The following is a 57671-nucleotide window of genomic DNA, read 5'->3' as shown; positions in this document are numbered from 1 at the left end:
CGCCGATGCCGGCGATCACGCAGACGATCCCGACCGCCAGCGCCGACTTCACGCGCAACCTGCCCGCAACCGTCATCGCCGTCACCGCGGCCGTCATCAGCAGGTTGCCGCTCAACCCGCCGACACTGAACGCCGCCATGCCGGCCGGTGCCCGATCGAGCGAAAAGCCGAACGAGAGCAGCAGGGTCGGCAGCCAGAACAACAGCGCATAGACGTCCATGAAGATCAGGAACGAGAACAGCCACAGCACGCCGGTATAGCCGGCACGGCCGTCGGCGAACAGCGCGCGGACCGGATTCGCGACCGGCCGCTCCGGATGCGTCGCGCCCTTCTCCTCGACGGTGGCCGCCGGCAGGATCCTGAAGAACGCCGGCGCGACCACGAACGGCAATGCGCCGCCGATCAGGAATACCGACTGCCAGCCGAAGCCGTGCATCAGCGGCCCGCCGATCACGCCCCCGGTCACGGCACCGACCGACATCCCGGTCGTCACGAGCACCGACGCGGCGACCTTGTGCTTCGCGCCGATGATCGAAGCCGACGCCGTGATCGCGATCGGCAACGCCGCACCCAGCCCGATCGCCGCCAGGACGCGCATCACTGACAGCAGCGCCACGCTGCCCGCAACCGCCGTCAGCAGCGTGCAGCCGCCGAACAGCACGACGCTGGCCATCCCGACGGCGCGATGCCCGAAGCGATGGGCGAGCGATCCGGTGACAATGAAGCCGATCGCCGCGCCGACATTCGTCGCGACGAAGACCGGCGTGAACGCGGCCGGCGCGAGATGCCAGTCGCGCGCCAGCGTCGGCACGACGAACGAGATCGACGTCGTGTTGAAGCCGTCGAGAACGACGACGAGAAAGCAAACGAGCAGTGCGACAGCCCGGCGCATTCCGCCGATGTCCTGGCTGCCGGCGTCGGCCGTGGTGTGTTGGTCATGCGAATTCACTACGCAACCTCCTGCGGCGCGCGCGGGCCGGCTCGCCGTGAAGCACGGCCGCGGCCCGCGCGGCCGCTCGTTCCAAAGCGGTAAGGAACGTGCGCTTACGCGCGCACGTAATCGGACAGGCGCCGCAGCATGCCGGCGGAGAATATGTTCTTCGGCACCATGCAGTGCACGCCTTTCGGCGGCTCCGTCTTGTAGACCGTGCCGGTCTGGTGCGCGTACTGCGTGATCCGGAAGCTGCCGGCCACGCTCAGGATCCCGTAGCAATCGACCGCCGGGATTCCCGTGGCCGACGACATCCAGCCGATCGTCTGGCGAATGCACGACACGAGCGCGTCGTCGAGGCTGTCGGCGAAGCCGAAGGCGATCCAGTGTTCCGGGGTCTCGGCCAGCGGGCCGTTGAGCGCCGATCGCTTGTGGAGCAGGAACTGGATGCGCATCTCCTCGAACGCGGATTCGATCGACGTCTGATCGATGTTGCCCTCGCCCGATGCGCCCATGGAACCGCCCGTCCACACACGCGCGCCGGCGACCTGCACGGGCAGAAACACCGACGTCCCGACACCGAGCACGGCGCAGTCGAGATTGCCGCCGTAGCTGCCTGCGAAGTTCGCGCTGGTCACCCGGTCGCCGGGCGGCTGGGTGCCGAGATAGGCCTGGAACGGCTTCAGCGGAATCCGCACGCCCGGTACGTACGATGCGTAGGTACGCGCGTCATCGAACTTCAGGTACCGCAGATACGGGCCGAAATCGCCGGGCAGCGCGCCGACGCCCGGCGGCGCCGAATTCCAGCCCCAATCGATCGGCCGCATCTTCAGCATCCGGCATTCGACGACGTCGCCCGGCTCGGCGCCGTCGATCTCGACGGGCCCGATCAACGAGAATGCGCCGTTCGGATATTTCTTGCGGATGGGCTCGCGCTCCTTGAATCCCATCCCGTACTTCGCTTCATTGCCCCAATTGGTCCACGTGCCGTCGTACCAGACCGTGTCACCCGACCGGATCGAAGCCGCCGCCTCGGCGTCCGGCGTCATCTGACCGACCTGCACCGTCTTCCACGACGGCACGAGCTTCACCGTCTTGCCGCCCGGCAGGACGTGCGGCGTGGCCGCCCGCGCGCCGGGGGCGGCCGTTTGCGCGCGTGCCGCGCCGGCCAGGCCTGCCGCGATCGCGCCGAAGCCGAGCTTCAGCATCGTGCGCCGGCATTGCGCGGTGCCGTCCATCGTCATCGCGCCGCTCGTTTCCGTGCCGCTCGCCGGCGTGCCGGCCGCGTGTTCGATTTCCATGTTGTGTCTCATACGTCTTCCAGACTGGGTTTCAAGGACAATGCGCGTTCAACGCGCGGATTGGGCACCGAGCCCCGCAATCGCCTTCAGCACCACCTGATCGTCGATCTCGGACGGCGCGCCGGCGGCGCCGATCGCACCGAGCAGATGACCGTTCATGAAGACGGGGAACGTGCCGCGGCCGGGCAGGAACGGCGCGTAATAGCCGGCGCCGGACATGTTGCTGTACTCGGACGGATCGTCCCGATAGCGGTGTTCGAGCGTGACGCCTGACTGGCCGCCGAGCGCGACGGACGCGAACGCCTTGCCGCGTGCGAAGTCGATGCTCGAAAACGACGCACCGTCCATCCGCACGGCGGCGAGCAGATGGCCGCCGGGATCCACGACCGCGAAGCCCATCGCCAGATGTCGCGCATCGGCCTCGGCAATCGCGAGCGACAGCAGCGTCTGCGTCTGCGCGTAGCTCAGCGCATAGGTCGGGGTCGCGGCGTCACTGCGCACCTCTTGCGCGCACGCAGCGTGCATGGCGACCACGCAGCCGGCTCCCACGCCTGCCCGCGTCAACCATCGCCGAGCCCGTAACCTGCTGAATTTCACTTCCATCTCCTGACTCCATGCCATCCGGTACGCCCAAGTCCCCGCGCTCGTCCGGCCAGGCCGTTTCAGCCGACCATCGGGCCTCGCGATCGACCGTCGAGTCCGATATCCGGTTGCGCGCAGCAGTCGCTCGCGGTGTACAAAAAAGTCCGCGGGAGCCCGTCTCCCGCGGAAAATCACCACACTGGAGCCGTTACTCCGTCGCAAACACCGCCACACCGGTTCCCGGGAACTGCTCGGAAGAGCCGGCACCGTACGGGACGAACACGTGATGCGACGCACCGTCGACCGCGACCGAATGCGAGAACTTGCCGGTCGGCACGATCGCGACGAGGCTGCGGGTGCTCGCGTCGACGATCCCGAGCGCGGAGTCGAACTTCGCGTCCTTCGCGCCCACCCGCGAGACGTTGTCCGCCGAGTGGTGGCCAGCGGCGAGGAAGTAGCGATTCGACACCGGGTCGTAGGCCACCTCGTCGGCGCCGCCGAACGGCAATTGCGCGAGCGGCGTCCCGTTCGTGCGATCGATGATGACCGTCGTCTGCTTCCCGCCTTCGTCGGGATCGCAGCCGATCAGCGCGTCGTTACCCGGCCCGAGCGCGATGCCGGTCGGGCCTTCACAGCCCTTCAGCTTGAACACGGACTGCACGACCGGCTTGCCTTCGAGCACCGACTTCGCCGGAATCAGATCGACCTCGCCCTTCGGGTTCGCCTTCGTCCCGTCGTTGTTCAGCACGAAGTTGTCGTTCTTCGCATCAAACTCGCACGCCTCGAGTCCGGTCGAGTCGGCAAGCGGCATCTTCGCGATCACCGACTGCGTCTCGGTGTTGATGAAGGTCACGAACGGCGGCTGCTCGGCACCGCTCGAGAACATCGCGACATGGTGCTGCGGGTCGAGGCAGCCCTCGTCCGCGCGAATGCCCGACGCGCTGACCTCGATGCGCTTGACGAGCTGCTTCGACGCGACGTCGATCACCTTGACCGCGTTCACGTCACCCACGTACACCTGCGACGTGCCCGGAATCGGCAACACGCCCGACGGCCCCGACTTGTCGTGCGTCGGGCCGATACCTGCGAAATCGGCCTTGATCCGGTCGCGCAGCTTCATCGTGGTCGCATCGAATACGTCGAGCGTCCCGTTCGCGCCGTCGGCGAGGTAGTAGTTGCCGTCCGACGCGGCGCTGATATCGAAGCCGAACGATTTCTCGCTCGTGACCGGGATGGTCGTGATCAGCTTCGGGCCGCCGGCATCGGCGCCCCACGCGATCGCGGCGGCAGCGGTCAGGCTCATCATCGCGAGTGCGATACAGGTACGTTTCATCTTTGTCTCCTCGTGGTACTCATGGATAGACCCGACGCAAGCCGGGAAGCGATGCATTCGCGGGCGACCGGCACCGTGCCGGCCGAGCGCCGCGCGATACGGTCAGAACGTGTGCGCGAGGCCGATCCGGACGTCCGCCTGATGGCCTGTCGGTGCCGGCGCGAAACTCGCGCCGATCACGGCGTCGACTCCGCCGGACGCCTTCAGGTAATCGGATGACAGGTAGACCGTCGTGCGCTTCGACAGGAAATACAGCGCAGCGGCCGTGACCTGGTTCCACGCGTGCGCTTCGAAACTGGTGTGCTGATAGCCGCCGACGAGCTGGAACGCCGGCGTCACCTGCCACGTCGCGCCGCCCTCGTAGACGTTCATGACCGACTTCGCGTCCTGGAACTTCAGCACCGTGTTGGTGTAGTTCGCATACAGCGTGACGTCGCCGATCGCATACGAGCCGCCGACACCCAGCGTGCCGAGCGAACGGATCTGGAAATTCGGCGCGGTGTCGGTGACGCTGTCGCCCGCACCCGTCGCGACCGGCAGGCCGAAGAACGAATGCACGCCGATCTGCGCGTACGGATCGATCGTCGGCGTGGCGACGAACGTGTACATGGTCGCGAGCGTCAGCGGGCCGTTCGTGTACTGCAGGCCCGCGCTCCAGCCGCTGCCGTCGTGGAAGCTGCCGGGGGTATTGCTGAACCCGTACATCGCGCCGAACTGGAATCCGCCCCACGTCGGGCTCATGTACTTGATCGAATTCGTCAGCCGATCGTTGTTCGTGCGGTCGAAATCGCCGAGGTGAATCGCATAGCCGCTGCCGGCCGAACTGACGTTGAGCGGCGCGAGGAATTCGGCCGTGAAGTCGAACTGCTTGCCCAGCGTGACCGAGCCGTAGGGTGTCTGTACGCCGACATACGCCTGTTGCCCGAACAACGTGTTGGCCTGGTTCAGTTGCCCGTTGTTCATGTTGAACAGCGAAGACAGCTTGAAGATCGCGCGGTTGCCACCGCCCAGATCTTCCGCACCCGACATGATCCACACGTTCGGGAACAGCACGCCGCTGTCCATCTTGTAGTTGTGATGCCCGCCTTCGTTCGTCACGAATGTCAGGCCGTTGTCGAGCTTCCCGGAGAGCGAGATGCTGCTCTGTGCGAAGGCCGATCCGCTCAACGCCGCGCCGATCAGTGCGGCGATCGCTGTCTTTTTCATCTCCACCACTGTCTACCCCTCCATTTCAGTCTTTCGATACCGGATGCCGATGCACGAAATGATTTTCTGATCTGTATAACTAATCATTTCGATGGCCACTTCGGAAGTGAAAGGTCGTGCGATCCGATCTGACGGCCCGACCGGACCGGATCGCAAGATGTCGATCACCTGGCATTCATGTTAAGGACACTTCGGCCGGCGACCATCGCCGAAGAGTCTCACCGCTTGTCAAATCGTCTCTTTGTTTTCGCCGGGAAAACCCGGCGTCGCGGCCGTCAGCCGATCCGCTCCGCATGCCGGCGGCCGAGCGCGTCGGTAAGCACGGCGACCAGCAGCACCACGCCGACGACGAGCGGTTGCCAGTTGGCATTGAGGTTCAGCAGATTCATCCCGTCGATGACGAGCGCGAGCGTCACGCAACCGAGCAGCGTGCCGAACAAGGTGCCAGTCCCGCCGAACAGCGATGCGCCGCCGATCAGAATGGCCGCGATCGCAGGGAGCAGGATCGGCTCGCCCATCGCCGAATCGGCCGCATTCACGCGCGCGAGATAGACCACGGCCGCGATGCCGGCCATCAAGCCGCTGATCGTATAGACCGCGATCCGGCGGCGGCGCACCGGAATCCCGGACAGCCGCGCGACCTCCGGACTCGCGCCGATCGCGTAGATCTCGCGGCCGAAGTTCAGTCGCGCGGTGACGATCGATCCGACGACGAGCACGAGCAGCATCATGTAGACGGGAATCGGCACGCCCCACCAGAACCCGGTACCGAGCGCGCGAAAGCCGGCCGGAAAGCCGAAGATCTCGTTGCCGCCCATGTAGTGAAAGGCAAGGCCCTGCACGACCCAGAGCATCCCGTAGGTCGCCAGGAACGGCGGCAGCCTCAGGAACGTGACCGCCAGGCCGTTCAGCAGTCCGATCGATGCGCCGCACGACATCGATATCGCGACGGCGAGCCACGGGGACACGCCCGCCTTCATCGCACCCGCTGCCAGACAGGCGGACAGCGTGAGATTCGCGGCGATCGACAGGTCGAACCCGCCCGACAGGATCACGATCGTGAGGCCGGACGCCAGCAGGAACATCAGGCTCGCCTGCCGCAGCACGTTCAGCAGGTTGCCGGACGTCATGAAGCCGTCCGATGCGAACGCAAGCGCGATCGCAATCGCGCCGACGAATACCGCGCGACAGATCAGCGCGTTCGCGTCGTCGGACAGGCGGCCTCGGCGTTCGATGCGCCCGACGCGCACCGCCGCCGACGGAGAGGGATTCTGGAGATTCATGCTTGCGCTCCTGCGACACGGGATTGACGGACGCTATCGACGACGACGACCGCGAGAACCAGCAAGCCGATCGTCACGACCTGCAGCGACGATTCGATGCCGACCAGGTTGAGTGCGTTGCGCAGCACGCCGATCGTCAACACACCGATCGCCGTGCCGGGCAACCACCCTGCACCGCGCTCGAACGACGTGCCGCCGAGCACGACGGCCGCGATCGCATCGAATTCCATGCCGATCGCGGCATTCGGCTCCGCCGCGTTCATGCGCCCGACGAGCAGGAGTGCGGCGAGGCCCGCGAACAGCCCGCTCATCGCGTAGATCGCGACGTGATGGACGCGCGCACGGACACCGGCCAGCGTGAGCGCGTCGCGGTTGCCGCCGATCGCGAACACATAGGCACCGAACCGCGTGTGGTAGAGCAGCAGATGCGTGACCGCGTAGGCCGCGACCGCGCACGCGATCGGGAACGGCACACCGAGTACCGACGCCCCGTACAGCGCGCCGACCGCGGGATTCGCGACGACGACCGCATTGCCGTCGGTCAGCACGAGCGCTACGCCGTGCGCGACACCCAGCGTGCCGAGCGTCACGACGAACGGCGGCAGCGCGAGTCGCGCGACGAGCATCCCGTTCAGGAAGCCGATCGCGATCCCGACCGCGGCGGCAGCGCCGAGTGCGGCACCGACACCCGCGCCCGCACCGAGCATCTGCGCGAACACGACGCCGCACAGGCTCAGCAACGCGCCGACCGACAGGTCGAGCCCCTCGCTCAGGATCACCAGCGTCATCGGCATCGCGATCATCACGAGGATCGCGACCTGGAGGCCGATGTCGACCAGGTTCGCGCGCGACGCGAATCCCGGTACGCCGAATGCCGCCGCCGCGACCAGCGCGACGCTGGCCCATACGATCGAAGGCAGCGGCCGTTTGCGCCGTGCCGCCGGATCCCTGCCATTTCGTTTCGTTTCAATCGACATCGCCACCTCCATGCATCGCCAGACCCAGAATGCGTTGTTCGCTCAATTGTTCGCGCGGCAGTTCGCCCGAGATCGCGCCGCTGCGCATCACGTACGCGCGGTCGCAAACATGCACGATCTCCGACAGCTCCGAGCTGATCAGCAGCACCGCCGCGCCCTGCTCGACGAGCCGCTCGATCAGGTTGAAGATCTCCGTCTTCGCACCGATATCGATGCCGCGCGTCGGCTCGTCGAAGATGTACAGCCGACAGTCGGCGCTGAGCCATTTGCCGATCACGATCTTCTGCTGGTTGCCGCCGCTCAGGTTGCGCGCCCGTTTCGCCGGATCGCCCGGCGCGATCCGCAGCCGCTCGATCAGGTCGCGTGTCGCGCGCCTCGCGCGGGCCGGGCGATACCAGCCGTTCGGGAACAGTCGCCACAGGCTCGACACGAGCAGGTTCTCGTGCACCGAGCGGCGCAGCGCGACGCCTTCGTGCTTGCGGTTTTCCGGAATCAGGCCGACGCCGCGCCTGACGACCTCGTGCGGGCCGCCCGATACCGCCTTGCCGAAGATTTCGATGCGCCCGCCCTGGATCGGGTCGGCGCCGATCACCGCGCGCGCGACCTCGGTCCGCCCGGCGCCGACGAGCCCCGACAATCCGACGATCTCGCCGCAGCGCACCTGCAGGTCGACGCCGTTCACGCCCGTCGACGTCGTCAGGCCGCGCACGTCGAGTGCCATCTCTCCGCATGCGCCGAAATAACGGCGCTCGTAGACCGCGCCGACCTTGCGCCCGACCATCAGCGCGATCAGCTGCTCAGGGGTCGCATCGCCGGCCGGCATCGACGTCACGAGGCGCCCGTCGCGCAAGACGGTCACGCGATCGCCGAGATCGAACACTTCCTTCATCCGGTGCGAGATGTAGACGATCGCCACGCCGGAGGCGCGCAACCGATGCACGACCGCGAACAGCGCGTCGGCTTCCCGGTCCGAGATCGCGGCGGTCGGCTCGTCCATCACCAGCACGCGCGCATCGTGCGACAGCGCTTTCGCGATCTCGACCATCTGCTGCTGCGCGACGCCCAGGTCCGCCGCGTGGGTGCGCGTGTCGTACGCGAGCCCCAGTTGCGCCAGCACGGCCGCCGCGTCCGCGTGCATGCGCCGGTGATCGACGAGGCCGAGACGGTTGCGCGGCTCGCGGCCGAGATAGATGTTCTGCGCGATCGACAGATGCGGCACGAGCGAGAACTCCTGGAAGATCACCGCGATGCCCAGGCGTTTCGCATCGGCAGGCGATTCGATCGCGACGGGCGTTCCGTCGTAGCGAATCTCTCCGCCATCGGCACGGTAAGCGCCGAACAGCACCTTCATCAACGACGACTTCCCGGCGCCGTTCTCGCCGAGCAACATGTGCACTTCACCCGGATACAGCGCGAGGTCGACGTCGGTCAACGCCGCCACGCCAGGAAAATGCTTGCAGATCTTGCGTAATTCGAGACGCGGAACGCGCCCGGTCGAGGTTTCCATGTTCATCTCCACGGTGCGGTTCGGCGGTCGGCCGTGCATCATGCGACGGCCGGCGCACGTACCGCGATACGGGCCGTCAGGCCGGCCCGCCTGCACGCGTCAGTTGCTGGCCACGTCGCTCCACGCCGGGCATTGGCGCTGATCGCCCGGCTGCTCGAACGGCGCATAGTTCGTCTTGTCGATCACGATGCCCTTGATCAGCACCGTGTCGGGCACCGGCTCCTTCCGCAGCGTGCGGACCGCCGCCATCGTCGCGACGCAACCCATCCTGAAGCCGTTGAATTCGGCGGTCGCGAGCAGGCGCCCCTCCTTGATCGCCTTGACCGATTCGGGCACGCCACCGATGCCGACGACCTTCACCTGCTTCTGGCCCGCGGCCTCGAGGGCCTCGATCGCCCCCATCGCCATCACGTCGGCCGCCGCCAGTACACCGTCGATCTTCGGATTCGACTGGATCAGGTTCTCCATCACCTGCAGCGCCTGCAGGCGCTGATAGTTCGCCGGCTGCGCCGCGAGCAGGCGAATGCCCGGAAATTCCTGAAGCGCCTTCCTGAAACCGCGCTCGCGTTCGTCGCTCGTCGTCGAGCCTTTCACGCCTTCGAGGATCACGACATTGCCCTTGCCGCCGAGACTCCTGAACAGGTATCGCGCGACGTCGAGACCGAGGTTGTAGTCGTCCGCGACGACGACCGACGAGAACTTGCCGCCCGCCACGCGATCGTTGTAGTTGACGACCGGGATGCCGATCGCGTTGATCTTCTGGATCGCCGGCACGACGCCGTGCGGATTCACGCCCATGAACAGTACGGCGTTCGGCTTCTTCACGCCGACGTCTTCGAGCTCGCTCAGCTGCTCGCCGAGATCGTTCGGGCGGGTCGGCGCGTAGTGCGTGACCGTCACGCCAAGCTGCTTCGCCTCGGCGTTGACGCCGGCGCGAACGAGCGCGAAATGCGGATCAACCTGGTTCTTGTAGAAGGCCGCGATCGTTTCGTTTGCCGCAAGCGCGCTCGCGCCGTGAGCAAGGCCGAGCGCCGCCGCACACGCGGCGGCGATGCGCATCGCCGCCCGACTGCCTGCCGGCTGCCGCGCGGAATTGTGGTTCGTCTCCATCCACTGTCTCCTGTCCGTCGTTCACGTTGGCCATGCCGCTAGCCGGCCTGGCATTCTGGGTGATCAAATGCAACCGTTTGCATAAATCCAGACAAAAACATCCACGCAACGCATCGGCGCTACTTACCGGTCGACGTCAATGAATCTGCATTTTTTCCCGGAATTTGCGGCATCCTTGCCGCGCGTGGTTTTCCCGGTCCTGCTACCGCTTCGATCGATCACGTCGAGCTCGTGTTTTTCTTTATGCAAACGTATGCACATCGTACTTGACGCAAAACCTCTGTCAATGAGGTTTAGCGCTGAAAACATTAGGGTTTTACCTGCAACATTGATCGCAACCCATTGCATCGATACAATCGGATCCCTATCCACCGGCAGGTTCCATGAGCCCATCCTCCGACACGCGCGGCACCGGCCGCGTCACGATTCGCGAAGTCGCCGCGGCGGCGTCCGTCAATGCGTCGACGGTGTCGCGCGTGCTCAACCCGGCCACGCGTCACCTGATCGGCGACGAGGTCGTGCGCCGCGTGCTCGCGGCAGCGAAGTCGCTCGGCTATCGACAAAACCGCCTTGCCTCCGCGCTGCGCGGCGGGCAATCGAAGGTGATCGGCGTATGCCTGCCCGACATCTCGAACCCCGTGTTCCCGCCGATGGTCTGCGGAATCGAGGAGGAGCTGTCAGCCGAGGGCTATGGCGTACTGATCGCGAACATCGTCGGCAATCCCAGGAATCAGGAACGGATGCTCGAGCAGATGCTCGAGCGCCAGGTGGACGGCCTGGTCCTCGCGACCGCCGCGCGGCACGATCCGCTCGTGCGACGCTGCATCCTCGACGGCGTGCCCGTCGTGCTCGTCAATCGCGGCGAGGACGGCGGTCACGTGCCCGAAGTCGTCAACGACGACTTCCTGTCCATGCGGCTCGCGGTCGAGCATCTGGTCGGGCTCGGGCATACGCGCATTGCGCACCTGTCGGGACCGGAACGGCTCGCGACCGGCCTGTCGCGACTACAGGGCTTCCAGATCGCGACCCAACAGTACGACCTTGCGGCCAACGTCATCGTGGAAGCCACCGAGTTCACGCGCGAAGCCGGACGCGCCGCCTGCGCGGAACTGCTCGACGCGCACCGCAACGTGACCGCCATCATCGCGGCGAACGACCTGATCGCGCTCGGTTGCTACGACGTGTTCGCCGAGCGGCGGATTGCCTGCCCGAAGGACATCTCGCTGATCGGGCACAACGACATGCCGCTGCTCGACATGCTGAATCCGTCGCTGACCACGCTCCGGATCCAGCATCGCGAGATGGGTCGACAAGCCGCACGCCTGCTGCTCGGCATGATCACGACGCCGGGCAAGGCGCCGCTGCGCATCACGCTGCCGCCCGAACTGGTCGTGCGCGGCTCGACCGGCGCGCCGCGTGCGGCGGGCGGCCGTGCGCGTTCGAGCTGACGTATCGCACCGCGTTGCGCATGCGCCCGCCGCACGCGCACTGCCCGCCGGTCAGAACAAGCGCGTCACCCTCATGACGACGGATCGCCGATCGATAATAACGGGGGGAGCCGCTTCGAAAGGTGACCGAAATGGTCTGCGGCTTGTCGGATCGTCCGATAATCATGACCGGGCGCGGCCGGTCGCCACCGCGCTCGATCATCGGCGGCATTGCACCGCCCGGCCTGCGGCCGCAGCTAGTCGTGCGAAGGACGCGCGAACGGCATCGCGAGCAGGATCCTGGCGGGACGGTCCGAGCGGTTGCGCAGTGCACGCCGCTCGCCCGGCGCGAGGCGGCACGAATCGAACACCTGCAAGTCGACTTCGGCACCATCCGTCTCGACGCACACCTGCCCCTCCAGGACGACGTAGTGCTTCTCGACGCCCGATCCTTCCATCGTCGTGTGGCCGCCCGGCTCGATCGTCGATACGCCGAGCCACAACGATTCGGCCGGACCTGCCTCGCGCCCCTGCAACCGTACGCAGCGCATCCCGACGTGATTCGGCGGGAAGTATTCGGGGGCATCCCGAAAGCGCGTCACGTTCATGGCTTGAGCAACACCCGGTTCGCGGTACCGCTGAATACCGTCCGATAGGCGTGCGCTGCATCCGCAAGGTCGAACACCGAGCCGGGATCGATCGGAAACGGCTTCAACACACCTTGTTCGAACGACGGCAACAACCTGTCGAGGATGTTCGCGCAGTGCCGCGTGTCGAGCGCGAGCGTGTCGATTCCGACGTAGGTGTGCTGTCCGCGGTAGAACGCGAAGATGTCGAACGGTACCGCGCGCTCGATCGTCGAGATGAGGATCTGCGTGCCGCACACGGCCATCGCGCGATTCGCACGCTCGAAGTACGGACTCCCGACCGTGTTGTAGACGATGTTGGCGCCGCGGCCCGCCGTCATCTCGAGCACGAGTTCGTCGAACGGCTCCGCGGATGCGTTGATCATCGTCACGTCGCCGCTGGCGTGCCCGACGTACGACGGATCGTCGCGCACCACGCCGATCACTTCCGCCCCCGCCATGGTCGCCAGCTGGACGGTCGCTTGCCCGACCTTGCCGTTCGCACCCAGCACGAGCACGACGTCGCCGCGCCGCACGCCGCCGGCACGGTGCAGGCCCTCGAATGCCGTGACGAACGGCACGCCGATCGAGCCCGCCTCGTCCATCGTCAGGTTTGCCGGTTTCTCGCGCACGGTATGTGCCGGCACGACGAGATGGCTCGCGTGCGTGCCGTCGCGCCGGATGCCGAGTTCGCCGCTGCTGCCCCACACCGCCTTGCCGATCAGGTCCGGCGGGCCGTCGATCACGCGTCCCGCGTAATCGCGGCCCGGCGTGCGCGGCCACACCGCGTGCGGCATGAAGCCGAGCACGGCCTTGACATCGCTCGGGTTGACGCCCGCGCTCTCGATTGCGATCACGCAGTCGGTCGCATCGATCCGCGGCACGGGCTGCGTGTCGATGTGCAGCGCGAGCGCGTTGATATCAGTACTTTTCTGCTGGACGCGAATGCATTTCATGCTCGATGGCCTCATGGAAAATTCGGATTCCGGCGCACGACACGATGCCGTCGGCCGATCGTGCCTGCGTGCGCCGTTGCCGCATGTCGTTCGCAGCGTTGCGCTCAGGACGCGAGACCGAGGCTCGCGCGCGCATCGCGGCACGTCGCGATCTCGCCGCCGAGCAGCGTGACGATCTCGCGGGCCCGCGCGACAAGCGCCGCATTGCTCTCGGCGAGCACGCCCTTCTCGATATAGATGTTGTCCTCGAGGCCGACGCGCACGTGCCCGCCCGCGAGCCATGCCTGCGCGACGATCGGAAACTCGAAGCGCCCGATGCCGAACGCGGACCATATCGCGCCCGGAGGCAGCAGCCCGCGCGCATACAGCAGCGTTTCGGGCGACGCGGCGAAACCGTACTTGACGCCGCCGACGAACGTCCACAGGCCGGGGCCGTCGAGCACGCCGCTCGCCATCAGGTCGCGCGCGAGGTGGATATCGCCGGAGTCGAAGATCTCGAGTTCCGGCTTGACGCCGGCACGGCGTATCACCTCGGCCATCCGCGTGACGCTCTTCGGCGTGTTGATGACGACCTCGCCCCCCGAATTCATTGTGTTCAGGTCGAGGCTGCAGATATCGGGCTTCAGCGCGAGAATGTGCTCCACCCGCCGTTCGGGCGGCAGGAGCGTGGTGCCGGGAGCGGCCACCCGCGGGTCGTCGTCGCTCGGAATGAAACGTCCGCCCGGGCCCGTCGTCAGATTGATGATCAACTCGCGATCGACCGCGCGAATTCGCTCGACGACGTCGCGATAGAGTTCGATGTCCATCGACGGCCTGCCGGTGGCCGGATCGCGGACGTGGATGTGCACGACGGCGGCACCGGCCTGCGCGGCTTCGAGCGACGCGTTCGCGATCTGCTCGGGCGTGACCGGCAGCCCCGGATGCTGGTCGGGCCGCGTGATGTTGCCCGTGACGGCGCACGTGATGATGGTCTTGCGAGCATGCATGAGAAGCGCTCCTGGCAATCAGTTCAGACGGCGGCCGCCATCGACGACGATCGTGGTGCCGGTAGTGAACGTGAGCGTCGTCGCACACGCGACGATGGCGGCCGCGACATCGTCCGGTGCACCGATCCTGCGCAGCGGTGTCGTCGCCGCGGCCTTCTCGTTGAAATCGTCGCCGCGCCCCGGAACGAACTGCGTATCCACGACGCCGGGAGACACGTTCACGACGCGAATGCGCGGCGCCAGCGCGCGTCCGAGCGACAACGCCATCACGTCGATCCCCGCCTTCGCCGCGCAGTACGCCACGTTGCTGCCGTTGCCCGTCGTCCCCGAGATCGACGACACATTCACGACCAGCCCGTCGCCCGATTCGTCGAGCAGTGCGCGAAATGCCCGGATCGCCGCGAACTGGCCGCGCCAGTTGACCTTCATGATCTCGTCGATCAGGTCGTCCGTCAGCGCGTCGAGGTCCGCATGCCGGACCGGCTTCGTGAAGCCGGCGGCATTCACCAGGACGTCGGCCCGCCCGTAACGCGTGCGCACGTCGTCGGCGAGCGCGGCGAGCGTCGCGCTGTCGGTGATCGTCGCGATCGCGCCCGAGTGCCCTTCCCCGGGCAGCTTGTCGGCGATGTGCCGCGCGGCGTCGAGGTCGCTTCGTCCGACGACGACGACGCGCGCGCCCGCTTCGGCGAACTGCATGGCGGTCGCGAAACCGATGCCGCCGGTGCCGCCGAGAATGACGGCGACTTTATCGTTCAGATTGCGTGACACGGCCTGCTCCTGTTCAGTCGATTGGCGGCGTCGGGTACGTCGGCGTGCCGTCAGCCATCACGAATTCGAAATCGAGCGTGTAATACGCGTCGCCCGTTTCCGCGTGCGGCCCCGTCCCGGGCTCGTGACGCGCGAACGTGCCGACGAGGCGACGATTTACACCGAACACGACATCCGAGTCGAGATGCTCCGAATCATCGGCGAACACCTGCGACACCAGCGTCGCATGACCTTCCGCGACGATCACGAAATGGATGTGCGCGGGTCGATACGGATGGCGGCCCTGCGCGGCGAGCAGCGTGCCGACGGGGCCGTCGACGGGCACCGGGTAACCGGCGGGGCGCACGGTCCGAAAGTTGAAACGCCCGTGCGCGTCGGTATGAAAGCGACCGCGCAAATTGCGGTCGGGCTGCTCCGGATCCTGGTTCTCGTAGAGACCGACGGGCGATGCCTGCCACACATCGACCATCGCGTTCGCGACCGGCCGGCCCGACACGTCGAGCACACGACCGCGCATGAAAAGCGGCGAGCCGGGCGACCCGGGGCTTGCGATCGACCGGCCATCCTCGTAGACCGGCGACCCGCCGCGGTAGAACGGCCCGAGCAACGCGCCCGGCGTGCGATCGGTCGCGTCGGAATTGTTCAGCAATGCGACCAGCGTCGAAAAGCCGAGGACATCCGACAGCAGCACGACCTCGTTGTGGCGCTCGTTGCATGCGTGCCCCGCGGCCCGGATGAACGACAGGCCGCGCTCGAACTCCTCGTCCGTCAGCTTGACCTGCTTCAGGAACGCATGGCCGTGATCGACCAATGCATCGATGATCTCCTTCAGCCGGGCGTCCCGGGTTCCCGCCATCGCCGCCTTGACGATCGCGGTAACGGACGCGGAATCGTCGGTAATCGCACTCAATGTTGCCTGTTCCGTCATGATATCCTCCATGCAACCGTTTGCATAAGTTGATGCAATAGTACCTGCCTGACCGTAACGGGCTAGAGAGCGTTAACCCTGAATTTCGGCAATTTTTCAGTGAATATGGGTATGCTTCGATTTGCAACCGTTTGCACGCAATCGAGCGAGAATGGACGCGGAGCCTGTCGGTTGCATCGCGCCAGCATGCACGGGCGGCCACCGGCGGACGCCGTCACCCGCCACGCCACGCCGGGGTGCGGATACGGCGCCGGATCGTCATTGCCCGGGCGCGGACGCGCCGGCGGCAGCCTTCTGTGCGTCGACCTTGTGTTCCGCCCTTTGGAGGCTCTGCGGATAGTGATCGTCCTTGCTTACGCGATAACCGTTCTTCTCCAGCGCACTCAGTTCCTGGTTACGCTTCAGGCGAGCCTGCTTGCGCTGTGCCTTGCGTTGCGCTTTCAGTTCCTGCTTCGACATCGGGGCACTGGCCGCTGCCGGAGCGGCATCCGAATCCTGCGCGTACGCGGCCGGCGCACCCAGCAGCGCAACACCCGTCAGCACTGCAAGCGCGAGCGGCATCATGCCGGACTTGATCATGTCGATTCTCCTTTTTTGTCGATGAGCGAATGTCACGGTTCCGCGTGCCCGCCCCTCTCGATCCGCATCGTCCGCGGTTCCGGCCGAGGCCACGCCTATAAAACTTACATGATGGCGAGACGGATGTTCTTAAGATCACCTGAATTTTCCTGATCGATGACGACAACGACAGCAAGCCGCCCGGCGCACGGGCAACACGCCGTATCGCCCGCCGTGCGCTGCTCACGGGACACGACGATCGCCGAATGCACGCCGGACATGCACACACCATTGCGCTGAGGAAAGCGGAATTGAAACTGTCACTCGAAGCCCTCGAAGCCCTGGATGCGATCGACCGGACGCATTCGTTCGCCGATGCGGCTACCTTGCTGCACCGCGTGCCTTCGACCCTCAGCTATCTCGTGCAGAAGGTCGAGAGCGACCTTGGCGTCGTCCTGTTCGATCGCAGCGGCCGCCGCGCGAGGCTGACGCACGCGGGGCGTGTCGTCGTCGAGGAGGGCCGCCGGCTGCTCGCGGCCGCCGAGCAGCTCGAACTGCGAGCGCGCCGGATCCAGGACGGCTGGGAGACCGAATTGCACGTGTGCGTCGACGAAGTGCTGCCGTTCGCAGGATTCTGGCCGTACGTGCATGAATTCGACGCGCTCGAAATGGACACGCGCCTGCGCTTGTCGACGGGCGTGCTCGGCGGAACGTGGGATGCGCTCGTCTCGGGACGCGCGGATCTCGTCGTCGGCGCGACCGGCGAGCCGCCCGCGCTGACGGACATCGTCGCGCGCCCGATCGGCACGCTGCGTTACGTGTTCGCGGTCGCGCCGCATCACCCCCTTGCAACGATGCCGGAACCTATCTCACTCCTCGCCGTGACGCAATTTCGATGCGCGGTGGTCGGCGGCCCTTCGCGCGAATCGCTGCTGCGCTCGGCGGCGTTCCAACCGTCCCAGCCCTACCTCGCGGTGCCGACCCTCGAGATCAAGCTCGCGGTGCTGTGCGAAGGGCTCGCCGTCGGCACGCTACCCGCGGGCCTGGCCGCCCGCGCGATCGAGGAAGGCAAGCTCGTGACGCGCCAGGTGACCGGGATGCGAGAAACGACGCCATGCTATCTGGCATGGCGCGACGACGAAGCCGGACGCGCGCTGCGATGGTGGCGCGACAAGTTCGACCACCGGGATCTGCTCGAGCAATTCATTGCGCTGCAGTAAGCACGAGAAACTCGGTCGATCGCGTATCGTTCGACGCATCATTCGCCTTTTCGAACAAGCACGGCATCGCTCGGACGATGCCACGCACTGTTCACGCGCCGATACTTCGAACGTTTCGATCGAATCAATCCGGTTTTTCGAAATGACATCCGGATAATCTGAATTGCACGTTCGAGCAATCATGTTTTACCAGCATGCGGATGCAGTCTCGGCTACACTGTTCTTACCGGTGACTGACAGGAAGGTAGAGAGCGCCATACGCATCCGCATCGGAGGTAAATCACTATGGAATCCTTTATTAATACATTCGCAATCGCCGCGATGATCGCCATTCCCGCCGTGTCGTTCGCCCAACCGCAGAATCCGGCGAAGACCCGCACGGAAGTTCGCAACGAGCTGATCCAGATCGAGACGGCGGGTTACCGGCCGTCCATGGCCAGACGAACGCAATTCCCGGAAAACCTGCAGGCCGCCCAGGCGCGCGTTGCAGCGGTGAACGGCCGGAACGCGGACCATCAGTGAGCCGGCAGCGGCCGGCGGCACCACCGCGCCCGACGCGCAATGACGAAGCGTTCCGCACATTCACCCGCACTGACGGCTGTCGCCGCCTCCTGATCACCGAAATCGTCGCTCCGGGGCTTGATCCGATTCGCGATCGGCAATCCAGGATGTTGATGAAGATCGTCGAGCGCGCACTTCGAGAGGCGAATGCAGCCGACCGGGTATTTCGATAGATCTTCCCGGATCGGCCGACCCAAACGCTGCTTCCTGGAGCAGAGCCGGCGCTCGCGCTATGCGGTCGAGCGTAAGTTTTGCCGCGAATGGTCTCCAGAGCAAGTGAGCGGTTGGCTTAAGAACCGATATGCCGATGACGAGGCGATGCGCGTGTCTCACGAGACGATCTATCGCGACCAATGCGTCGCTGTCCGCGCTCGGCATCTCGCTCGGCGCCCGGATCATGGGACGCGCGTGACCGGCCGGCCGCCGTGTGCGGGCCCGATCGTTTGCATCGACCGCCGATTCGTGATTCCAGGTCAAAAATGATTTCGCCGGCGGCCCGTTTTTCCGCGGCGTCGGGATACCTATATTGACAGCACTCGCAACGACGACGACGTGGTTGCGGTTCACTCGACCCGATAGGTACCCATGATGAAAACGCTCGTTTCTTCCACGCTTGCCGCACTGATCATCGCCACGCCGGCCGTTTCGTTCGCGCAGCAGCATGACCGCCCGCTGACCCGCGCCGAAGTGAATGCCGAAATGGCCCGCCTCGCGGCCGTCGGCTATACGCCGGCACTGGACCACAACCAGTATCCGGTCGCGATCCTCGCCGCCGAAAAGCGCGTGCGTGAAAACGCCGTCGCGCAAGCGCCATCGAACGCGGCTCCGAACACCGCACCGGCAGCCGACACGACCGGCTACGGCAGCGAAGGCACCGGCACCAGCGCATCCGGCCGCGCACTGACGACCAACGGCCGCGACGCGATCTATCGCGGTCATTGAGCGGCGTCGACGCGCGCGCGAGCACCTTGCCCGCCACGCGCCCCCGCTCGTCCGTCCCCTCCGCATCGCCGGCCCGAATCGCCTGAACCGGCATTCGGGCCGCGCGTCGTCGCGCCGCTTCCCGCATCACGCCCCTGCCGCGCGCATCGTCGCCGCACCGCGCGATTCGTGACTGCGCAGTACAAGTTCTTATGACGCCGCGTCCGTTTATCCATCGCGCGCCACGCACGATACTGCGCACCATCCGGCGCCGTGCGCGTCATTCGATACCCCGAACAACATGAACAGCTACCCAGGATTGAAGCGCTTCGCGCGACCGGCCGTGCTGGCCGCCCTTCCGCTCGCCGCATTGCTCGCGTTGACGGGCTGCCGGTCGGACGACACCGCGCCGGCCCCGAAGCCGAACGTGATCGTCAGCGCGCCCGTCGCGCGTAACGTGAACGACGTCGACGTCTACACGGGCCGTTTCGAAGCGGTCGACACGGTCGACGTGCGCCCGCGCGTGAGCGGCTATCTCGAACGCGTCGCGTTCCAGGACGGCGCGACCGTGAAAAAAGGCGACCTGCTGTTCGTCATCGATCCGCGCCCGTACCAGGCGGCGGTGACGGCCGCGCAAGGCACGCTCGAGCGCGCGCAGTCGCAACTGAAGCTGAGCCGGCAGGATTTCGAGCGGGCCAGCGTCCTGATCAAGACCGACACCATCGCGCAGAGCCTGTACGACCAGCGCCGCCAGGCCGTGCAAAGCGCGCAGGCCGACGTGACGAGCGCGCAAGGCGCGCTCGAACGCGCGCGGCTCGACCTGTCGTTCACGCGCATCGTCGCGCCGATGTCGGGGCGCATCAGCCGCAAGCGCGTCAGCGAGGGCAACCTCGTGAAGGGCGGCGACAGCGAAGCCACGGTGCTGACGACGATCGTGTCGCAGGACCCGATCGACATCTACTTCGACGTCGACGAGGAAAGCTACCTGCGCTACACGCGCGAAGCCGCGCAACATGGCGGCAGCGCGTCGTCGCGACAGGTGGCGATCGCGCTGCCGGGCGACGCGAAGCCGTCGCTGTCGGGCACGATGGATTTCGTCGACAACCGCCTCGACAACTCGACCGGCACGCTGCGCCAGCGCGCGCGCGTCGCGAATCCGGACGGACGCCTGAGCCCCGGCCAGTTCGGCCGCGTGTCGCTGTCGAGCCGCGTCGCACACGCGGCGCTGCTCGTGCCGGATTCGGCCGTCGCGACCGACGCGACGCGCCGCGTGCTGTATTTCGTCGACGCGAACGGCACCGTGTCGGTGCGCCCGGTGACGCCCGGCCGCCTGTTCGGCAACCTGCGTGAAATCGATGCGGGGCTGAAGGCCGGCGACCGCGTGATCGTCGACGGCTTCCAGCGCGTGCAGGCCGGCGATCAGGTCAACGCGGTGCCGCGCGCGATCGATGCGGCGCAGATGGTGAATGCGACGAATTCGGATAAGGTTGCGAACGCAACCGCTTCGTCCAGCACCGCGACCGGGAGCGCGCAATGAACCTCGGCCGCCTGTCCGTCCAGCAGCCGGTGCTCGCGATCGTCCTGTCGATCGTGCTGACCATCGCCGGCGCGCTGGCCTATTTCTCACTGGCGGTGTCCGAGTATCCGGACATCGCGCCGCCGACCGTCGTGATCCAGGCGAGCTACCCGGGTGCGTCCGCGGAAACCGTGTCGCAAACCGTCTCGACCCCGATCGAGCTGGAAGTGAACGGCGTCGAGGACATGCTGTACATGTACAGCCAGGCGACCTCCGACGGCAGCCTGAACATCACCGCGACGTTCAAGCCCGGCACCGACGTCGACAAGGCGCAGGTGCTGGTGCAGAACCGCGTCGCGCTCGCGACGCCGCGCCTGCCCGAGCCCGTGCAGCGCAGCGGCGTGTCGGTCCGCAAGTCGTCGCCGACGCAGCTCGGCACGATCTTCATCTACTCGCCCGACCAGTGCTACGATCCGCTGTACGTGTCGAACTACGCGATCCGCAACGTCGCCGACGTGCTGAAGCGGATCGACGGCGTCGGCGACATCAACCCGCTCGGCGCGCGCGAATACTCGATGCGCATCTGGCTCGACCCGGAGCGTGTCGCGTCGTTCGGCCTGAGCCCGCGCGACCTCATCGCCGCGGTGCGCGCGCAGAACACGCAGCTCGCGGGCGGCGTGGTCGCGCAGGCGCCGATCACGAACCAGGCGTTCCAGCCGAACCTGATCTTCGAAGGGCGCCTGAAGCGGCCCGAGGATTTCAGCGACATCGTCGTCAAGCAGGGGCAGGACGGGCGTCTCGTGCGGCTGAAGGACGTCGCGCGCATCGAGGTCGGCGCGCTCGCGTACGCGACCGACAGCTACATGCTGCGTCACCCGACCATCGCGCTGCAGGTGCTGCAGCAGCCCGGCGCGAACGCGGTCGCGACGATGGACGCGGTCGAGAAGAAGATGACCGAGCTCGGCAAGGCGTTCCCGAAGGGCATCGTCTACAACATCGGCTACAACCCGACCGCGTTCATCGGCGACAGCATCCACGAACTCGTGAAGACCATCTACGAGGCCGTCGTGCTCGTGGTGTTCGTCGTGCTGCTGTTCCTGCAGGGCTGGCGGCCGTCGATCATCCCGATCCTGTCGATCCCGGTGTCGCTGGTCGGCACGTTCGCGGCGATGGCCGTGCTCGGCTACTCGATCAACAACCTGACGCTGTTCGGCCTCGTGCTGGCGGTGGGGATCGTCGTCGACAACGCGATCGTCGTGGTCGAGAACGTCGAGCGGCACCTGGCGGCCGGCACCGCGCCGCGCGATGCGACGCTGCTGACGATGAAGGAAGTCGGCGGTGCGCTGTTCGCGATCACGCTGGTGCTGTGCGCGGTGTTCGTGCCGACCTCGTTCATTCCGGGCATCTCCGGCCAGTTCTTCCGCCAGTTCGGCGTGACGATCGCCGTGTCGACCGCGATCTCGTTCTTCACGTCGGTCACGCTCGCGCCCGCGCTGTCCGCGATGATGCTGAAGGCGCACGACCCCGCGCACGATGCGCCGGCGTCGACGTCGCGCACGGCCGCGCTGCTTGCGCCGCTCATGCGCGCGGTGCAGCGTTTCGCGGATGCATTCAACCGCGTGTTCCAGCGCGTGTCGGACGCCTACGGCGCGCTGGTCAGGAAGCTCGTGCGGATCATCCCCGCGATGAGCGTGCTGTACGTCGTGCTGATCGCGGCGACCGGCTATCTGCTGGCATCGAGCCCGAAGGGCTTCATTCCCGCGCAGGATCGCGGCTACCTGGTGGTGCTGGTGCGCACGCCCGACGGCGCGACGCTCGAACGCACGAGCGCGGTCGCGCGCAAGATCGAGGACATCGCGCTGTCGGTGCCGGGCGTCGCGCGCGTGCCGGTGTTCTCCGGCGTCAACGCGGCCACCGGCACGAATTCGGCGAACAGCGCCGGCCTGTTCCCGGTGTTCAAGCCCTGGCCCGAACGCAAGGCGCAGGGCCTCACCATCGACACGATCGCGGCCGAGCTGCGCAAGCGCGTCGCGGGCATCACCGAATCGTCGATTGTCGTCGCGATGCCGCCGCCGGTGCAGGGCCTCGGCAGCACGGGCGGCTTCGCGATGCGGCTCGAAGACCGCAACGGCCTCGGCACGGCCGCGCTCGCGAAGGCAACGCAGGATCTCGTCGAAGCCGCGAACCGCACGCCCGGCATGGTCGGCGTCTACACGCCCTACTCGGCGACGAGTCCGCAGGTTCACGTCGAGCTCGATCGCGAGAAGGCGGAGATGCTCGGCGTGCCGAGCCAGGAGATCAACGATGCGGTCGAAACGTATTTCGGCTCGACCTACATCAACGACTTCAACATCGTCGGGCGCACCTATCGCGTCACCGCGCAGGCCGACCTGCCGTTCCGCGTGACGGCCTCCGACCTCGGGCGCCTGAAGGTGCGCAACCGCGACGGCGACATGGTGCCGATCGGCAGCGTCACGCGCATCGACGACACGCTCGGCGTCGATCGCGCACCGCGCTACAACCTGTATCCGGCCACCGAGATCAACGGCGATACCGCACCCGGCCTCGGTTCCGGTTTTGCGATCAAGACGATGGAGACGCTCGCGAAGCAGGTGCTGCCGCCGGGCATCTCGTTCGAATGGACCGACTTGTCGTACCAGCAGACCACGGCCGGCAACACGGGGCTGCTCGTGTTCCCGCTGTGCGTGCTGCTCGTCTATCTGGTGCTCGCCGCGCAGTACGGCAGCTGGAGCCTGCCGGTGTCGATCCTGCTGATCGTGCCGATGTGCCTGCTGGCCGCGTCGCTCGGCGTGCGCGCGCTCGGCCAGGACGTGAACATCCTCACGCAGATCGGCTTCATCGTGCTGGTCGGGCTCGCCGCGAAGAACGCGATCCTGATCGTCGAGGTCGCGCGGCAGCTCGAGGCCGACGGCCGGGAGCTGGTCGACGCGGTGGTCGACGCGTGCGTGCAGCGGCTGCGCCCGATCGTGATGACGTCGCTCGCGTTCATTCTCGGTGTGCTGCCGCTCGTGATCTCCGAAGGCGCCGGCGCGGAAATGCGCCAGGCGGTCGGCGCAGCCGTGTTCTTCGGGATGATCGGCGTGACGTTCTTCGGGCTGCTGTTCACGCCCGTGTTCTATGTGCTGGTCCGCCGGCTCGCGACGCGCAAATCCGGCGTCGCGGCGGCGGCCGCGGAGGTGGTGCAATGAAATTCATCCGACTCGTGGCTGCGCTGTCCGCGGCGGCCGTCCTGACCGCGTGCACGAGCGCGCCGGTCGCCACCGTCGCCCCGCCGCCGCTCGCCGCGACCTACGCGAACGCGGATCTCGTCGCCGCCGGCCCTGCCGCCGCGACCGACGCGTGGTGGCACGGCTTTCACGATCCGATTCTCGACCGGCTGGTCGATCGCGCGCTCGCGAACAACCTCGACCTGAAGGCAGCGGTCGCGCGCATCGACGCGGCGCGCGCGGTACGGATCGGCGCCGCGTCGCAGTGGTTCCCGTCGCTCGACCTGAATGCGGATGCCGGCCGCCGGCGGCTGTCCGCGTCGCAGGCGTTCCCGACCGACACGCCGACGACCGGCAATGCGTTCGACCTGAATGCGAGCGTCGCGTGGGAAATCGACATCTTCGGGCGCATCCGCCAGGGCGTGTCGGCCGCCGACGCCGACATCGCGTCCGCGCAGAACGACGCGGCGGCCGTGCGGATCGCGACGATCGACGAAACCGTGCGCACCTACGTGACGGTGCGCGGGCTCGAGCAGCGGCTCGCGCTGGTCGAGGCGAACGCAGAGAGTCAGCGCGGCACCGAGGCATCGACGCGGCGACTGTTCGACGCGGGCGTCGTGCCGATCGCCGACGTCGACCGCGCCGCCGCGCAGGCGGAAACCACGCTCGCCGAGTTGCCCGCGCTGCAGTTGCAGCGGCAGGCCGCGATTCACCGCTTGTCGATCATCACCGCGGCGACGCCGCAGGACGTCTATGCGCAACTCGATCCGCCCGCGCCGGGGCCGGTGTGGACGGCAGCGGCGCCGGGCATCGGCACGCCGGCCGACCTGCTGCGCCGCCGGCCCGACGTGCGCGCCGCCGAAGCGAGGGTCGTCGCCGCGTATGCGCGCATCGGCGTGGCCGAAGCCGATCTCAGGCCGCACCTGCAGCTGATCGGCGTGATCGGCGCGGCCGTCGACGGCTTCTCCGGCGCGACGCTCGCGCGTTCGCTCGCCTGGATGGCCGGCGCCGGCGCGAGCGCGCCGCTGTTCGACGGCGGACGGCGCCGCAGCATCGTCGCGTTGCGACGCGCGCAGGCCGATCAGGCCGTCGCCGCCTATCGCTCCGCCGTGCTCGGCGCGGTCAGCGACGTCGAAACGTCGCTGGCCGCAACCGCCCGCGATCACAGCCGGACCGAGCGCCTCGAACGCGCGGCGTCGAATGCGCGCGATGCCTATGCGCGGATCAACCGGTCGTGGCGCAGCGGCGAATCGGCGTTCATCGACACGCTCGAAGTACAGCGCTCGCTGCTCGCGGCCGAGGATTCGCTCGCGCAGGCGCGCACGGACGAGATGCTCGCGCAGGTCAGGCTGATGACCGCGCTCGGGCAGTAGGCGGGTTGGTGCGATGCGGCTGGTGCGGCGCATCGGTCGCGTCGGTCGCCATGAAAAAAGGGCGACGTGCCCGATATCGATCGAACACGTCGCCCTTCGCACGAGACGAGCGGCGGTTTGCGCGCCCCTTCAGTCGATATCGCCGCCTTCCTTCAGCTGTGCGCTCAAGTAGTCCAGAAAACTGACGATGCGCGACGACAGCGTCGCGTTGCGATAGTAGACCGCATGAATCGGCTGGCGAAATTCGGTCGTGTCGTCGACCAGCACCTCGACGAGGCTGCCATCGCGGCGATGGGTGCCCGTCATGTAGTCGGCGAGGCACACGATGCCCGCGCCATTCAGCGCGAGCGTCAGCAGCGTCTCGCCGCTCGACGCCTGCAGCGCGGGATAGATCCGGTATACGTCGCCGTCCGCGGTACGCAGCGGCCAGTGGTTCAGCGTTTCGGGCTGCACGAAGCCGAGCAGCGTATGGTCCGCGAGATCGGCCACGCGCGTCGGCACGCCGGACTTCTCCAGATACGCGGGGCTCGCGAGAATGCGCAGCCGGCTGCTGCCGAGCTTGCGCGCATGCAGCGTCGAATCGCGCAGCTCGCCGATCCGGATCGCGACGTCGGTGCGCTGTTCGAGCAGGTCGATGATTTCGTCGCTGGTATGCAGTTCGGCCGCGATCGCCGGAAACGCTTCGCGAAAGCCCGGCATCATCGGCGCGATCACGTGCTGCATGAACGGCATCGCCGCGTTGATGCGCAACCGCCCGGCCGGCTTCTCGCGCTGGCTGGCGAGCTGTTCCTCGGCGAATTCGACCGACGCGATGATCTCGCGCGCGTATTCGAGGAACAGCGTGCCCTCTTCCGTCACTTCGAGCCGGCGCGTCGTGCGGCGAATCAGCGTCGTGTCGAGCTTTTCCTCGAGACGCCGCAGGATCCGGCTCATCACCGACGTCGGCTGGTGGAGCTTGTCCGCCGCCCCCGTCAACGAGCCGGTATCGGCGATGGTCACGAATGCGAGCATCTCGTCGAGGGTGGTCTTCATGGTCGGGAATCGGTGACGGTTTCAGAATCGTCACGATAGTGCCGCAGCGCCCGTTTGATAAGCGGGAGCCGGCGCGAATCATAGTTGATTCAGATTCAAGAATGCGCGGCTAATATTGTCCGATCAATGCGATCGCAGGCCGGGGGGCGCACGCGCCCGGGAGGGCGCGTGTTGCGTGTTGCGTGTTGCGTGTTGCGTGTTGCGTGTTGCGTGCTGCGTGCTGCGTGCTGCGTGCTGCGTGCTGCGTGCTGCGTGTTGCGTGCTGCGTGCTGCGTGCTGCGTGCTGCGTGCTGCGTGCTGCGTGCTGCGAAGCAATTCTGCGTCGTCAGGCCGCGATCGGCATGTCGTGGCGGATCCAGTCCTGCATCGCGCCGTGCCGCGGCGTCCAGCCGAGTTCCTGCCGCGCGCGCACGGCTTTCACGCGGCTGTTCGACGCCAGCGAGAAATGCGCGCGCGAGTGGCCGAGCACCTGCTCGGCCTCGGCGATGTCCCACTCGACGACCGACGGCAAACCGAGACGCGCGGCGAGCGCCGCGCCGATGTCCGCGAACGACGCTTCGCCGTTCTCCGCGAAATACAGCGCGCCTGGCGCCGCGTGCCGCATCGCGCGCACGTAGAGATCGGCGACGTCCTCGACGTGCACGTTCGACCAGCGATTTAGCCCCTTGCCGATCACGCGGACCGCGCCGGCCTCGCGCGCAATGCTCGCGAGCAGCGGCAGTTGCGCGCTGTCGCGCCGGATGCCGAGCCCGTCGCCGTAGATCATGCTGTTGCAGATCACGGCCGAACGAATGCCGAGCATCGCCGCCGACATCACCAGCTGATCGATCGCGCGGCGCTCGGGCTTGGCCGGCGCGACGACCGGCGTCGCTTCGTCGAACACCGGTGCGTCGCCGTGCGCGCCTTGCGCGTCGTCGGCGATCACGCTGGTGCCGCTCGTATGCAGGAACGTCTTGCCCGAACCGCTCAGCGCCGCGATGATCGTCTCGACGGACGCGCGGTGATCGCTGCTCGCCGCGTTGATCACGCAGTCCGCATCGCTCGCGAACGCATGCAGCAGCGCCGTGTCGTCGAGCGTGCCGACGACCGGCATGATGCCGGCCGCCGCGAGCGTCGCGGCCTTCTCGCCGTCGCGCGCCAGCCCGGTGACGACATGCCCTTCCGATACCAGCCGTGCGGCCACCGAGCCGCCGATGTAGCCGGCCGCGCCCGTCACGAATACCTTGATGCCCTTCATCCACCGCTCCGATGGCGAGGCCGCGAAACTGCCCGCGCCTCGCGGAAATGAGTCGGCCCGCGCGCACCGGTGTTCGGATGGGCGCGGGCCGTCGATGCCGACCGTGCGGCGCGTCGAACCTGCGCAACGCGGCCTGTCGCGTCAGTATCGATGCCGCGCGCGCGCGGCGAAAGAGGCTGATCGTGAAAAGAGTTTTGATCCGGGCGGGAAGATCGGCGGCGGCGCCGCCTCAGTGCCGGATCCTCCAGGCTACGGCTTGCCGCCCAGCGACTCGACGATCCGGTACGCAGTCTTCACACGATCCTCGATCGGGAAGCTGCGATTCGCGAGCATCACGATCGCGAGCCGCTTCGCGGGCACGAACGCGACATAGGTACTGAAGCCGTTGGTCGACCCCGTCTTGTTGATCCACGCGTCCGGGCGCGGTGCGAGCGGCGGCTTGAGTTCGGTCGCGGGCGTCGCGTCGTGGAGCATCGGCGGCGCATTCCCCGCGAGCAGCGTCGGCAATGCGACCGGATACGGATACTGTTCCCAGATCAGGTCCTGCGTGAACGGCCCCGCGCGAAAATAACCGGTGTGCGTGCGTTCGAGCGCACGCTGCAGCCGCGGCGCCGTTTCGACGAGCCCCATGTTCGCCTGCACGAAGCGCAACAGGTCGGCCGCCGTCGTCCTGACGCCGTACGCCGGCTGCCACAGCATGCCTCCCGTCATCCGGATCGGCTTGCCGTCCTGCGTATAACCCTGCGCATAGTCGGCCTGCCGCGCGGCGGGCACGTTGATGTAGGTGTGCGTCATCCCGAGCGCGGGAAACAGCCGCTGTTCCATCAGCCCCGCGAAGTCGCGATTCATCGCCTTCGCGGTGAGCTGCCCGAGCATGCCGATCGCGACGTTCGAATAGGTGCGGCGCGTGCCCGGCGCGTACGCGGGACGCCACGCGTCGAGATAGCGCATCAGGCCCGCGTCGTCGCGGATGCTGTCGGGCACCTGCAGCGGCATCCCGCCGGGCGTGTGCGTGCCAAGCTCGAGCAGCGTCACGCGGCCGAACGGCTTGCCCCGCAGCGCGGGCAGATACTTGCCGGCCGGATCCGTGAGCGACAGCTCGCCGCTTTCCTGCGCGTCGGATGCGAGCGTCGCGGTCAGCGTCTTGCTGACGGAGCCGATCTCGAACAGCGTGTCGCCGGTCACCGGCTGGCCGGTTTGCGTCGACATCACGCCGTAGTCGAACACATAAGGCTTGCCGTCGGCGACGATGCCGATCGCCATGCCGGGAATGGCGAACTGCTTCATCAGCGGTGCGACGTGGCGGGTTACGGTGTCGTGAATCTCGTCCTGCGTGGCGGCGGCCGCGCGGCCGGCCGTGGCGGCGGCGCATGCGGCGACGAACAGGGTCGCGGCGATGCGGATCGCGTTGAATCGCATGGGTGCGGTTCCTTCGATTTTCAGATGGTTGCATGAACAACGGATTCGGCCGCGCCGCGCGGACGCCGCGCCAGCCGTCCCGTCGAAGCAGGACTATCCGCTGCCGGCCGCCAACCGACAATCGACGATATGTTGCGCGAGCCTAAAGAAAATCTTATGCGGCGCGTGAACCGGTCCCGCGCATGTCAGTCCGGCAAGCGGTCGAGAAACGCCAGCATCGCGGCATTGAAGCGCGCCGGCCGCTGCAGCGGCGCGAAGTGGCTCACGCCCGGCAGGATCGTCAGCGTTGCGCCCGGAATCGTGCGCGCAAGATACGCTGCATGGTCGGGGCGGATGAACTCGTCGTGCTCGCCCTGCACGATCGCGACCGGCACGGCGACCGCCGCGAGGTCGGCCGCGCGGTAATCCGGTTGCGTGCGCATCATTTCGCTGACGGCGGCAACGAACGCGTCGAAACGGTCCGGCGTCGCGGACAGCCGCACGTAGTCCTTGCGGTGCCGCGCGAAGCAGCGGTCGATCAGCGGGCTCGGCACCATCTCCTTCGTGCCGCCCGGATCCATGTTGCACGCGAAGAAGAACACGCCCGCCGCACGCGCCGGCGCGCGGGCGGCCAGCACGAGCGACACGCACGCGCCATCGCTCCAGCCGACGAAGCGTGCGCGCCCGATGCGCAGCGCATCGAGCACCGCCAGCACGTCGGAGGCCATGCGTTCGTAGGAATAGGGGCGATCGTCACGCGTGCTGCGGCCGTGGCCGCGGCTGTCGATCACGATCGCGCGGTAGCCGGCCGCGAGCAGCGCCGGCACCTGGTTGCCCCAGTTGCCGCCGTGGCCGAGGCCGCCGTGCAGCAGCACGACGGGCGGGCCCTGGCCGAACGACGCGTGCCAGATGCGCGCGCCGTCGTGGTCCAGCCATCCTTCGGCGTCGGCCGCCGGCAGCGGCGCGCCGCCTTGCGCGTCGAAGCGGACGAGGTCGTCGTCGGCGAATTCCGCGTTCATCGTTCTGCCGTCCTTGCGAGGGAGACGAGCTTGCGATTGTAATGCGCGCGACGGCGTGCCGCGACGCGTCCACGCGCTGCGGTGCGCGACGGCGCGGCGCCGTGCCCTCAGGCCTGCGTCGACACCAGCGCGCCGGACGTCGAGCCACCCGACTTCTGGATCGCCTGCGCAAGCTGCGCGATCGCCGTCGACAGCGCGGCGGAGATCGTGCTGGCTTCCGCGCCCAGCGTCTGCTGCTCGAGTGCCGCCGCCGGATCGTGCTTCGCGCGCTGCGCGGCCGCCGCCATCTGCTGCTGCAGTTGCGCAAGCTGTTTCTGCAAGCGCTCGATGAGTTGCTTCAACTGCTTGACCGCGGGATCCTCGGCCGAGGATCCCGACGCGCCCGGCGTCTGCCCTGCGCCGTCCGACTGCGCGGCACCGCCCGCCTGCGACGACGCGGCGGACGTCGCCGTCGACGCGGCACCGGTGCCGAACGGATCGGCGGTCGCGTTGCCGGCGGCTGGCGAGGTCTGCGCGGCGGAAGAAGGGTCGATCTGCAACGTGTCGGTCCGTAGTGAGTGTGCGACTCGGGTCGGTTGAACAGGGGATACCTTGCAACCGGTTTACGGTATTCGTCGGATGAAACTTGAGCCCCGCCTTTCCAGCTGCCCTGAGATGCCCAGAGATGCCCGCGCCGTGCGCGTACCGCCGATCGTCGCGAAGGGGCCAGATTGGCCGGCCGTCGACGCTGGTAAAATCGCCGGCTGGCCTGCTGCCGCAGCACACCGGCTGCTTCCGGCAAGGCCTCGCGGGCTGCCCCGCGTCGGCGCCCGTCCGGTCGGGCCCGATACGCGATGCCGTCCGGCGCCGTCGCAACGCGAGCCCCGCGCCCGCATCGACATGCGACGCGCCGACTTCGGCACGCTCCCCCTTCATCACGCATTTCGAGGAATTCACGATGGCCCGCATCGGCGCCTTCTGCCTGACCACGTGGCTCGCGGCCGCGATTCTCTATTTCGGCCAGCATTCGGTCGCGATGATTGCGCTCAGCGGCGTGGTTGTGTTCGGCGGATTCGACCTGCTGCGTCCGTAACGACGGCGGCGCGCACGGCAGCGGCGGACGCGCTTCGCCGCCGCATTGAAAAACGCCGACCGGCGGGCCGCGACGCAGGGTAAGATGCGGGTCGGAGTCGTCATTCTCGCGCAGCACGAACAGGGCACCGCCCACGCAGGCCGTCCGATCATGAAACAAGGCATTTTCGTCGCCACGCCCGCCTACGGCGGCATGTGTTACCTGCCCTACGTGAACGGGCTGCTGGAGCTCCAGCATGCGTGCCTGAGCACCGGCCTCGCGTTCGAATACTTCTACCTGAGCGGCACCGCACTGTTGCATCAGCAACGAAACGTCGCGGTCGAGCGCTTCCTGCACAGCGGCCTGTCGCACATGATGTTCATCGATGCGGACATCGGCTTTCGCGGCAGCGACGTGATCCGGATGTTCGAACAGCAGCACGACGTGATGCTCGGGCTGTATCCGTCCAAGAGCATAAACTGGGCGGCGGTCGCCGAGGCCGCGCGCTCGGATCCGTCGGCGCCGCCCGAGCGGCTCGCGCTGTTCAGCGCCGATTACAGCCAGACCGCGTATGCGGTGGACGGTGCACAGTCCCGGATCCAGCTCGATTCGGTTTCCGAAATCCACTCGGGCGGCGCCGGCCTGATGATGATCGCGCGCCCCGTGTTCGACACGATGGCGCAGGCCTATCCCGAGACGCAGGTCCAGTTTCCGCCGAGCTATCGGAACCTGTCGCCGAATTCGACCTCCATGTACGAGCATTTCGAATTCCTGAGGGAACCCGACGGGCGCTCGCTGTCGGAAGATCTGTCGTTCTGCAAGAAATGGCGGATGTGCGGCGGCAAGCTGTATGCGTGTTCGTGGTTCCAGACCGTCCACGCCGGCGTTCATCTCTATGAGGGCAACCTGCCGGCGTTGCTCGGTCAATGAGCCGCGGGCGCGAACGGCTGGCGCTGCGCAACGCGTAGCGGCGCGAGCAGTTCGGCTAGCGGATGGCGGCTGACCGTCGCCGTCGTCGCGACTTCGGGCTGCGTGCGCAGCCCGGCATCCCGGACCGGCGCGACGCACGCGTCGGCCAGCCCGTCGAACGCTTCAACCCATCACCGCGGCAACGTCCGCAGCGACGACGGCCCGCCCGACAGCGCGATGCGCTTGCCCGTATCGCGCAGTTTGCCGCCGTCCACCGCATACAGCGCGAGCTGCCGCTCGACGTTGAACTGCACGATCACGTGCCGGCTGTCGGCGGTAAACACGATGCCCTGCGCGGCTTCGCCGCCCGGCACTTCACTCGTCTGCACCGCACGGCCGTTGCGGATCTCGAACAGCACCACCTTGCCGAGCTTGTGGCGACCCGGGTTGTCGGGCGTCAGGTTCGAGCCGTCCATCGCCTGCACGGCGATCCACTTTCCGTCCGGCGAGATCGCGACGCCTTCCGGCAGCGACGGCACCGTCAGGTACTGGACCGTGCGGAACGGCGTGCGCGACACGTCGATCAGCGCGACCGAATCGGCATCGCCCGCGAGCGTGCCCGTATAGCCCGGCAGCCCCGCGAGCCCGACGTTGCTGACGACGGCCCAGCGATTGTCGCTCGACACGTCGATCGTGTAGGGCGCGACGCCCGTGCTCAGCCGCGTGCCGCTGTCGGTCACCTTGCCGTCGTCGACGTTCAGCACCGCGATGCCCTGCTCGTCGCGCAGCGACACGAGCGCATGCTTGCCGTCGTGCGTGAAACTGATCCCGGCGAGCCGCTTCTTGCCGATCTTCAGGTTGCCGTCGAGCGTCACCTGCGTTCCGTCGATCCGCAGGATCGACACGCTGCCGTCGACGTTCGCCGCCAGCGCGAGCCGGCCCGACCGATCGATCGCGATCCCCTGCGGGTGCGTGCCGAGTTCGATGCGCGTGATCGCCGGCGGCGACGCAGCGAGGTTCACGACCTGCGCAAACGTGTCGAACACGAGCTGTTTCGCGGTCTGGTCGTAGCGCGTCGGCGCGCCGACCAGCGCGAGCTTCGCGTCGGGTGCGATCGCGACGGCCTGCGGCGGGCCCTGGATGCCGTTCTCGACGTCGACCTGCAGCGCGACCTTCGGCGGAAACACGCTCGCGTCGAGCAGCGTCAGCGTGTCGGCGGGCGGCGACGCGAGATAGGTGTCGCGCCCTTCGACGCGCTGATACTTGCCGTCGTTGCCGGACACGATCCAGTCGGCCGCGTGCGCGGTGACGGTGGTGGTAGCGAGCGTCAGCGCGGCGAGCAGGCGGGCGCGACGAAGGCGAAAGCGATTCGAATGCATGGCGGTCGGTTCTCCGGATCGGTTGCGGACGCAAGGACTGGCACGACCCTGCTGCTCGACGGGTCGATGCCACCGCATGATGCACGAAAGCGCGCGAAACCGGCGTCTCGCGCCCGCCGCTCAGGTCGTGCGCACGTCCGCGCTGTCCCACCGATCGACGTCGTCGAGCGGATACACGGGTCGCGCGAGCCGCTCGTAGCGGAACAGCCCGTAGTCCGATCCAGTCACGCCGCGGCTGTCGCACTCGACGAGCGCGGCCGCGATCGGCACGAACACCGGCCGGCAGTACATCCGCGACTTCAGCAGCAGGAATCGCGCGCGGCGCGGATCGATGCCGACGCTCTCGAACACGCCGAGATCCCACGGCTCCTGCGTGCGCTCGGTGACGACCAGCGTCGCGTCGCCGATATCGAGCACCGCCGCGCGGCCCATGTATGCGCGCTGGCCCGTATACGTCGGCCCGGTAATCACGTATTCGCCGTCGGTGATCGCGCGCACGATGCCCGTCGCCCGAAACGGCGCGCGCCGCGCGCCGCCGTGCGACGGCATCCGGTTGCCGACCAGCACGGTCACGGTCGCGCCGACGCCCGCGCCGATCAGCGCCGCGACTGCATCCGGGTCGCACAGCGGCCCGCTGACGATCCCGTCGAGCCCCTGCGCGAGCGCCTCCTCCAGCAGGTCCATCGTGTCGCACGGGCCGCCCGACATGCAGTTGTCGCCGTGATCGAGCATCAGCACCGGACGGTCCGCACCGCGCGCCAGCGCCGCGGCCTGCGCGACCGATTCCGCGAGCGGCGCGCTGCGGTAGACGAACGCGTCGCGTGCGTCCCAGATCTGCCGGGCGATGCGTTCGGCCACCGCGTCGGCCGCCGCGCGGTCGCCGTCGGCGACCACGACGATGCTGATGCACGGCGCGGGAATGTCAGCGAGCGAGAAGCCGGGCAGCACCGATACAGCCAGCATCCCGTCTGCTTCGGCCGCGCGCGCGGCCTCCACCGCGCGCCGCATCGCGCCTTCGGCGCTCGCGCTGCGCAGCGTCGACGTCATCAGCGGCGGCTGCCGCCACGCGAGCACGGGCCGTGCGCGGCCGTGCAGCCGGTCGAGCAGCACACGCGCCGCGTGCTCGCCGGTTTCGTACATGTCGACGTGCGGATAGGTCTTGAAGCTGACGATCACGTCCGCGTGATCGATCATCTTCTGCGTGACGTTCGCGTGCAGGTCGAGCGCGACCGCGATCGGCGCATCGGGCAGCGCGGCGCGCACGCGCGCGAGCAGGTCGCCCTCGCCGTCCGCGCTCTGCTCGGCGACCATCGCGCCGTGCAGGTCGAGCATCACCGCGTCGCAGCCGGGCGCGGCCGCGACGATCGCGTCGCAGATCGTTGCGTACGCATCGGCTGCGACCGGCCCGCTCGGATTCGCAGCGGCCGACACCGGCGTGACGATCTCCGCGCCCTCGCGCGCGGCTGCGTCGATGAACGCCGCCATCGCGGTGCGCATCCCGTGATTCGCGCGATACGCGTCGTCGCCCCAGTCGGGGCCGTTGCGGCCGAACGCGGCGAGCGGCGTCGGCACCGGCGAGAACGTATTGGTTTCGTGGTTCATCCGGGCGATCAGGATCTTCATCGCGTGGCGCCCTCCGCCACGTCCGCCGCGCCGAGCATCGCATGCAGCAGCACGTTGCAGCCCGCTTCGAGGTGGGCGGGATCGGCGTCCTCGATTTCGTTGTGGCTGATCCCGTCCTTGCACGGCACGAAGATCATCGCGGTGGGCGCGACGCGTGCGAGATACACCGCGTCGTGACCCGCGCCACTGATCACGTTCATCGACGACAGCCCGAGCGCACCGGCGCCCGCGCGCACCCGCTCGACGAGTGCCGCGTCGAACGGCTGCGGAGCGAAATACACGACCTGCTCGACGTCGATCCGCATGTCGGCCACCGCACCCAGATCGGCGCAGGCCGCGCGCAGTTCCGCATCCATCGCCGCCAGCGTCGCATCGTCGGCCGCGCGCAAGTCGACGGTCAGCGTCACGCGGCCCGGAATCACGTTGCGCGAATTCGGATGGACGTCGACCCAGCCGACCGTGCCGCGCCCGTGCGGCGGGTGCGCACGCGCGATGCCGTTCACCGCGCGCACGAGATCGGCCGCGACCAGCAGCGCGTCGCGCCGCAGTTCCATCGGCGTGGGTCCCGCATGCGCCTCCATCCCGTGTACGGTCACGTCGTACCAGCGCTGCCCGAGCGCGCCCTCGACCACGCCGATCGTCGTGTCGTGTGCCTCCAGCACCGGCCCCTGCTCGATATGCGCTTCGAAATACGCGCCGACCGGATGCGCGCCATTCGCGTCGCCCGCATAGCCGATCGCGGCCAGCGCATCGCCCACCGATGTGCCGTCGCGATCGCGTTGCGCGAGCGCGTGGTCGAGGGTGAACGCACCCGAGAACACGCCGGAGCCCATCATCACGGGCACGAAGCGCGAGCCTTCCTCGTTGGTCCACACGGCGACCTCGAGCGGCGCACGCGTACGCACGCCCGCGTCGTCGAGCGTGCGCAGCACTTCGAGGCCGGCGAGCACGCCGTAGTTGCCGTCGAACTTGCCGCCGGTCGGCTGCGTGTCGATATGGCTGCCCGTCGTCACGGGCGGCAGGTCGTCGCGTTCGCCCGCACGTCGCGCGAAGATGTTGCCGATCGCATCGATGCGTACCGTGCAGCCGATTTCCTTCGCCCACGCGACGAACAGGTCGCGCGCCTCGCGATCGAGTTCGGTGAGCGCGAGGCGGCACACGCCTCCCTTGTCGGTCGCGCCGATTCGCGCGAGACGCATCAGGCTGTCCCACAGCCGCGCGCCGTCGACGCGCAGGCCGGACGCCGTGGCGCCCTGTGTCGAATCCAGAACTTGCATCGGTGGAATTCCTCGCAATGAACGGGCCCGGCGCTTACGCGACGCCGACACCCAGGTAACGGTCCTTCACCTCGTGATCGGCCGCGAACGCCGCGTTGCTGCCTTCGTAGACGATCACGCCCTGTTCGATCACGAAGTGGCGGTCCGCAAGCTGCGTGCACACTTCGAGGTTCTGTTCGACGAGCAGGATCGCGACGCCGGCCGCCTTGATCTGCTTCAGCTGCGCGACGATCTCCTCGACGATCACCGGTGCGAGCCCTTCGACCGGCTCGTCGAGCATCAAGAGCCGCGGGTGGTTCATCAGCGCGCGGCCGATCGCGAGCATCTGCTGCTCGCCGCCCGACAACTGCGCGCCGCCGTTGCGGCGCCGCTCCTTCAGGCGCGGGAAGATCCGGTAGATGTCGTCGAGCTGCCACGGCGAATCGCGGCGTGCGCCGAGCCGCAGGTTTTCCTCGACCGACAGCAGCCGGAAGATGCCGCGATGCTCGGGCACGAAGCACAGACCGCACGCGGCAATCCGGTGCGCGGGCTGCCCGGACACCGGCCGACCGGCGAACGTCACCGTCCCGCCGGTCGGCGCAACGACACCCGCGATCGCCTTGAGCGTGGTCGATTTGCCCGCGCCGTTGCGGCCGAGCAGCGTCACCGTCTCGCCTTCGTTCACGTTCAGCGAAATGCCCTGCAGCACGTGGCTCTTGCCGTAGCAGGCGTGAACCTCCTTCACGTCGAGCATCATGCGCGGCCTCCGGTGATCATGTTGCCGAGATACGCGCTGCGTACGCGCGCGTCGCCGCGAATCGCATCGGGCTTGCCTTCGACCAGCACGCGCCCCTGCTGCATCACCGTGATCGTGTCCGAGATGTCCATCACGATTCCCATGTTGTGTTCGATCAGCACGACCGTGTAGTCGTCGCGCAGGCCGCGGATCAGCGCCTTCATGTCGTCGAGGTCGTCGATGCCCATGCCCGACGTCGGCTCGTCGAGGAAGATCGCGCGCGGCCGCGCCGCCAGCGCCATCCCGACCTCGAGCCGACGCTGCTGGCCGTGCGACAGCACGCCGGCCGCCGTGTCGGCGAAGCGCTGCAGGCCGAGCCGCTCGAGCACCTCGTCGACGATGCCGCCATGCGCGAGTGCGCCGCGCGGCGGTGTCCACGGATTCAACGCGCGCCGCGATTCGACGCCCTGCGCGGCGACGCGCAGGTTCTCGCGCACGCTCAGGTTCGGAAACAGGCTCGTCACCTGGAACGAACGTGCGATGCCGCGCCGCACGCGCTTGTGATCGGGTTCGCGCGACACGTCGTGACCATCGAACAGGATCGAGCCCGACGTGATCGGCAGTGTGCCGGTCAGCGTATGGAACAGCGTCGTCTTGCCGGCACCGTTCGGGCCGATCACCGAATGCACGGTGCGCGGCATGATCCGCAGATCGACGCCGCCCAGCGCCGTGAACTTGCCGTAGCGCTTGACGATGCCGCGCGCTTCGAGAATCGCTTCGCTCATTGCCGCTCCCTGGCCGTAGCCTCAGTGCGATCGGCGCGCCGCAGCGATGCCGCGACGCGTTCGCCGAGTCCCCACAATCCGCGCTGCATGAACAGGCTGACCGCGATCAGCACGAGGCCGAGCAACAGCAGCCAGCGCGGCCACAGCGTCGACAGCCAATCCGCGAACAGCACGTAGAATGCCGCGCCGAGCACCGACGCGAACAGGTTGCCCGTGCCGCCGATCACCGTCATCACGAGGATCATCTCGCTCGTGTGATAGTCGATGTTCGACAGCGGCGCGATGCCCGTCATCAGCGCGTGCAGCGCCCCCGCGAGGCCCGTGACCGCGCCCGAGATCACGAACGCCGCGAGCTTGAAGCGCTGCACGTCGTAGCCGGCCGCCGCCGCGCGTGCCTCGTTGTCGCGAATCGCGAGCAGCGTCCGGCCGAACACCGAGCGCGATACGCGCAACAGCAGCCAGAACACCGCGACGAACAGCACCGCGACGAAGCCGTAGTAGCGCCACGGCGAATCGAGCGAGACGAGCGGATGCCCGAATGCGGCGAGCGCGGGGCGCGGGATGTCGAGCAGCCCGTTGTCGCCACCCGTCACATCCGGCGTCGTATACGCGAGGAAGTAGAACAGCTGCCCGAACGCGAGCGTCAGCATCACGAAGTAAGTGCCGCGCTGCCGGATCGAGAACCAGCCGACGAGCGCGGCCGCGGCGGCACCGAGCACGGCGGCCGCGACGAGCGCAACCGTCATCGACCGGATGCCGTGCGTCAGGACCAGCCCCGCCGCGTAACTGCCGAGCCCGAAGAAGATGCCCTGCCCGAACGATAGCAGCCCCGTATAGCCGAGCAGCAGATTGCAACCGAGCGCGGCGAGCGCGAACACCAGCACTTCGGTCGCGAGCGAGCCCGAGCTCAGCGCCAGCGGCAGCACGCACGCGACGGCCACCGCGAGCCAGCCCTCCGGCCGCCGCAGCGCGCCGTGCCACGGCCGCGCGCGCGGCGAGGCTGCCGCCGCGGGCGGCAGCGGTTTCGACGATTCGATCATGCAGCCCTCCCCAGCAATCCGTTCGGACGCAGCAGCAGCACGGCCGCCATCGCGACGTAGATCATCAAGCGCGCGCCTTCCGGCCACAGCGTGCTCATCAGGCTTTGCACGATGCCGACCAGCAGCCCACCGACGAGCGCCCCGAGAAAATTCCCCATCCCGCCGACGACGACCACCACGAACGCGACGCCGAGCGCCTCGATGCCCATGAACGGATCGACGCCGCGGATCGGTGCCGCGAGCACGCCGGCGAGCGCGGCGGTGGCCGCGCCGAGTGCGAATACGAGGCTGAACACGCGCGTCACGTTGATACCGAGCAGCGACACCATCTCCGTCGATTCGCTGCCCGCGCGCACCGTACTACCGAGCCGCGTGCCTTCGAGCACCCACCACAGCAGTCCGGCAAGCAAGGCCGTGAACGCGATCACGAACAGCCGGTATTTCGGGTAGACGAAGCCGCCCCAGATCACGACGCCGTTCAGCGCGTCGGGCGGCGGCACGTTGTCGCCGAGCGGGCCCCACGCGAGGATCGCGCACTCCTGCAGCACGAGCGCGAGCCCGACGGTCGCGAGGATGTGGAATTCATGCTGTTGCGCATACACGTGACGCAGCACGAGCTTCTCGACGATCCACGCGAACGCGCCGACGACGAGCGGCACGACCGCGAGCGCAACCCAGAAGTTTGCCGACCATTGCAGCGCCTGGTAGCAGAGGTACGCACCGAGCAGATAGAACGCACCGTGAGCGAAGTTCACGAAGCGCAGCAGGCCGAACACGATCGACAGGCCGACGGCGAGCAGGAAATACAGCATGCCCACGCCGATGCCGTTGACGATCTGCAGCAGATAGACGTTCATGGCTTCCGTACCGGAAAGGAGTGAAACGGACGTCCGCGGCGCGCGACGGCCGCGAACGCGAGCATCGCGTTACGCGAGCTTGCACCCCGTCTTGTCGACGGACAGGAACGATTGACCCGAGCTGACGATATCCGCGTAGTCGTCCGCGTTCTTCATCCGGCTCTTCGGCTTGCCCTTCAACAGGTAGTAGTTCTTCAGCACCTGGTGGTCGCCCTTGCGGATTTCCTCCGGGCCCGTGAGACCGTCGTACTTCATGCCTTCCATCGCCGCGACGACCTTCTTCGGATCGGCACTGCCGGCCTTCACCATCGCGTCGAGCAGGATCTTCGAGCAGATGTACGAACCCGCGAGGCTGTAGTTCGGGTTCGCCTTGAACGCGGCGTTCGCCCGCTTCACGAAGTCGCGATTCAGCGGCGAATCGATGCCGTGCCAGTACTGCGCGCCGAAATACACGCCGTCGCAGATGTCGGGGCCGAGCGCCTCGAACTGCTCGAGGCCCGACGCCCACGCAAGCAGGATCGTGCAGTTGCGCTTCATCCCGAAGCTGACGGCCTGGCGCAGCGTGTCCGACGATTGCGAGCCGAAGTTCAGGATCAGCAGTACGTCCGGTTGCGCGGCCGCCGCGTTCGTCAGGTAGCCGCTGAACTCCTTCTCGGCGAGCGAGTGGTAGCTGTTGCCGACATGCTCGATGCCCTTCTCCTTGAAGATCGCCTTCGCGGCAGACAGCAGGCCCTCGCCGAACACGTATTGCGGCGTGATCGTGTACCAGCGCTTCGCTTTCGGCAGCATCTGGAGCAACGGCCGCACCGTCTGCTCGATCGCGCCGTAAGTCGGCACCGACCAGCGGAACGTCGCATCGTTGCAGTCCTTGCCGGTCAGTTCGTCCGCGCCCGCCGTCGTGATGAACACGCCGCCCGCCTTCTGGACTTCCTTGCCCATCGCCAGCGATTCGGACGACAGGATGCCGCCCGCAAAAAAGCGGGCCCCCTTCTGCTGCGCGATCTCCTGCACGCGCCGCACGGCGGTCGCGGGCTTGCCCTCGGTGTCGAGTGCCGTATACGCGAGCGGCGCACCGAGCACCTTGCCGTATTGCCTGACGGCGAGCTGCATGCCGAGATCGGCGTACTTGCCATTGGCGGCGAACGGCCCCGACATCGGCACCGGGCAGGCAAGCTGGATGGTCGAACCCTGCGCGAACGCGGCACGGGACGACATGCTGCCGAGCGCACCCGGCACGGCCGACAGCGCGGCCAGTTTCAACAGTTCTCGGCGATTCAAGTTGACGCTCCTGATAAAGGGGGACACACGATGCGACCGACTGCCAAACCCAAACCGTATCCACGCCCTGCAGGATGCGCGTTGCCGGTTGATCCTATTTATCATGATAAATAGAATGAACCTGATGCTAGAGTTGATCAAAATTGGTGTCAATCAGGCAAAATTCCGTACCCCGCGCCCGAACGGATCGTCGACGACGATGTGGCGCGCAGTCAGACAAAGGAGTCTTGAAGATGGTCATGGACCGAGCCAGGGCGGGCCTCGCGGTCGAAATCAAGCAGCCGAAGCGGGCCGACCTCGTCGCCGAGGAAATCAAGCGGCTGATCACCGAGAAGGATCTGAAACCGGGCGACCGCCTGCCGCGCGAGGCGGAACTGCAGCAGCTGTACGCGGTGAGCAAGAGCACGATCCGCGAGGCGCTGAAGTCGCTCGAGGTGCAGGGGCTCATCAAGGTCACGACGGGGCCGTCGGGCGGCGGGATGGTCGTCGAGGTGCCGCTCGACCGCACGCTGCAACTTCTGCAGAACTACCTGTTCTTCAAGGACGTGACGATCGACGACATCTACACGGTGCGCAAGCTCCTCGAACCCGAGCTGGCGGCGGGCGCCGTGCCGCACCTGACCGAGCGCGACTTCGCGGCGCTGGAGGCGAACATCGCGTGCTGCGACGGCGCGTCGGGCGTGCACGACCGCGGCCACATGCTGCGCCAGCGGCAGGAGGACACGACGTTCCACGACATCCTCGCGGCCGCGAACCCGAACCCCTTCCTGCGCTTCAGCTGCGAGCTGATCAACGAGATGATCCGGCAGCTGATCGAGTTCAGGAACGATACGCCGCTCGCGGAGCACAAGCGCTTCGGCGAAGCGAACGTGTCGATCCACAAGGAGATCCTGCTGGCCGCGCGAGCGCGCGATGCCGAGCGCGTACGTGCGCTGATGGTCGAGCACATGACCGAGGCGCCCAAGCACGTGAAACGGATGAAAGGGAAGCTGCGCGGGCGCTTGATCCTCGACTCCGAAATCCGCAGGCGGGCCGCCGCGCCCGTTCCGGGCGCCGACGCGGCCGCGGCGGATGGCGAGGATAACTGACTGTCGGCACACGCGAAGCCGGCTCGCGGCAAAAGCCGACCGTCCGGCGACGGTCGGCCACCGCCGCTCACGCGTACCCCGTCGTGCCTTTCGTCTCCAGATATTCGACGAGGCCGAACTCCGCATACTCGCGTCCGTTGCCCGAACGCTTGTAGCCGCCGAACGGCGCGGCCGGGTTCCACGCCGGATAGTTGATGTGCACGTTGCCCACGCGCAAGCGCGCCGCGATGCGGCGGGCGCGCTCGAGATCCTTCGTCTGCACGTAGGCCGCGAGCCCGTAGACCGAATCGTTCGCGAGCGCCACGGCTTCATCCTCGGTCCGGTAGGTCAGGATCGACAGCACCGGCCCGAAGATCTCCTCGCGCGCGATCGTCATGTCCGGCGTGACATTCGAGAACACCGTCGGCTTCACGTAGAAGCCGTCGCCGAGCCCGTCCGGACGGCCGGGCCCGCCCGCGACGAGCGTCGCGCCCTCGTCGATGCCGCGCCGGATCAGCTGCTGGATGTGGTCGAACTGCGTGCGGCTGACGACCGGCCCGATGCCCGTTTCCAGCGAACGCGGATCGCCGACGACGGTGCGCGCAGCCTCATCGCGCGCCGCCGCCTCGGCCGCGGCCAGCTGATCGACGTGCACGAACATCCGCGTCGGCGCGTTGCACGACTGCCCGCTGTTGCTGAAGCAGCTGCGCGCGCCGCGCGTGACGGCGTCTTCGATGTCGGCATCGGGCAGGATCAGGTTCGGACTCTTGCTGCCGAGTTCCTGGTGCACGCGCTTCACGGTATCGGCCGCGGCCTTCGCGACTTCGACACCGGCACGCGTCGAGCCCGTAAACGACACCATGTCGACGTCCGGATGCCGCGACAGCGCATCGCCGACCTCATGCCCGTAGCCGTGCACGAGGTTGAACACGCCCGGCGGCACGCCGGCTTCGTGCAGGATCTCCGCGAACAGGATCGCGCTGAACGGCGCGATCTCGCTCGGCTTGAGCACCATCGTGCAGCCCGCCGCGAGCGCCGGCGCGACCTTGCAGACGATCTGGTTGATCGGCCAGTTCCACGGCGTGATCAGCGCGCACACGCCGATCGGCTCGTGCGACACCAGCAGCGCATCGGTCTGCGTGCTGAACCGGAACGACTGCAGCGCGCGGATCGTCTGTTCGAGATGCGCGGTGCCGACCGCGGCCTGCATCGCGCGCGCGAACGCGATCGGCGCGCCCATCTCCTGGCTGATCGTGCGCGCGACTTCGTCGTAGCGGCGCCGGTAGATCTCGAGCACGCGCTGCAGCAGCGCGACGCGCGCGTCGACCGTCCAGCGCGAATACGCGTCGAATGCCCGCTTCGCCGCGCCGACCGCGCGGTCGACGTCGGCCGGCCCGCCGATCGCGAGCCGCGCATACGGCTTCGCGGTGGCCGGATCGATCACGTCGATCGCGCGCGCATCGGCCGGATCGCACCACTGTCCGGCGATATAGCTCTGTTGTGAGGTTCGCATCGAAGGCTCCTGGAATGACGAACGGTGCTGCCGCGCTCAGCGCGTCGCACGCACATAAGTGTCGGCGAGAATGTCGCGGATCTTGGCGACGAACCACACGATCTCGTCGCGCGACATCACGAGCGGCGGCGAGAACTGCACGATCGGCGTGCCTTCGTGATCGACGCCCGCGCGGCACAACAGCCCGGCTTCGAAGATCGCGGGCGCGAGCAGCGTCGACACGAACGTCTGCGCGCTGATGCCGGCCGCCCAGCGGCGCGTGGCCTTGTCGGTCACGAGTTCGAGCGAGTAGTGGTAGCCGTCGCCGCGCACGTCGCCGACACACGGCAGCTCGAGCAGGCCGTCGAGCGTCTCGCGGAACACCGCTTCGTTGGCGCGGACGTTCGCGAGCACGCCTTCGCGCTCCATGATCGCGAGGTTCGCGAGCGCTGCCGTGCACGCGACCGGATGGCCGCCGTAGGTCGCGCCGTGCAGGAACATCTGCTGCGGGCCGGCGAGCACCGTGTCGACCACCGTGTCGCTCGCGATCACGCCTCCGAGCGGCACGTAGCCCGACGCGATCCCCTTCGCGAACGTGATGAGGTCCGGCTTCAGCCCGTAACGCGTCGACCCGAAATATTCGCCGAGCCGGCCGAACCCGCAGATCACTTCGTCGGCCACGAGCAGCACGCCGTGCCGGTCGCACAGCGCGCGCAGCCCCTGCGCATAACCGGCCGGCGGCGTCAGGCTGCCGCCCGCGTTCTGCAGCGGCTCGACGACGAGCGCAGCGACGGTGTCCGGCCCTTCCTGGACGATCAGCGCTTCGATCTCGTCGAGCAGATGGCGCGTGAACTGCGCCTCCGTCTCGCCTTCCGGTCGCCCGTAGCGCTTCGTATTGCTCACGTGCCGCACGCCCGCCATCAGCGGCTCGAAATGCTTGCGAAAGTTGGTCATCCCGTTCAGCGCGAGCGCGCCGAACGACGTGCCGTGATACGCGACGCGCCGCGCGATGAACTTGCGCCGCTGCGGCTCGCCGCGCGCCTGGTGATACTGGCGCACCAGCTTGATCGCCGATTCGTTCGACTCCGAGCCGCTCGACGTGAAGAACACGCGATTCAGGCCGTCCGGCGCGAGCGCCGCGAGCTTGTGCGCGAGGCGGATCGCCGGTTCGTGGCCGTAGCCCCAGTTGGTCGCGAACGGCAGCCGCACCATCTGCTCGCGGATCGCGTCGCCGATCTCCGCGCCGTGGCTGTAGCCGACCTGCACGCAGTACAGCCCGGCGAGCCCGTCGAAGTAGCGCTTGCCGTTGCGATCGACGAGCCAGCAGCCTTCGCCGCGGTCGAACACCGTCAGCGCGTGGTCGCGATACGCATCGGCGTGCGTGAAGTGCATCAGCAGATGGCGCTTGCCGAGCGCCTGCAGGTCCGCATCGAGATTGACGTCAATACCGTTCATGGGTCATTCCTCCTTCAGGGATTCGAGACCGGCGGCCCGCAGCCGGAAGCCGCCGGCCGGTCATTCAGTTCATCGACAGCGTCGGCGCCGGGCGCGTGAAGCCGCGCGTGAGCCACAGCAGCTGGCACAGCCCGATCACGAGCCAGCCGATGCCGACGTAGAAGGTCTGGCGCGACAGGCCCGACCACAGCCAGACGTTCATCGCGAAGCCGAGCGCCGGCACCGCGCCGAACCTGATCCAGCCCGCGAAGCGGCGATGTTCCGGGCGGCCGAGATAGCTGCGCATCACGCACAGGTTCACGACCGCGAACGCGACGAGCGCGCCGAAGCTGATCATCGTCGACGCGAGATCGAGCGAGATGAACAACGCGGACAGCGACACGACGCCGACCGCGAGCGTCGCGCGCACCGGCGTGCGCAACCGTGCATGCAGGTGGCCGAACACGCGCTCGGGCAGCACGCGGTCGCGGCCCATCGCGAACAGCACGCGCGTGACGCTCGCCTGGCCGGCCATCGCGCTCGCGAAACAGCCGGCCACGTAGACCGCGACGAACAGCGCCGACAGCGTGCCGCCGCCGATGCGCCGCATCAGTTCGAGGCTGGCCGAATCGAGATCCTTGAACGCATGCCAGTCCGGGAACACCACCTGTCCCGCATACGCGATCAGCATGAACAGCAGGCCGCTTGCGAGCGTGCAGAGCAGGATCGCGCGCGGCACCGTGCGGCGCGGCTCGCGCGTTTCCTCCGACAGCGTCGACACCGCATCGAAGCCGAGGAACGACAGGCACAGGATCGCGGACCCGGCGAAGATCGCCCGTGCGTCGTCCGACGACGGCAGCGCGAGCGTCGGCGCCAGCCCCTCGCCGCTCGCGACATGCGCGGCCGCCGCGACGAAGACCGCGATGAACACGAGCTGGCTCGCGATCAGGATCAGGTTCACGCGGTTGACGAGCCGGATGCCGACGATGTTCAGCCCGGTGACCAGCGCGATGCTCGCGACGATCCACACGCTGACCGGCACGGCCGGGAACAGCTGTTTCATGTAGATGCCGATCGCGAGGTAGCTGATCATCGGGATGAACAGGTAGTCCATCAGCAGCGCCCAGCCGACCATGAAGCCGGCCGAGGTGCCGAAGTTGCGGCTCGCGAACGTATAGGCGGAACCGGCGCTCGGCATCAGCCGCGCCATGTGGCCGTAGCTGCGCGCGGTCAGCAGCATCGCGACCAACGTGACCGCATACGCGATCGTCAGGTGTCCGTTGGTTTCGCGCGTGACGATCCCGTAGGTCGTGAACACCGTCATCGGCAGCATGTATGCGAGGCCGAAGATCACCAGCGTGAACAGCCCGAGCGAATGCGCGGCGCGTGGCCCTGCGTCGGCGTGCCCGTCCGTGCGTGCCCGCACGTCGTCTGTCGCGGCGCTGGGCGTGTGCTGCTCCGGCCTGGTGTCTTTCATGCTGTCCTCACGTGGCGTGGTCCATGACATCAACACTCGTCTCGTCGGCAATGCGGGCATTGCGCGATCCGGAAACGAGTGTGGTGCGCCAAAAAATCGACGACGAATGAGAAAAGCGGACGTAATCGGGGGATATTTCCGGACGCGTGGCGGGCGGCCGCCCCCCCCCCGGTGATGCGTACCCTCTGGCGTTTCGCCGACATTCCGGCTATGTTCTACGCGAACCCGTTGCCGCCCCTCGCCATGGACAGCAAGTCCCATCGACCCCAAAGCCGCGCCGAACGCAGCCTGCGTTCGGCGCTCGGCCTCGCGCGTCCGGCCGGACGCCAGGAAGACATTCCCGCCACCGTGCACGCGATCGCGGTCGCGCTCGACGAATGCCGCGTCCGGCACATCGACGGCGCCGCGCTGCTCGAGGGCACCGGCCTCGGCGCGGCCGAAGTCGCGTCGCCGAACCTGCACGTGAATCGCGGCCAGGAGCAGCGTTGCTTCCGCAACCTGCTGCGCTGCAGCGGCGTACCGTCGATCGGCCTGTCGATCGGCGCGCGGCTCCATGTGTCGACGCTCGGCCTCGCCGGTTACGCGATGCTGATCAGCGGCTCCGTGATGCAGGCGTTCCGGTGCATGAGCCAGTTTCCGCTGTTCATGGGGCTGTATTTCGACGTGCGCGTGCACGCGCACGCGGACGGGATGAGCGTGACGATCGGCCGCTACAACGGCGAACCCGACCTCGAGGTGTTCCAGACCGACATGTGCCTGTCGAGCCTGCGCCTGATCGTGTCCGATCTGGTCGGCAAGCCGGTATGGCCCGCGCAGCTGCATCTCGCCCGCCGCACGCCGCGCAACGGCGCGGACTACGCACGCCACTTCGACTGCCCGGTCACGTTCAATGCGGGCGAGAACCGGCTCGTGTTCACGAGCGTGAACGGCACGGAAGCCCCGCGGCTCGCGAACGAAGTCAGCTTCAATGCGCTGCACGGGCAATGCGAAGCGCTCGAACGGCAGTGGGCCGCGTCGGTCGGCACGCGTTTCGCCGATCGCGCGAAGGAGTTGATGGCGCGCGACCTCGCGCGCTTCAAGTCGATGACGTCGCTCGCGAACGCGCTGCACCTGACCGAGCGCACCTTGCGACGCCGGCTCGACAAGGACGGCATCACGTTTCAGTCGCTGCTCGACGACGTGCGTCGTCAGGAGGCGGTGCGGCTGCTCGACGAGCCGGCGCTGAGCGTCGCCGCGATCGCGGAGCGGCTCGGCTACAGCGAGCCGCGCAGCTTCCGCCACGCGTACCGGCGCTGGACCGGCAAGACGCCGCGCGCCGGCGCGAACGACTGAAATCGCGCGGCGCGCGAACGTCAGCCACTCCGCGCCGTACCGGCACTTCCCGGCCCCGTCATGGGCGATGTGGGCGCGCAAAGGCAAGGCGAAAAACGCCTGCCCTTGAACTTCACTTAAAGGTTACGGTTTGCCTCGGCAAGCGTATCGAGGCCATGGGTATGTGTCCTGCCATCCGACAAAATGGCGGCGCGTCGATTCCTGTCGACCCGGACGCGTGCGCCACGCGCTCAAAGCACCTCGAAACGCAACCCGGCATGACGCACGAGGCGCTCGACGAAGCGCTCGTCGAACATCGTCGCGGGCGTCCAGAAGCCGCCGCCGCGCCCGGTCTTCTCGCCGTCGCGGCTGCAATCCAGCGCAAGGCTGAGCGCGGCCTGGCCCAGCATCTTCCCGGTCGAGCCGTAGCCCGGATCGCGATCGCCGGTGACTTTCACGCGCAGCGTCCGCCCGTCGTCGGCGCGGCCGAAGAAGCGCAGGTCGAAACGGCCGGCCAGCTGCGCGGCGACGCTCGGCCCCTCGCCGGGCTTCGGCAGCAGGAAGCGCTCCATCAGGCTGCGCACCGGCTTGACGAGAACGCCCGCCATGAATGCGCCGAGGCCGGCCACCATCGTGAGCGCGGCGAAGCGGCCCATGAAACCCGTGCCCGTGATGACCGCCTCGTCATACGCGAACCGGCTGCCGTACGCGTCGTCCGCGAGCGCGTTCGAGCGATGCACGACGCGCTCGTTGATGGCCGCCATCACGAACGGCGCAATCCACGTGCCGCCGTCGCGATCGAATTCCGCCGACCGGACCGCGTGCTGCCGCACCGTAAAGCGATGATCGTTCGGACACAGCGCATACGGATCGAGCAGTTCGCGGCGCAACGCGGGATCGGCCGCGGCTTCGCGCACGACGTTGATCACGCTCGCGACCGTTCCGCCCGACGCGCCGCCCTTCAGCGTCTTCACGCGCATCTTCACCTGCGTAGCCGGCCGGCCCCACTGCCGCCGCGCGTGCTGCTGCAGGAACAGGACGCCGATGTCCGACGGCACCGAATCGAAACCGCAGCAATGCACGATGCGCGCGCCCGATTGCCTGGCCGCCGGTTCGTACCGTTCGATCATCCGCTTGATCCACTGCGTCTCGCCGGTGAGATCGCAGTAGTCCGTGCCGGTCTGCGCGCAGATCCGCACCAGCGGCTCGCCATACAGTGCGTACGGGCCGACGGTCGACACGACGACGCGCGTGCGCTCGCACAACGCACGCAACCGCGCTTCGTCGGCCGCATCGGCCACGATGATCGGCAGCGCCTGCCATGCGGCGCCCAGCGTGCCCCTGACCTGCCGGAGCTTCGCCTCGGAGCGGCCGGCGATCGCCCAGCGCAGCGTTTCTCCGCTGCCCAACAGGTATTCGGACAGGTAGCGCGTCAGGATCTGCCCGACGAAGCTGGTGGCACCGAATACGACGAGATCCAGATCACGGGTCGGCTGGGTCATTGATGTTTCCTCTGAAACGGGTTGGTTACGAGCAGCCGGATTCATCGAACGGATTCATCGAACGCTCCCCAATGGCGTCGGCAGATTCAGCACCAGCTGGGCATCCTTGACCACGTCGAACCGCACGATGGTGGATACACCGAGCCCGTCGAGCAGCTGACTCAGCGGCCCACCGTGCCGCACCAGCTCGATGCCGCGCGGCAACACGCGCTGTGCGAACGATAGCGTATTGGTCTGCAACGAACTCTGGTGCCACACGCCGTCGACGAGATTGACCATGGTATTCGTGCCCATCCGCGACTGCGACGGCACGTCGATCAGCGCGGGCGACGGTGCGTTCAGCGTCAGGTCCGGCCGGCCGTCCATCCCGGCGATCCGCGCGCTCACGCGTGCGCCGATGTTCATGTCGATATCGGCGAGCCATTTGGGCAGCTGATAGCCGTGCACGCCGCGCACCCGCGCGATTTCCGTGGTGACGGGCAGCGCCAGCACATGCGCGAAGAAGCTCCGGCGCCGCATCGCGTCGAGCAGCTCGAGTGCATGCGAGCCGCGCGCACCCGGCCGGCGAATCACGACCGCGACGGACACCTCGTCATACGGATCGTTGTCGCAGACCGAATACGAAAAGAACGTCAGCGCGACCAGCCCGTAACCGGGAAATGCGCGCAGCGGTTCGAGCGGCACCGGCAGCGTGGTACGCAGGCGCTCGAGCGGCGCGAGAAACAGCAGCTGGATGCTGCTGGAGCGATAGTAGAAATTTGGCGCCCAGGTCGGACCGACGCGCGACGCGACCTGACGCTTCGGAATCCGACGGAAAAAATCGATGTTCCCCGCGGCGGGATCCCGCGCGACCGCGTCGAGATCCGGATTCATCCGGAACCGGTCGTAGTACCCGCCTTCGGGCACATCGACCTTGTGTGGCCCGAATTCGACCTGTGTAAAGCGCCTGTCCATCTGCGTTGCCTCTCGTCGAAGATTGATCGTCGCAGGCAACGTGCGGGCCTGCCGATTCACTACCGTCAGCAGGCACTCTAAGATTCAACCCGACTTCAAGGTCAAGGCCTCGACTAGAGGAAGCGGTCGGAACGCGCGGCCGCGATGTGATCGGCCGCGACATAGCCGAACGTCATCGCCGGCCCGATCGTCGAGCCGGGGCCCGGGTAGGTCTTGCCCATCACGGCCGCCGACGTGTTGCCGAGCGCATAGAGGCCGTCGATCACCGAACCGTCGGAACGCAACACGCGCGCATGCGCATCGGTACGCAAGCCGCCCTTCGTGCCGATCTCGCCCGGGTCGACCCGCAGCGCATAGAACGGCGCACGCTCGATCGGCCCGAGGCATGGATTCGGCTTCGACGACGCATCGCCGTAGTAGCGATCGAACAGGTTGCCGCCCTTGCCGAATTCGGTATCGATGCCGGTGAGCGCGTAACCGTTCATCCGCTCGACCGTCTGCGCGAGCCCCTGCGCATCCACGCCGATCTTCACGGCCAGCTCGGCCAGCGTGCCCGCGCGATAGATGACCGAGTCGAGCCAGCCGGGCGGGATCCTGCTGTCCGGCTGCACGCTGCCGGGCAGCAGCACGCCGCATGGATAACGCTTGCGATATTCGGCATCGAAGATCAGCCACGCGGGCACGTTGGCCTGCGTGTTCGCATGGTCCGCATACATCGCGTGGATCACGTCCGGATACGGCGCCGATTCGTTGACGAAGCGCCGCCCGAGCCGGTTGACCATCACGCAGCGCGGCGCCGAGCGCTCGACGAACAGCCCGCGCTGCTTCTCCTCGCCCGGCACGCGCACCGTCGGCACGCCCCAGACGAAGTCCATCAGCGCGACGTCGGCCCCGAGCGCGAGCCCCGCGCGGATGCCGTCGCCGGTGTTGATCGGCGGCGCCGCGCTCCACTCGGCGCGCGTCGGCTTCGGCAGGTATTGGTCGCGCATCGCCTGGTTCGCCTCGAATCCGCCGCACGCGAGCACGACGCCATGCGTCGCACGGATGCCGAACGGCCGGCCGTCGCGCTCGACGACCACACCGTTCACGCGTGCGCCGTCGGTGTGCAGCGAGCGCATCGGCGTTGCGAGCCACAGCGCGATGCCACGCTGCTCGAGCGCCGCGCGCAGGCTCGCGACGAGCGCATTGCCGAGCGTCAGGCGCCGGTCGCACGGCGTGCGGCGCCGCCATTTGAAATCGGTGGCATAGCGCAGCATCAGGCGCACGGCGAGCCGCAGCCAGCCGCGCTCCTTCGCGAGGATCGTGTGCGCCTCGATCTGCGTCATCGCGATGCGCCCGCCGATCAGCGTCGCCGGTGAAGGCGCGCGCAACGTGTCGAAATGCGCGCCGAGACGCGCGGCATCGAACGCCGCCGGCTCCATCGTCCGGTAGCCGGGCTTGCCGCCCTTGCGGTCCGGGTAGTAGTCGGGATAACGCGGCACCGCATTGAACCGCGTGTGTGCGTGCTTCGCGAGATACGCGACCATCTTCGGGCCGTTGTCGAGATACGCATCGATGCGCTGCGCGTCGAAATCCTCGCCGACCACGTCGCGCAAATACATGATTGCTTCGTCATACGAATCGCTGTCGCCGAGCGCGGCGATCTGGTCGTTGCACGGAATCCAGATGCCGCCGCCGGACACCGCCGTGGTTCCGCCATAGACGGTGCTCTTCTCGACCACCAGTACCGACAGCCCCTGGTCGTGCGCGCGCAGCGCCGCCGTCATCGCGCCCGCGCCGGAACCGACCACCACCACGTCGTACGTGGCGTCGCCGAACGAATCGTGTCGATCGTCGTACATGATCGCCTCCGCTCAGATCGTGGCAAGGCAGCTTGCCGCATCGGCCGGCACGTCGGCGAGCTGGCGCCAGGCGCCGTGCTCGCCGCGGTATTCGTGCACCTCGACGCTCGCGTGCCGCGCGGGCAGCTCGCCCACGTCCGTGTAGAACTGCTGGTACCACTGGCGCAGCCGATAGATCGGGCCGTCGCCTTCGCACAGCAGCGGATTGTCGACGCGCGTCTTGTGGTCCCAGATCGCGACGTCCTCGCGGAATGCCGACTGCGCGGCCAGCACGTAGCCGTCGACCATCGCGCGATTCTGTTCTTCCGTCAGCGCCGGATTCTTCTCGACCATCACGCCGAAGCGCAGCTCGAAGCTGTTCGTATCGATCGGCACGTGGCTGTTGAGCAGGATCGACCTGAGCGGCTGCCCCTGCGCTTCACCCGTCATCAGCGTGACGTGGTATGCCGGGCCGAAGTAGGCCGAGTCGGCCGTCAACCCGCCACTGCCGGCCAGCCGCGTGCTGCCGCCGCGCAGCTTCTGGTAGGCCACCGGGCCCGCGAACGTGTTGCAGAAGTAGTCGATCGGCGCGCCATGCACGGGGCCGAAGTGCGCCATGTCGGACTGGTTGTCGATCAGCTCGCGGCAGTTCGTGTCGATCACCCACTTGACGATCGCCCAGTCGCTCCACGCATCGGAGAAGCACGCGTCGATGCGCGGAATCTCGACCGCCGGATCGGGCTCATTGCCCTCCGGATCGTTCCACACGAACAGCAGGCGGTTCTGCTCCATCACCGGCCACGACTTGATGCGCGCCTTCGGCGGGATGCGCTGCGAATACGGAATCGCAGTGCAGGTGCCGTCGCCGGCCCACGACCAGCCGTGAAACGGACACACGAGCGCGTTGCCGTCGACGTGGCCGCGCCCGAGGTCGGCGCCCATGTGCGGGCAGTAGCCGTCGAGGATTCGCAACTGCCCGTCCTCGCCCTGGAACACCGCCACGCGCGTGCCGAAGATCGACAGGCCGTGCGCACGGCCGTCGCGGTAGTCGTCGGCGAGCCCGAGGCAATGCCAGCCGCGCGCGTAGCGCGCGTCGATGGGTGCGGCATGAATCCGGTGAACGGGATGCCGGGTGGCCGGCGCGGATGATTCGGTCATGGATCGTCTCCTTCCAGTCGAAAGGCGCAGCCCTGCACCTGCGTGGCGGACCTTGCCGGGAATGCGCCGGGCGGGTCGATGCACCCGGCGCTATGGCACAAACAACTTATTTTGTGACGCATAATGGCACAAATTCCATTTTTGTGACAACGTGTGCGAAAATTCCGAACCGACGTATTCGGTCGGCTCATCGGCACACGCCGCGCGACGCACGGCAACGAGGAAAGGTATGGATCGGCAACTGCGCTGGGGCGACGCCAGCAGGATGGACAGCGTCAACGACGGGCGAAGCGCGATCCTGCGCGCCACGCTCGACGCGATGATCGAGCACGGGATCGACCGTTTGTCGATCGACGACGTCGCACGCCGCGCGAACATTTCGCGGCGCACGCTGTACCGCTACTTCGGCACGAAAAAGGAGCTGATCCAGGGCGTGATCGGCATCCAGAACGCCGAGTTCTTCGACGAGATGCAGCGCGCGCTCACCGCCTTCGAGCACGACTTCGAGGCCTACTGCGAAGTGAGCGTGTGCTTCGCGGTGCGCTATCGCGATCGTCATCACGGCGGCTTTCACCACAACTATCTGGCCACGAGCCTGTCCACCGACGTGTTCGGCTACATCGTCGAGAACATCGCGCCGATGTGGCAGCGCGTGCTCGAAAAGCCGTACCGCGAATATGTCGCCATGCACGGCGCGCGGGTGCCCGCGCTCGACGACATCATCGCGCTGATCAGCCGTATCGGGCTCGCGTACTGCCTGGTTCCGGCTGACGAGCAGGCGATGCGCGCGCAGATGCGCATCCTGTGGACGTTCCAGCGCGAGCCGGCCGGCAAGCCGGTCGCGGCCCGCATGAAGGCCGCGCGCTGAGCGGCGGCGCCCGCGCGATGTCGCGCAGCCCGGCCGATACCATCCGATACCGGCCTCGAACATTTCAACTCACACCGGACTACCCCATGACGACCTGCGGAGTTTCCGTCTCCGGCCGAACGCTCGATCGCGCCGACCTGCTGCTTCTCGTCGAAGGCTCGCCTGCGCCGCTTCGTCTCGAAGACTGCGATCTCGAAGGTGCGGACCTGTCGCGGCTCGATTTGCGCGGCGTGCGATTCGAGCGCTGTGCGCTCGCGGAAGCGTCGTTCGTCGGCGCGACGCTCGCGCAGACCGCGTGGATTCGCTGCCGCGCGCGCCAGACGAGCTTCGCGTCGGCCGACCTCGAGGACGCGCAGTTTCAGTCCTGCGATCTCAACAACACGAGCTGGCGCCGCAGCAAGCTCGGCTCGGCGCGCTTCGACGAATGCAGGCTGACCGGCGCCGATTTCGAGGAATGCAAGTCCCTCGGCATCGAATTCGCGAACACGTTGCTGGTCGGCGCGAGCCTGCGCCGCTTCTCGTTCCGGAAAACGCGGCTCGTGGCGCTCGACTTCTCGGATGCCGATCTCGCCGGCACGGACTTTCGCGACGCCGTGTTCGAAGGCGGCAGCCTGCGCAACGCGCATCTGAACGGCGCCCGGTTCGACGGGGCCGACCTGCGCGACGTGGAGCTCGGCGGCACGCCGAAGCTGCTCGCGTCGGGCGTGCTGCGCGGCGCGACCATCTCGTATGACCAGGCCGCGATGCTGATCGAGAATCTGGGGATCCGGGTCGCCTGACGACCGCACGCGCGTTGCTTCTCCCCGCGGCCGACATTCGTGACGCCGGCCGCGAACCGCAAATGTCGCATGTGCTGCCGGCAATCTGTCGAATATTCTCATCACTTCAGCCGCATCCCGACCGGCACACGTCACGCACGCCTTGGCACTCACGCTCGACGGCCCCGATCCATCGACGTGCGAATCACTAGGGAAAATCCGGAGACATCCTTACAGCGATTTACCTGATGATTCACAGGAACGCGATGTTTCGGCGATTTCGCTTTGCATCATGCTTTCGTTTTGCTTGACGGTCCCGATGCCCCCGCGCGGCAAATGCGACGATCGACACGTGAAACGGCCAGCGTCCGCGAGTCGCCAGGTGTTCAATACTTTCAACAACCCGGTCGAGAGCAATCGTGAGAATCCGTGGCCCGCTGGTGCGGTGGAGACGAGGCGATGCGCGCAACGTGCGTGCATCGATCTCGTCCACCGACGACAGTGACCGCCGGCAAAGTCCTCGCCTGCATCTGTCGATCTACACCATCCTGTCCCGCCGTTCCGTCCGCCGTCACAACGCCGTCGCCGCGCGCGCATACGTCGCGATCCACACCGACGACGTGGCGTCGCTGCTGCCTTAGCGCCCCCCCTCCGTTCCGTTCGACCTGCGCATCGTGTCGCGTGACTCACGACAGGATCGGCTCGCGTTGCGTGTCGGCACGATTCGCTGCGCAGACCGAACGGACTCCTGATCATCATGCGCCGCCGGCGTTCGTTTCGCGCGCCGGCCGGTTGCACACGTCCATCCCTTGAACCGTGGCGCGGCGAGCAGCCAACCGCCGAGCCCCCCGATACGAACGACAAGCCATGCAACTCCGCACCCTTCGCCGCACCATCGCAACCGCCGCCATGATGTCCGTCGCGGGCATCGCCGCCGTCGTCACCCCACACGCCCAGGCCGCCGGCGAGCTGAACATCTACAACTGGTCCGACTACATCGCGCCGGACACGATCCCGAATTTCCAGAAGCAGACCGGCCTGCACGTGCGCTACGACAACTACGACAGCGACGACACGCTGCAGGCGAAACTACTGTCGGGCAACTCCGGCTACGACATCGTCGTGCCGACGTCGAACTACATGGCCAAGCAGATCCAGGCAAACGTCTACCAGCCGCTGGACAAGACGAAGCTGCCGAACCTGTCGAACCTCGATCCGCTGCTGATGAAGATGGTCGCCGACGCCGATCCGGGCAACCAGTACGGCGTGCCGTGGGCGTATGGCACCGACGGCATCGGCTACAACGTGCAGGCGGTGAAGAAGGCGCTCGGCGACAAGGCGCCGGTCGACAGCTGGGCGCTGGTGTTCGACCCGGCCAACATGGCGAAGCTGAAGAGCTGCGGCGTATCGTTCCTCGACCAGGCCGTCGACGTGTTCGCCGCGACGCTGCAGTACATGGGCAAGGATCCGAACAGCACGAATCCGGCCGATTACCGCGCCGCATACGAGGTGCTCAAGAAGGTGCGCCCGTACATCACGCAGTTCAACTCGTCGGGTTACATCAACGATCTCGCGAACAACGACCTGTGCGTGTCGTTCGGCTATTCCGGCGACGTCGGCATCGCGCATCGCCGTGCGGCGGAAGCGAAGCGTCCGTACGAGGTCCGCTTCGCGAATCCGCGGGAAGGCGGGCTGCTTTGGTTCGACATGATGGTGATTCCGAAGGATGCGCCGAACCGCGATGCCGCGCTGAAATGGATCAACTACCTGCAGGACCCGAAGGTCAACGCGGGGATCACCAACGCGGTGTTCTACCCGACCGCGAACAAGGCCGCGCGCCAGTTCGTGAAGCCCGCGATCGCGCGCGATCCGTCGGTCTATCCGGCCGACGAGGTGCTGAGCAAGATGACGCTGCTCAAGCCGATGCCGCCCGAGATTCGCCGGCTCCAGAACCGGTTGTGGGCGCAACTGAAGACGGGGCGCTGACCAGCGCGGGACGGCCAGTCGAGCCGCACCGACAGATCGCCGGCACGCACCGACGCGCTCCCGCGCCGATCACCCACTTTTCGGGAAACGGCCGCGGACGCGCGACGCGCCGATCCGAACGCGCCGCGCTCGACCGGCTGCACGACCAGCCGCCGTCGGCACCCGCACCCGGCGACTGACGCCCGGCCGCGGCCGCACTATCGCTGCGCCGGCTCCGCATGCGGCAACGCCGCCGCGAACGCTGCGTCGATGAAGCGGATCACGTCGTCGAGCGACGACGTGCACGTCGCGCCCGCGGCGAGCTCACGAAACGCGCCGTCGGGCCCGAGGCAGATGAGCGGCTTGCGCCAGCGCTGCGCCAGCGCGATCTCCTCGGCGGTCCCGTGCCCGCCGGGCAGCGCGACGATCAGGTCGCTGCTCAGCACGTTCACGTAGTTCCGGTTGATGGTGTGCGGATCGGCGCCCGGTTCGCGGCGCGGCAGCGGCGTGAGGATCGGGATCTCGACGAACGGATGCGGGTAGCCGTCGAGCGGCACGAAGCCCGCGTGCGGATCGGCCTGCGTCGGCAGGATGCCGATCGATCGGCCGGCCCGCCCCGGCACGCCGGCGAACGCGCGCGCGACCGCCAGCATCACGCCTTGGCCGCCGCCCGTCAGCAGGTTGAAGCCGGCCTGCGCGAGCCATGCGCCGAGCGGCTCGGAGAATGCGAGCCACGGCTCCTTGCCCGAGCCCATCACGCCGATCGTTCGGTGGTTGCGTTGCATCGTGTATTCCGGTGATGTGATGAATCGTTGAATTGAACCGCGGCGCGCCACCTGGCTGCGAAACCCGACCGCGCGCCGCGCATCGTCATTCGAGTTCGACGCCCTTGAGCTCGGGGATCAGGAACAGCGTCGCGACCATGTCGAGCACGTAGAGGCCGGCGAGCAGCGCGATCGCCGTCTGGA

53 protein-coding genes (2 of these 53 only partly in view) are annotated in these 57671 nt (G+C 67.4%); 15 read left to right on the top strand and 38 right to left on the bottom strand.

Translation table 11 applies throughout. From position 1 onward, the window contains the following. The 9 genes from PL79_RS13045 to PL79_RS13005 form a co-directional block, all read right to left on the bottom strand. On the bottom strand, nt 1-949 hold the 5' portion of the coding sequence (locus PL79_RS13045) for an MFS transporter (RefSeq protein ID WP_052664760.1). 353 nt of this gene lie to the left of the window's left edge; only the first 949 of its 1302 coding nucleotides appear in the window; its start codon is at nt 947-949; its stop codon lies beyond the left edge, outside the window. A 95-nt stretch (nt 950-1044) separates the two neighbouring features. Beyond that, nucleotides 1045-2232 carry an acetamidase/formamidase family protein gene (locus tag PL79_RS13040; protein ID WP_235879260.1) on the bottom strand — a complete coding sequence of 396 codons (1188 nt, stop codon included), beginning with the start codon at nt 2230-2232 and terminating at the stop codon, nt 1045-1047. Between the two features lie 48 nt (nt 2233-2280). Then, nucleotides 2281-2757, bottom strand: a complete 477-nt coding sequence (locus PL79_RS13035; RefSeq protein WP_052664758.1) for a GlcG/HbpS family heme-binding protein — start codon at nt 2755-2757, stop codon at nt 2281-2283. A gap of 265 nt (nt 2758-3022) precedes the next feature. Then, entirely contained in the window at nt 3023-4147 is a 1125-nt protein-coding gene (locus PL79_RS13030; protein ID WP_044847088.1) for a YncE family protein, read from the bottom strand. A 102-nt stretch (nt 4148-4249) separates the two neighbouring features. Then, complete coding sequence (locus PL79_RS13025; protein WP_044847087.1) at nt 4250-5353, bottom strand: porin; 1104 nt, start codon at nt 5351-5353, stop codon at nt 4250-4252. Nucleotides 5354-5628: 275 nt separating this feature from the next. After that, nucleotides 5629-6636, bottom strand: a complete 1008-nt coding sequence (locus PL79_RS13020) for an ABC transporter permease (protein WP_082088668.1) — start codon at nt 6634-6636, stop codon at nt 5629-5631. Continuing rightward, a complete protein-coding gene (locus tag PL79_RS13015; protein WP_052664770.1) occupies nt 6633-7613 on the bottom strand; it encodes an ABC transporter permease in 981 nt (326 codons plus the stop codon). The genes PL79_RS13020 and PL79_RS13015 overlap by 4 nt, the downstream gene beginning before the upstream one ends. Then, complete coding sequence (locus PL79_RS13010; RefSeq protein ID WP_044847181.1) at nt 7603-9120, bottom strand: sugar ABC transporter ATP-binding protein; 1518 nt, start codon at nt 9118-9120, stop codon at nt 7603-7605. Before PL79_RS13010 ends, PL79_RS13015 begins: the two co-directional genes overlap by 11 nt. Before the next feature lie 99 nt (nt 9121-9219). Then, nucleotides 9220-10230 carry a sugar ABC transporter substrate-binding protein gene (locus PL79_RS13005; protein ID WP_082088667.1) on the bottom strand — a complete coding sequence of 337 codons (1011 nt, stop codon included), beginning with the start codon at nt 10228-10230 and terminating at the stop codon, nt 9220-9222. A 383-nt stretch (nt 10231-10613) separates the two neighbouring features. On the opposite strand from PL79_RS13005, the gene PL79_RS13000 reads away from it, so the two are divergent. After that, the gene (locus PL79_RS13000) at nt 10614-11678 is read left to right on the top strand and encodes a LacI family DNA-binding transcriptional regulator (protein WP_044847086.1); all 1065 of its coding nucleotides are present in this window, start codon (nt 10614-10616) and stop codon (nt 11676-11678) included. A gap of 236 nt (nt 11679-11914) precedes the next feature. Here the strand turns inward: PL79_RS13000 and PL79_RS12995 are convergent, their stop codons facing one another. The 7 genes from PL79_RS12995 to PL79_RS36120 all read right to left on the bottom strand — a co-directional run bounded on the left by PL79_RS12995 (nt 11915) and on the right by PL79_RS36120 (nt 16760). Continuing rightward, nucleotides 11915-12265 carry a cupin domain-containing protein gene (locus tag PL79_RS12995; RefSeq protein ID WP_044847085.1) on the bottom strand — a complete coding sequence of 117 codons (351 nt, stop codon included), beginning with the start codon at nt 12263-12265 and terminating at the stop codon, nt 11915-11917. Further along, the gene (locus PL79_RS12990) at nt 12262-13239 is read right to left on the bottom strand and encodes a quinone oxidoreductase family protein (RefSeq protein WP_044847084.1); all 978 of its coding nucleotides are present in this window, start codon (nt 13237-13239) and stop codon (nt 12262-12264) included. The genes PL79_RS12995 and PL79_RS12990 overlap by 4 nt, the downstream gene beginning before the upstream one ends. Before the next feature lie 104 nt (nt 13240-13343). Beyond that, nucleotides 13344-14225, bottom strand: coding sequence for a 3-keto-5-aminohexanoate cleavage protein (locus PL79_RS12985; RefSeq protein ID WP_044847083.1), 882 nt, complete (start codon nt 14223-14225; stop codon nt 13344-13346). An 18-nt stretch (nt 14226-14243) separates the two neighbouring features. After that, nucleotides 14244-14993: an SDR family NAD(P)-dependent oxidoreductase gene (locus tag PL79_RS12980; protein WP_044847082.1), complete on the bottom strand. Its 750-nt coding sequence runs from the start codon at nt 14991-14993 to the stop codon at nt 14244-14246. 13 nt (nt 14994-15006) lie between these two features. After that, a complete protein-coding gene (locus PL79_RS12975) occupies nt 15007-15921 on the bottom strand; it encodes a dioxygenase family protein (RefSeq protein ID WP_235879259.1) in 915 nt (304 codons plus the stop codon). 258 nt (nt 15922-16179) lie between these two features. Then, nucleotides 16180-16500 (bottom strand): hypothetical protein, encoded by a 321-nt coding sequence (locus PL79_RS12970; protein ID WP_044847080.1) that lies wholly within the window; start codon nt 16498-16500, stop codon nt 16180-16182. Nucleotides 16501-16604: 104 nt separating this feature from the next. Next, complete coding sequence (locus PL79_RS36120; RefSeq protein WP_193759841.1) at nt 16605-16760, bottom strand: hypothetical protein; 156 nt, start codon at nt 16758-16760, stop codon at nt 16605-16607. A 30-nt stretch (nt 16761-16790) separates the two neighbouring features. Between PL79_RS36120 and PL79_RS12965 the strand changes: the two genes are divergently transcribed. The 6 genes from PL79_RS12965 to PL79_RS12935 all read left to right on the top strand — a co-directional run bounded on the left by PL79_RS12965 (nt 16791) and on the right by PL79_RS12935 (nt 25297). Then, complete coding sequence (locus tag PL79_RS12965) at nt 16791-17699, top strand: LysR family transcriptional regulator (RefSeq protein WP_044847079.1); 909 nt, start codon at nt 16791-16793, stop codon at nt 17697-17699. 285 nt (nt 17700-17984) lie between these two features. Beyond that, nucleotides 17985-18221, top strand: a complete 237-nt coding sequence (locus PL79_RS12960) for a DUF4148 domain-containing protein (protein ID WP_044847179.1) — start codon at nt 17985-17987, stop codon at nt 18219-18221. A gap of 624 nt (nt 18222-18845) precedes the next feature. Beyond that, nucleotides 18846-19202 (top strand): DUF4148 domain-containing protein, encoded by a 357-nt coding sequence (locus PL79_RS12950; protein ID WP_193759840.1) that lies wholly within the window; start codon nt 18846-18848, stop codon nt 19200-19202. Between the two features lie 280 nt (nt 19203-19482). Continuing rightward, nucleotides 19483-20718: an efflux RND transporter periplasmic adaptor subunit gene (locus PL79_RS12945; RefSeq protein ID WP_044847078.1), complete on the top strand. Its 1236-nt coding sequence runs from the start codon at nt 19483-19485 to the stop codon at nt 20716-20718. Next, complete coding sequence (locus tag PL79_RS12940; protein ID WP_044847077.1) at nt 20715-23906, top strand: efflux RND transporter permease subunit; 3192 nt, start codon at nt 20715-20717, stop codon at nt 23904-23906. The genes PL79_RS12945 and PL79_RS12940 overlap by 4 nt, the downstream gene beginning before the upstream one ends. Continuing rightward, nucleotides 23903-25297, top strand: a complete 1395-nt coding sequence (locus tag PL79_RS12935; RefSeq protein ID WP_044847076.1) for an efflux transporter outer membrane subunit — start codon at nt 23903-23905, stop codon at nt 25295-25297. Before PL79_RS12940 ends, PL79_RS12935 begins: the two co-directional genes overlap by 4 nt. 129 nt (nt 25298-25426) lie before the next feature. Here PL79_RS12935 and PL79_RS12930 read toward each other — a convergent pair whose 3' ends face one another. The 5 genes from PL79_RS12930 to PL79_RS12905 all read right to left on the bottom strand — a co-directional run bounded on the left by PL79_RS12930 (nt 25427) and on the right by PL79_RS12905 (nt 30522). Then, a complete protein-coding gene (locus PL79_RS12930) occupies nt 25427-26329 on the bottom strand; it encodes a LysR substrate-binding domain-containing protein (protein ID WP_044847075.1) in 903 nt (300 codons plus the stop codon). A 325-nt stretch (nt 26330-26654) separates the two neighbouring features. Beyond that, nucleotides 26655-27566, bottom strand: a complete 912-nt coding sequence (locus PL79_RS12920; protein ID WP_044847074.1) for an NAD-dependent epimerase/dehydratase family protein — start codon at nt 27564-27566, stop codon at nt 26655-26657. A 249-nt stretch (nt 27567-27815) separates the two neighbouring features. After that, on the bottom strand, nt 27816-28985 hold the full coding sequence (gene ampC / locus PL79_RS12915; RefSeq protein ID WP_044847073.1) for a class C beta-lactamase: 1170 nt from the start codon (nt 28983-28985) through the stop codon (nt 27816-27818). A 185-nt stretch (nt 28986-29170) separates the two neighbouring features. Further along, nucleotides 29171-29983, bottom strand: coding sequence for an alpha/beta fold hydrolase (locus tag PL79_RS12910; RefSeq protein ID WP_044847072.1), 813 nt, complete (start codon nt 29981-29983; stop codon nt 29171-29173). A gap of 107 nt (nt 29984-30090) precedes the next feature. Beyond that, complete coding sequence (locus PL79_RS12905) at nt 30091-30522, bottom strand: hypothetical protein (RefSeq protein ID WP_044847071.1); 432 nt, start codon at nt 30520-30522, stop codon at nt 30091-30093. A gap of 398 nt (nt 30523-30920) precedes the next feature. Here PL79_RS12905 and PL79_RS36885 point away from each other — a divergent pair, with 398 nt between their 5' ends. After that, nucleotides 30921-31055: a hypothetical protein gene (locus PL79_RS36885; RefSeq protein ID WP_006750603.1), complete on the top strand. Its 135-nt coding sequence runs from the start codon at nt 30921-30923 to the stop codon at nt 31053-31055. A 150-nt stretch (nt 31056-31205) separates the two neighbouring features. Then, complete coding sequence (locus PL79_RS12895) at nt 31206-31964, top strand: hypothetical protein (protein WP_135801046.1); 759 nt, start codon at nt 31206-31208, stop codon at nt 31962-31964. A gap of 170 nt (nt 31965-32134) precedes the next feature. On the opposite strand, the gene PL79_RS12890 is transcribed toward PL79_RS12895, so the two are convergent. From PL79_RS12890 to PL79_RS12855, 8 genes are all read right to left on the bottom strand, one after another. Beyond that, complete coding sequence (locus PL79_RS12890; RefSeq protein WP_044847069.1) at nt 32135-33322, bottom strand: beta-propeller fold lactonase family protein; 1188 nt, start codon at nt 33320-33322, stop codon at nt 32135-32137. Nucleotides 33323-33442: 120 nt separating this feature from the next. Continuing rightward, entirely contained in the window at nt 33443-34945 is a 1503-nt protein-coding gene (locus PL79_RS12885) for a M81 family metallopeptidase (RefSeq protein ID WP_044847068.1), read from the bottom strand. Further along, complete coding sequence (locus PL79_RS12880) at nt 34942-36222, bottom strand: Zn-dependent hydrolase (RefSeq protein ID WP_044847067.1); 1281 nt, start codon at nt 36220-36222, stop codon at nt 34942-34944. The genes PL79_RS12885 and PL79_RS12880 overlap by 4 nt, the downstream gene beginning before the upstream one ends. 34 nt (nt 36223-36256) lie before the next feature. Continuing rightward, nucleotides 36257-36958 carry an ABC transporter ATP-binding protein gene (locus PL79_RS12875; protein ID WP_044847066.1) on the bottom strand — a complete coding sequence of 234 codons (702 nt, stop codon included), beginning with the start codon at nt 36956-36958 and terminating at the stop codon, nt 36257-36259. Then, nucleotides 36955-37722, bottom strand: coding sequence for an ABC transporter ATP-binding protein (locus PL79_RS12870; protein ID WP_044847065.1), 768 nt, complete (start codon nt 37720-37722; stop codon nt 36955-36957). Before PL79_RS12870 ends, PL79_RS12875 begins: the two co-directional genes overlap by 4 nt. Further along, on the bottom strand, nt 37719-38762 hold the full coding sequence (locus tag PL79_RS12865; protein ID WP_044847064.1) for a branched-chain amino acid ABC transporter permease: 1044 nt from the start codon (nt 38760-38762) through the stop codon (nt 37719-37721). Before PL79_RS12865 ends, PL79_RS12870 begins: the two co-directional genes overlap by 4 nt. Further along, complete coding sequence (locus tag PL79_RS12860; protein WP_044847063.1) at nt 38759-39619, bottom strand: branched-chain amino acid ABC transporter permease; 861 nt, start codon at nt 39617-39619, stop codon at nt 38759-38761. The genes PL79_RS12865 and PL79_RS12860 overlap by 4 nt, the downstream gene beginning before the upstream one ends. Before the next feature lie 69 nt (nt 39620-39688). Further along, nucleotides 39689-40897 carry an ABC transporter substrate-binding protein gene (locus tag PL79_RS12855; RefSeq protein ID WP_044847062.1) on the bottom strand — a complete coding sequence of 403 codons (1209 nt, stop codon included), beginning with the start codon at nt 40895-40897 and terminating at the stop codon, nt 39689-39691. A 233-nt stretch (nt 40898-41130) separates the two neighbouring features. On the opposite strand from PL79_RS12855, the gene PL79_RS12850 reads away from it, so the two are divergent. After that, a complete protein-coding gene (locus PL79_RS12850) occupies nt 41131-41985 on the top strand; it encodes a FadR/GntR family transcriptional regulator (protein ID WP_044847177.1) in 855 nt (284 codons plus the stop codon). Between the two features lie 67 nt (nt 41986-42052). Here PL79_RS12850 and PL79_RS12845 read toward each other — a convergent pair whose 3' ends face one another. The 3 genes from PL79_RS12845 to PL79_RS12835 all read right to left on the bottom strand — a co-directional run bounded on the left by PL79_RS12845 (nt 42053) and on the right by PL79_RS12835 (nt 46367). Continuing rightward, nucleotides 42053-43477 carry an aldehyde dehydrogenase family protein gene (locus PL79_RS12845; protein WP_135801045.1) on the bottom strand — a complete coding sequence of 475 codons (1425 nt, stop codon included), beginning with the start codon at nt 43475-43477 and terminating at the stop codon, nt 42053-42055. A gap of 36 nt (nt 43478-43513) precedes the next feature. Then, nucleotides 43514-44911 carry an aspartate aminotransferase family protein gene (locus tag PL79_RS12840; protein WP_044849289.1) on the bottom strand — a complete coding sequence of 466 codons (1398 nt, stop codon included), beginning with the start codon at nt 44909-44911 and terminating at the stop codon, nt 43514-43516. A 64-nt stretch (nt 44912-44975) separates the two neighbouring features. After that, the gene (locus PL79_RS12835) at nt 44976-46367 is read right to left on the bottom strand and encodes an APC family permease (protein ID WP_044849288.1); all 1392 of its coding nucleotides are present in this window, start codon (nt 46365-46367) and stop codon (nt 44976-44978) included. A gap of 243 nt (nt 46368-46610) precedes the next feature. Between PL79_RS12835 and PL79_RS12830 the strand changes: the two genes are divergently transcribed. Next, a complete protein-coding gene (locus PL79_RS12830) occupies nt 46611-47699 on the top strand; it encodes an AraC family transcriptional regulator (protein WP_044847711.1) in 1089 nt (362 codons plus the stop codon). A 230-nt stretch (nt 47700-47929) separates the two neighbouring features. On the opposite strand, the gene PL79_RS12825 is transcribed toward PL79_RS12830, so the two are convergent. The 4 genes from PL79_RS12825 to PL79_RS12810 form a co-directional block, all read right to left on the bottom strand. Then, a complete protein-coding gene (locus tag PL79_RS12825) occupies nt 47930-49180 on the bottom strand; it encodes a saccharopine dehydrogenase family protein (protein ID WP_044847676.1) in 1251 nt (416 codons plus the stop codon). A gap of 54 nt (nt 49181-49234) precedes the next feature. Further along, a complete protein-coding gene (locus PL79_RS12820) occupies nt 49235-50134 on the bottom strand; it encodes an acetoacetate decarboxylase family protein (protein ID WP_044847677.1) in 900 nt (299 codons plus the stop codon). Nucleotides 50135-50247: 113 nt separating this feature from the next. Next, a complete protein-coding gene (locus PL79_RS12815) occupies nt 50248-51975 on the bottom strand; it encodes an FAD-binding protein (protein WP_044847678.1) in 1728 nt (575 codons plus the stop codon). A 12-nt stretch (nt 51976-51987) separates the two neighbouring features. Beyond that, nucleotides 51988-53112, bottom strand: coding sequence for a Rieske 2Fe-2S domain-containing protein (locus tag PL79_RS12810; protein ID WP_044847679.1), 1125 nt, complete (start codon nt 53110-53112; stop codon nt 51988-51990). Between the two features lie 229 nt (nt 53113-53341). Between PL79_RS12810 and PL79_RS12805 the strand changes: the two genes are divergently transcribed. The 4 genes from PL79_RS12805 to PL79_RS12790 all read left to right on the top strand — a co-directional run bounded on the left by PL79_RS12805 (nt 53342) and on the right by PL79_RS12790 (nt 56724). Further along, nucleotides 53342-53980, top strand: coding sequence for a TetR/AcrR family transcriptional regulator (locus PL79_RS12805; protein ID WP_082088699.1), 639 nt, complete (start codon nt 53342-53344; stop codon nt 53978-53980). An 86-nt stretch (nt 53981-54066) separates the two neighbouring features. Continuing rightward, the gene (locus PL79_RS12800; RefSeq protein ID WP_044847680.1) at nt 54067-54759 is read left to right on the top strand and encodes a pentapeptide repeat-containing protein; all 693 of its coding nucleotides are present in this window, start codon (nt 54067-54069) and stop codon (nt 54757-54759) included. 449 nt (nt 54760-55208) lie between these two features. Then, nucleotides 55209-55379, top strand: coding sequence for a hypothetical protein (locus PL79_RS12795; protein ID WP_193759844.1), 171 nt, complete (start codon nt 55209-55211; stop codon nt 55377-55379). Between the two features lie 268 nt (nt 55380-55647). Then, a complete protein-coding gene (locus PL79_RS12790) occupies nt 55648-56724 on the top strand; it encodes a polyamine ABC transporter substrate-binding protein (RefSeq protein ID WP_409364348.1) in 1077 nt (358 codons plus the stop codon). 197 nt (nt 56725-56921) lie between these two features. Here PL79_RS12790 and PL79_RS12785 read toward each other — a convergent pair whose 3' ends face one another. Continuing rightward, nucleotides 56922-57488 carry a DNA-binding protein gene (locus PL79_RS12785; RefSeq protein ID WP_044847683.1) on the bottom strand — a complete coding sequence of 189 codons (567 nt, stop codon included), beginning with the start codon at nt 57486-57488 and terminating at the stop codon, nt 56922-56924. An 85-nt stretch (nt 57489-57573) separates the two neighbouring features. Continuing rightward, nucleotides 57574-57671, bottom strand: the 3' portion of a protein-coding gene (locus PL79_RS12780; RefSeq protein WP_044847684.1) for an MFS transporter. 1150 nt of this gene lie beyond the right edge of the window; only the last 98 of its 1248 coding nucleotides appear in the window; its start codon lies beyond the right edge, outside the window; the stop codon is at nt 57574-57576.

It is taken from the genome of Burkholderia sp. USMB20 (genome assembly GCF_000949135.2).
Lineage (GTDB): Bacteria > Pseudomonadota > Gammaproteobacteria > Burkholderiales > Burkholderiaceae > Burkholderia.
Note: the sequence above shows the minus strand (reverse complement) of the source record. Positions and strands in the feature narration are given on the sequence as shown.

Coding starts and splice junctions, on each gene's coding strand:
- PL79_RS13040 (WP_235879260.1), bottom strand. CDS start 2,232: ATGGAAATCGAACACGCGGCCGGCACGCCGGCGAGCGGCACGGAAACG.
- PL79_RS13035 (WP_052664758.1), bottom strand. CDS start 2,757: ATGCACGCTGCGTGCGCGCAAGAGGTGCGCAGTGACGCCGCGACCCCG.
- PL79_RS13030 (WP_044847088.1), bottom strand. CDS start 4,147: ATGAAACGTACCTGTATCGCACTCGCGATGATGAGCCTGACCGCTGCC.
- PL79_RS13025 (WP_044847087.1), bottom strand. CDS start 5,353: ATGAAAAAGACAGCGATCGCCGCACTGATCGGCGCGGCGTTGAGCGGA.
- PL79_RS13020 (WP_082088668.1), bottom strand. CDS start 6,636: ATGAATCTCCAGAATCCCTCTCCGTCGGCGGCGGTGCGCGTCGGGCGC.
- PL79_RS13015 (WP_052664770.1), bottom strand. CDS start 7,613: ATGTCGATTGAAACGAAACGAAATGGCAGGGATCCGGCGGCACGGCGC.
- PL79_RS13010 (WP_044847181.1), bottom strand. CDS start 9,120: ATGGAAACCTCGACCGGGCGCGTTCCGCGTCTCGAATTACGCAAGATC.
- PL79_RS13005 (WP_082088667.1), bottom strand. CDS start 10,230: ATGGAGACGAACCACAATTCCGCGCGGCAGCCGGCAGGCAGTCGGGCG.
- PL79_RS13000 (WP_044847086.1), top strand. CDS start 10,614: ATGAGCCCATCCTCCGACACGCGCGGCACCGGCCGCGTCACGATTCGC.
- PL79_RS12995 (WP_044847085.1), bottom strand. CDS start 12,265: ATGAACGTGACGCGCTTTCGGGATGCCCCCGAATACTTCCCGCCGAAT.
- PL79_RS12990 (WP_044847084.1), bottom strand. CDS start 13,239: ATGAAATGCATTCGCGTCCAGCAGAAAAGTACTGATATCAACGCGCTC.
- PL79_RS12985 (WP_044847083.1), bottom strand. CDS start 14,225: ATGCATGCTCGCAAGACCATCATCACGTGCGCCGTCACGGGCAACATC.
- PL79_RS12975 (WP_235879259.1), bottom strand. CDS start 15,921: ATGACGGAACAGGCAACATTGAGTGCGATTACCGACGATTCCGCGTCC.
- PL79_RS12970 (WP_044847080.1), bottom strand. CDS start 16,500: ATGATCAAGTCCGGCATGATGCCGCTCGCGCTTGCAGTGCTGACGGGT.
- PL79_RS36120 (WP_193759841.1), bottom strand. CDS start 16,760: ATGTCCGGCGTGCATTCGGCGATCGTCGTGTCCCGTGAGCAGCGCACG.
- PL79_RS12960 (WP_044847179.1), top strand. CDS start 17,985: ATGGAATCCTTTATTAATACATTCGCAATCGCCGCGATGATCGCCATT.
- PL79_RS12950 (WP_193759840.1), top strand. CDS start 18,846: ATGATGAAAACGCTCGTTTCTTCCACGCTTGCCGCACTGATCATCGCC.
- PL79_RS12945 (WP_044847078.1), top strand. CDS start 19,483: ATGAACAGCTACCCAGGATTGAAGCGCTTCGCGCGACCGGCCGTGCTG.
- PL79_RS12940 (WP_044847077.1), top strand. CDS start 20,715: ATGAACCTCGGCCGCCTGTCCGTCCAGCAGCCGGTGCTCGCGATCGTC.
- PL79_RS12935 (WP_044847076.1), top strand. CDS start 23,903: ATGAAATTCATCCGACTCGTGGCTGCGCTGTCCGCGGCGGCCGTCCTG.
- PL79_RS12930 (WP_044847075.1), bottom strand. CDS start 26,329: ATGAAGACCACCCTCGACGAGATGCTCGCATTCGTGACCATCGCCGAT.
- PL79_RS12920 (WP_044847074.1), bottom strand. CDS start 27,566: ATGAAGGGCATCAAGGTATTCGTGACGGGCGCGGCCGGCTACATCGGC.
- ampC (WP_044847073.1), bottom strand. CDS start 28,985: ATGCGATTCAACGCGATCCGCATCGCCGCGACCCTGTTCGTCGCCGCA.
- PL79_RS12910 (WP_044847072.1), bottom strand. CDS start 29,983: ATGAACGCGGAATTCGCCGACGACGACCTCGTCCGCTTCGACGCGCAA.
- PL79_RS36885 (WP_006750603.1), top strand. CDS start 30,921: ATGGCCCGCATCGGCGCCTTCTGCCTGACCACGTGGCTCGCGGCCGCG.
- PL79_RS12895 (WP_135801046.1), top strand. CDS start 31,206: ATGAAACAAGGCATTTTCGTCGCCACGCCCGCCTACGGCGGCATGTGT.
- PL79_RS12890 (WP_044847069.1), bottom strand. CDS start 33,322: ATGCATTCGAATCGCTTTCGCCTTCGTCGCGCCCGCCTGCTCGCCGCG.
- PL79_RS12885 (WP_044847068.1), bottom strand. CDS start 34,945: ATGAAGATCCTGATCGCCCGGATGAACCACGAAACCAATACGTTCTCG.
- PL79_RS12880 (WP_044847067.1), bottom strand. CDS start 36,222: ATGCAAGTTCTGGATTCGACACAGGGCGCCACGGCGTCCGGCCTGCGC.
- PL79_RS12875 (WP_044847066.1), bottom strand. CDS start 36,958: ATGATGCTCGACGTGAAGGAGGTTCACGCCTGCTACGGCAAGAGCCAC.
- PL79_RS12870 (WP_044847065.1), bottom strand. CDS start 37,722: ATGAGCGAAGCGATTCTCGAAGCGCGCGGCATCGTCAAGCGCTACGGC.
- PL79_RS12865 (WP_044847064.1), bottom strand. CDS start 38,762: ATGATCGAATCGTCGAAACCGCTGCCGCCCGCGGCGGCAGCCTCGCCG.
- PL79_RS12860 (WP_044847063.1), bottom strand. CDS start 39,619: ATGAACGTCTATCTGCTGCAGATCGTCAACGGCATCGGCGTGGGCATG.
- PL79_RS12850 (WP_044847177.1), top strand. CDS start 41,131: ATGGTCATGGACCGAGCCAGGGCGGGCCTCGCGGTCGAAATCAAGCAG.
- PL79_RS12845 (WP_135801045.1), bottom strand. CDS start 43,477: ATGCGAACCTCACAACAGAGCTATATCGCCGGACAGTGGTGCGATCCG.
- PL79_RS12840 (WP_044849289.1), bottom strand. CDS start 44,911: ATGAACGGTATTGACGTCAATCTCGATGCGGACCTGCAGGCGCTCGGC.
- PL79_RS12835 (WP_044849288.1), bottom strand. CDS start 46,367: ATGAAAGACACCAGGCCGGAGCAGCACACGCCCAGCGCCGCGACAGAC.
- PL79_RS12830 (WP_044847711.1), top strand. CDS start 46,611: ATGGACAGCAAGTCCCATCGACCCCAAAGCCGCGCCGAACGCAGCCTG.
- PL79_RS12825 (WP_044847676.1), bottom strand. CDS start 49,180: ATGACCCAGCCGACCCGTGATCTGGATCTCGTCGTATTCGGTGCCACC.
- PL79_RS12820 (WP_044847677.1), bottom strand. CDS start 50,134: ATGGACAGGCGCTTTACACAGGTCGAATTCGGGCCACACAAGGTCGAT.
- PL79_RS12815 (WP_044847678.1), bottom strand. CDS start 51,975: ATGTACGACGATCGACACGATTCGTTCGGCGACGCCACGTACGACGTG.
- PL79_RS12810 (WP_044847679.1), bottom strand. CDS start 53,112: ATGACCGAATCATCCGCGCCGGCCACCCGGCATCCCGTTCACCGGATT.
- PL79_RS12805 (WP_082088699.1), top strand. CDS start 53,342: ATGGATCGGCAACTGCGCTGGGGCGACGCCAGCAGGATGGACAGCGTC.
- PL79_RS12800 (WP_044847680.1), top strand. CDS start 54,067: ATGACGACCTGCGGAGTTTCCGTCTCCGGCCGAACGCTCGATCGCGCC.
- PL79_RS12790 (WP_409364348.1), top strand. CDS start 55,648: ATGATGTCCGTCGCGGGCATCGCCGCCGTCGTCACCCCACACGCCCAG.
- PL79_RS12785 (WP_044847683.1), bottom strand. CDS start 57,488: ATGCAACGCAACCACCGAACGATCGGCGTGATGGGCTCGGGCAAGGAG.